This is a genomic window from Enterobacter sp. RHBSTW-00593 (genome assembly GCF_013784105.1).
GTDB classification, from domain to species: domain Bacteria; phylum Pseudomonadota; class Gammaproteobacteria; order Enterobacterales; family Enterobacteriaceae; genus Enterobacter; species Enterobacter ludwigii.
This window is the reverse complement of record NZ_CP056393.1, coordinates 1324742-1382412: the sequence shown is the minus strand read 5'-3', so window position 1 is coordinate 1382412 and position 57671 is coordinate 1324742. Positions and strand designations below refer to the sequence as shown.

Sequence of the window (57671 nt, the reverse complement as noted above, 5' to 3'; positions counted from 1 at the left end):
TGACGATAACCGTATCGCCATTGAATATCGCGCGAAAGTTGATAAGCCGTGCCCGGTCAATCTGACCAACCACGCTTATTTCAACCTGGACGGCAACCAGTGCGACGTGCGTAATCACACGCTCCAGATCCTGGCCGATGCCTATCTGCCGGTGGATGAAATGGGGATCCCGTATCAGGGACTCAAGGCCGTCAGCGGTACCAGCTTTGATTTCCGCAGCGGAAAAACCATCGCGCAGGATTTCCTGAGCGATGACGATCAGCGCAAGGTAAAAGGCTATGACCACGCGTTCCTGCTGCAGGCGAAAGGCGATGTGACTCAGCCTGCCGCACAGGTCTGGTCTGCGGATGAAAAACTGCAGATGACGGTCTACACCACGGCCCCTGCCCTGCAATTCTATTCAGGCAACTACCTTGGCGGTACCACGGCACGCGAACATGAAGAGTACAGCGACTGGCAAGGTCTGGCGCTGGAAAGCGAGTTCCTGCCGGACAGCCCGAACCATCCAGAATGGCCACAGCCGGACTGTGTGCTGCGCCCGGGTGAAGAGTACGTTAGCGTGACAGAATATCATTTCATCCCGCATTCATAATTCCCAGCCCTCCTTGCGGAGGGCTTTTTCTCTCCGTCTTGCTGAAAATAGCGCCGATCGCAGACAAAATCATAACCCTGGATTCACAAGCATCTTACACTCAGAGACTATTTTCGCTATGGTTAGGGTTAAGCGTTGCTGCTGGCACTGTCACGGCAATATAATGAGAATTGTTATCATTCAATAAAGCTTATGAGGAGTACGATATGGCTGTAACTAAGCTGGTCCTGGTGCGTCATGGCGAAAGCCAGTGGAACAACGAAAACCGCTTTACCGGTTGGTACGACGTTGATCTGTCAGAAAAAGGCGTAAGCGAAGCAAAAGCAGCAGGTAAACTGCTGAAGGCTGAAGGCTTCAGCTTTGATTTTGCTTACACCTCTGTGCTGAAACGTGCCATCCATACACTGTGGAACGTTCTGGACGAACTGGATCAGGCCTGGCTGCCGGTTGAGAAATCCTGGAAACTGAACGAGCGTCACTACGGTGCGCTGCAGGGTCTGAACAAAGCGGAAACCGCTGAAAAATACGGTGATGAGCAGGTTAAACAGTGGCGTCGCGGCTTCGCGGTAACCCCACCAGAGCTGACCAAAGATGACGAGCGCTACCCGGGCCACGACCCGCGTTACGCGAAACTGACGGATGCTGAGCTGCCAACGACCGAGAGCCTGGCGCTGACCATCGACCGCGTTGTGCCTTACTGGAACGAAACCATTCTGCCACGCCTGAAAAGCGGCGAGCGCGTGATCATCGCAGCTCACGGTAACTCCCTGCGTGCGCTGGTGAAATACCTGGACAACATGGGTGAAGACGAGATCCTCGAACTGAACATCCCAACTGGCGTTCCGCTGGTGTATGAGTTCGACGAAAACTTCAAACCAATCAAACATTACTATCTGGGCAACGCTGATGAGATCGCTGCAAAAGCCGCGGCTGTAGCGAACCAGGGTAAAGCGAAATAATTTTCGCTGGACATAAAAAAAGCGTGGAGCAATCCACGCTTTTTTATTTGGCTCCTGAAACTCAGCCGCGACGCGCTTTTACCGCATTCGCCAGCTGACGCAGAAGGGCATCCGTATCGTCCCAGCCGATGCAGGCGTCCGTGACGCTTTTACCGTAGACCAGCGGCTCGCTGCCTTCCAGATTCTGGTTACCTTCCACCAGATGGCTTTCGATCATCACGCCAATAATCGCGTTCTCACCGCCGGCAATCTGCTGACAAACATCGGCGCCGACTTCCATCTGCTTTTTAAACTGCTTGCTGGAGTTGGCATGGCTGAAGTCGATCATCACCTGTTGTGGCAGACCCGCTTTTTCCAGCCCGACCTTCACGTCTGCCACATGTTTTGCGCTGTAGTTCGGCTCTTTACCGCCACGCAGAATAATATGACAGTCACCGTTACCGCTGGTATTTACAATGGCGGAGTGACCCCATTTGGTGACGGACAGGAAGCAGTGCGGTGCCCCGGCGGCATTGATGGCGTCAATTGCCACCTTAATGGTGCCATCGGTACCGTTTTTAAAACCAACCGGACACGAGAGACCTGACGCCAGTTCGCGGTGAACCTGAGATTCTGTAGTACGCGCACCGATTGCGCCCCAGCTCATCAGATCCGCCAGATATTGCGGCGTAATCATGTCGAGGAACTCACCGGCAGCCGGCAAACCGCTGTCGTTGATCTCCAGCAGCAGTTTGCGCGCAATACGCAGACCGTCGTTGATCTGGAAACTGTTATCCATATGCGGGTCGTTAATCAGCCCTTTCCAGCCAACGGTCGTACGCGGCTTTTCGAAGTAAACACGCATGACAATTTCCAGCTCGCCTTGCAGTTCTTCGCGAAGCTGGAGCAATCTTGCTGCGTACTCTTTGGCCGCAGCAGGATCGTGAATTGAGCAAGGGCCAATCACCACCAGAAGACGATCGTCATTACCTTTCAGGATCTTATGGATCGCTTTACGAGCATGAGACACCGTGTTTGCGGCATTTTCAGTGGCGGGGAATTTCTCAAGGAGTGCTACAGGAGGTAATAACTCATTGATCTCTTTAATACGTAAATCGTCGTTCTGATAATTCATTTTCTTTCCAGCTCTGCCATATCTTTAGTAATGAAAGCAATCCTTTCAATCTAACTTGCCGACCAGAAAGTGTAAACACGGTTTTACACTTCACGCAGATAATTCCTGGAATTCACCTAAAAATCGCCACAAAATAGCGAAAAACGAGATCTAACCTAAGCTTTTTAACTGTAACAACCACTTTTGTTTGATTAAACGCGATTCCATACTGACGTAAGTCCGTATGACGGAATCTTTCGCCTCTGAAAAAGATGCACTGTTGGAAAATGTTATCCAGCGTAACGACAAGAACAGGAGCACCAAGATGAAAATGACGAAACTGGCAACCCTCTTCCTCACAGCCTCCCTTACCCTGGCAAGCGGCAGCGTCCTTGCCGCTGAGACGGGCTCAACAGATAACAACGGTGATGCAAATGCCGCGGCGGCGGCGGGTCAGGTCGCCCCTGATGCAAAACAGAATATCGCCCCGAATAATGTCGATAACAGCCAGATCAATACCGGGAACACCAATACCGGAGGCACGATGTTGCATCCGGACAGTAGCGGCTCTGGCACCATGAATCATGACACGATGAGTACCGATGAGATGCATAAGAACACTATGTGCAAAGACGGTAAGTGTCCGAATTCGAATGACAAAGTGGGCGACGATGCCAATACCAAAACGGATGGCACAACCCAATAATCCGTGACGGATGTAAACGTAAAAGGAGAGCTCTGGCTCTCCTTTCTTTTGGAGTAAGCCATTAAAAACGCTACACTAAAAACAATAACAAAAAGGAAAGCTGATATGGCGCACACGCATTCACACACCCCATCTCCTGGCGATGACAACGCTAAACGCCTTATGCTGGCCTTCGGCGTCACGGCAACGTTTATGGTTATCGAGGTCATTGGTGGCCTGGTATCCGGCTCTCTGGCGCTTCTGGCGGATGCCGGACATATGCTTACCGATGCCGCCGCCCTGCTCTTTGCCCTGTTGGCCGTGCAGTTTGCCCGTCGTCCGCCTAACGCGCGTCATACCTTTGGCTGGCTGCGACTGACCACTCTGGCGGCGTTTGTTAACGCTATTGCTCTGGTGGTTATCACCCTTCTTATCGTCTGGGAAGCCATACAGCGCTTTCGTCACCCACAGCCGGTCGCCGGAGCGACAATGATGGTTATCGCCGTAGCAGGTCTACTGGCGAATCTTCTGGCGTTCTGGATTTTGCATCGCGGCAGCGGGGAAAAGAACCTCAACGTGCGCGCTGCGGCCCTGCATGTCATGGGCGATTTACTGGGTTCCGTCGGCGCTATTGTGGCCGCGCTGGTGATCCTTTATACCGGCTGGACGCCCGTCGACCCGATTCTTTCCGTGCTGGTATCGTGTCTGGTATTGCGCAGTGCCTGGCGGCTGCTGAAGGAGAGCGTGAATGAACTGCTTGAAGGGGCGCCGGCATCCGTGGACATTGCCGAGCTTAAACGCAACCTGCGTCGTTCCGTGCCCGAGGTGCGCAATGTGCATCATGTTCACGTCTGGCTGGTGGGTGAGAAACCGGTCATGACATTGCACGTCCAGGTGATCCCTACCCATGACCATGATGGCCTGCTTGAGCGCATCCAGCACTTTCTCGAACATCACTATGAGATTGGCCACGCCACCATCCAGATGGAGTACCAGCCCTGTAACGGCCCGGACTGCCACCTGAACGAGGCGCAGTCCGGCCATTCACATCATCACCATCATTAGTTCGAAAGCGCGCGAGAGCCTCGCTCACGCGCGCTATTAATCCACATCCGGCTCCCGTTCAGGGCAATGAAGGTCAGCAGCAGATACTCCAGCGACATCGCATAGACGCCCTGACGCGCAAAAATAACCACGCTAATGACGTTAATGACGACCCAGAGCAGCCAGTTCTCAACGTATTTACGGGTCATCAGGATCATCGCAGCAATCGACAGCACCATCATGCAGGAGTCCCAGAACGGGAAAGCATCCGGCTGGAGTGATGGCATAGCGACATTCAGCCCGAGGCCAGACATGACCGACACCGCGACACGGGTCAGGAATGCAAACACCGGGTTGATATAGACGGTCATTAAACCAATGGCAACAACGCAGGCGACAAACCAGGCGATGGCTTTCGGTAAGGGCAGCCAGCGGATTTGCAGCTCCGCCTCCTGCTGGCTGTTCTGCCGCGACCACGCGTACCAACCGTAAATGTTCGCCGCAAAGAAGAACAACTGCAAAAGCAGGCTGGCGTACAGCTGGATCTGGAAGAAGATAATCGCAAAGAGCGTAACGTTAATTAACCCGAACGCGTAGTTGCTGATCTTCTCCAGGCTTGCCAGCCAGATACACAATAACCCAGCCAGCGTACCCACGGCCTCAATCCATGACAGGTCATAGCCACCTGCACCAATCGGTATATGAACCAGAATGTTCTGTGTGCTAAAAAAATCCATCTTTTCCCCAGGGCGTATTAATTAAGTACGTAGTGTAGCCGCAAAATCCAGCATGCGGTTAAGCGGAATTAACGCACCTTCACGCAGAGCAGCATCCACATGGATTTCATGCGTTGCTCCGCCTTTCTCCAGCCCCTCAGCGATAGCTTTCAGGCCGTTCATCGCCATCCACGGGCAGTGCGCGCAGCTACGACACGTCGCCCCCTCGCCCGCCGTTGGTGCTTCAAGCAGCTCTTTCTCAGGCACGGCCTGCTGCATCTTATAGAAGATACCGCGGTCGGTTGCCACGATGAGCTGCTTGTGCGGCAGCGTCCTGGCAGCATTGATAAGCTGGCTTGTGGATCCCACGGCATCGGCCATGTCGACAATGGACTGCGGTGATTCCGGGTGAACAAGGATCGCAGCGTGCGGGTAAAGCGCCTTCATGCGCGAGAGCGCCTGCGTCTTAAATTCGTCATGAACAATACAGGCACCCTGCCAGCAAAGCACGTCAGCGCCGGTCTGCTTCTGCACGTAATGACCGAGATGGCGGTCAGGCGCCCAGATGATTTTCTCGCCCAGGCTGTCCAGATGCTCAATCAGTTCAACGGCGATGCTTGACGTCACGACCCAGTCTGCCCGCGCTTTCACTGCGGCAGAGGTATTGGCATAGACCACCACAGTACGGTCCGGATGGGCATCGCAGAAGGCCGAGAACGCATCAATCGGACAGCCGAGGTCGAGTGAACACTCCGCATGTAGCGTTGGCATCAGAATGGTTTTTTCAGGGCTGAGAATCTTTGCGGTTTCCCCCATAAAGCGAACGCCTGCGACCAGTAACGTGGAAGCAGGATGTCTGGCACCAAAGCGTGCCATCTCCAGAGAGTCAGAGATGCAGCCCCCGGTCTCTTCCGCCAGTTGCTGGATTTCCGGGTCGGTGTAGTAATGTGCAACCATCACTGCATCTCGCTCTTTGAGAAGACGTTTGATCTTCTCACGGTAAAACTGCTTCTCATCCTGACTCAGCGGGACAGGCTTTGGCGGGAAGGGATAGATTGCGGCTTCTGGATCAAACATCACGCTCATTATGGCTTCTCGTTTTACTGGCTTAACATTATTGCCTTTCTTTTGCATGACATAGCAAAACGGACGGCAAATGTGTTTTGTATACTAAACAAGATAGCGAATTTGCGAGAAAAAGTCACCGGAAATAGGTGTGCGTAGCACGCAGCGGATGGCGACTTCGCCGGAGCCGACCTGCAAGGTCAAAATATGCGGAATACAGATAGCAAAAAAGCGCCTTTAGGGCGCTTTTTTACATTGGTGGGTCGTGCAGGATTCGAACCTGCGACCAATTGATTAAAAGTCAACTGCTCTACCAACTGAGCTAACGACCCCTTGCGGGATGTACTGCAACTCTATTCAGGCTGGTGGGTCGTGCAGGATTCGAACCTGCGACCAATTGATTAAAAGTCAACTGCTCTACCAACTGAGCTAACGACCCGCTTGGGTGTTGCCTGAATTTTTACTCATACCAATAACCTGGTGGGTCGTGCAGGATGACTCGGCTTCGCCTCGCCCTACGGGCCGTTGCTGTTGCAACGTTATCCTTCACGTTTAACATCTTAGTAAGACATTAAAATTGGTGGGTCGTGCAGGATTCGAACCTGCGACCAATTGATTAAAAGTCAACTGCTCTACCAACTGAGCTAACGACCCGGAGTGGTGGGTGATGACGGGCTCGAACCGCCGACCCCCTCCGTGTAAAGGAGATGCTCTACCAACTGAGCTAATCACCCACTCTGTACTACCGGAACTGCTTTAAGTGGTGGGTCGTGCAGGATTCGAACCTGCGACCAATTGATTAAAAGTCAACTGCTCTACCAACTGAGCTAACGACCCACTTTTACGCTGTTTTCACGTTGTTTGATATCCCGTGGCAACGGCGGCATATATTACTGATTTAAGAATTCAGCGCAACAAAAATTTCGATGAAGATCACTTAACTGCTTACGAATCATGCTGCACGACCAGAAATAACGCGATTTCTGGTCATGCGATAATCATCCCATCGAATTCAGACGTTTTTGCGCCTGCTTCGCACCTTCGGTGTCAGGGAATTTAGCAACCACCTGCTGATAAACCGCTTTCGCTTTCGCAGTGTCACCTTTGTCCTGCATGATGACGCCGACTTTAAACATCGCATCAGGCGCTTTTGGCGATTTCGGGTAATTTTTCACCACTGAGGCAAAATAAAACGCCGCATCGTCCTTTTTACCCTTGTTGTAATTCAGCTGACCCAGCCAATAATTTGCATTTGGCAGATAAGTGGAATCAGGGTATTTCTTCACAAAGTTCTGAAACGCAACGATAGCGTCATCCTGACGAGATTGATCCTGTACCAGGGCAATGGCCGCGTTGTAGTCCGTATTCGCGTCACCGCTCTGAACAGGCGCTCCCGTCGAGGCCGAAGCATCTGCCGCAGGAGCAGGGGTCGACGTCGCCGCACCGCTCTGATCGCCTGCTGCTGGCTGCGCAGCTGCGCCACCGCTGCTGAGGCTATCCATCTGCAGCAAGATTTGCTTCTGACGTTCCACAACCTGGTTAAGCTGATACTGGCTTTCCTGAATCTGACCACGGAGAGAGTCAATATCGTTTTGGTTGTCGGAAAGTTGTTGCTGGAGTTGGGTTAAAAGCTGACTGTGAGCGTTAGAAATACGCTCGAGTTGAGTGACCCGGTCTTCTACCGAGCCTGAGCCGACACTACTGATTGGTGCCTGAGCAAAAGCGGCCCAGGGGGCCGCTATTCCAACCAGTAACGACAGACTCAACAGATGATGTCTGAAGTTACTGCTCATGCAATTCTCTTAGTAAACCAGTACGGCACGACGGTTTTTGGAGTAAGCCGCTTCGTCGTGACCCAGTACTGCAGGTTTTTCTTTACCGTAAGAAACGATGGAGATCTGGTCAGCAGAAACGCCTTTACCCTGCAGGTACATTTTAACGGCGTTAGCACGACGTTCACCCAGGGAGATGTTGTACTCTGGAGTACCACGTTCGTCCGCGTGACCTTCTACGGTGACTTTGTAAGACGGGTTGCTACGCAGGAAGTTAGCGTGAGCATCCAGCATCGCAGCGAAGTCAGAACGGATGTCGTATTTATCCAGATCGAAGTAAACGATGTTGTTCTGCTGCAGCTGCTGCATCTGAAGACGCGCTTGCTCTTCAGAAGACATGTTGCCATTGCCATTCGCGTCCATACCGGTACCGGCACCCATCATGCCTTCGCCGCTCTGGTCATTGCTTGCATTCTTGTTAGAAGAACACGCTGCGATTGCCATTACAGGCAGAGCGATCATCAGCCCTTTCAGCACTTTGTTCAGTTGCATTTCTATGATTCCTTTAGTAATCAATTAATTATTATTTACAGATACGGCGACCAGGCAGGTGATTTTACCTGTCCATCAGTTGCCGGAATACGCGCTTTGAAACGCCCATCTGTAGAAACCAGATTCAGCACAGATCCCATCCCCTGAGAAGAGCTGTAGATTACCATAGTGCCGTTAGGTGCCAGACTTGGCGTTTCATCCAGGAACGTTGACGACAGAACTTGAACGCCACCCGCTACCAGATCTTGTTTGGCAATGTGCTGCTGCCCACCGTTGGAGCTGACCATTACCATAAATTTACCGTCGCTGCTCACATCTGCGTTTTGGTTCTGCGAACCTTCCCAGGTAATCCGCTGTGGAGCACCGCCGTTGACGTTCACTTTATAGATTTGTGGACGACCTGCCTGGTCAGACGTAAATGCCAGGTTCTGGCTGTCCGGGAACCAGGACGGTTCGGTGTTGTTGCTGCGACCATCGGTCACCTGGCGAATTTGACCAGAGCCAATGTCCATCACGTACAGGTTCAGGCTACCGGTTTTAGAGAGCGCAAACGCCAGTTTGGTACCGTCCGGAGAGAACGAAGGCGCACCGTTGTGACGAGGGAACGACGCAACCTGGCGAACAGCACCGTTAGCCAACGTCTGGATAACCAGCGCTGAACGACCGCTTTCGAAGGTAACATAAGCCAGTTTAGAACCGTCCGGAGACCAGGCTGGAGACATCAGCGGCTGAGAAGAACGTTTCACCAGGAACTGATTGTAACCATCATAGTCAGATACGCGCAGCTCATACGGGAACTGACCGCCATTGGTCTGTACCACATAAGCAATACGGGTACGGAACGCACCTTTAATGCCGGTCAGTTTTTCAAATACCGCATCGCTGGCAGCGTGTGCCGCGTAGCGCAGGTACTGTTTAGTGACCTTGTAAGAGTTCTGTGCCAGAACGGTACCCGGTGCACCGCCGGTATCAACCAGCTGCCATGCAACGTTGTAAGAGCCGTCCGGGTTAGGTGTAACCTGACCAACAACGACAGCATCAATACCGAGTGCAGACCATGCAGCAGGCTGTACTTCCTGCGCGCTGCCCGGCTGCTGAGGCAGACGAGAACGATCTAATGGGTTGAATTTACCGCTGTTACGCAGGTCAGCCGCAACGATGCCACCGGCATCTTCAGGCGCAGCGCCAGGACCGGCCCACTGGAACGGAACAACACCGATTGGGCGTGCCGAATCCACCCCCTGGGTGATCTCGATACGTACTTCTGCGTGCAGTACTGCTGCCCACAGCATTAAAAAACCAAATGCTACACGTAATGCCTGCTTCATCATATCTCCCTTATCCGGGTAACCTTACCCACGATAATTTAGCAGAATGTTAACAAACCCAAATAGACAAAACTACTAAACCCTGTGACTAACCCTGGTCTATTTTTCCCCGTTTGCACGGGGAAAATGTAACTTAAGGTTTGAAGTCCAGCGGTGCATTTTTAAAGACTTCGTAGACTGCCTGTGACGGCGGCTTAGGCATCTTAGCCTGACGCGCTGCGGCAAGTGCTGCAGTACATAAAGCGGGATCGCCACCTTCGGACTTAATATCAAGGAGCATGCCATCCGGCGCCAGTTTTATACGCAGCGTGCACGTTTTACCGGTGTAGGAAGACGCATCATAGAATCGGCTTTCGATAGCGGATTTAATCTGCGCGGCATAACCGTTGATTTCTGCACCAGAAGCACCGTTACTCTTAGTGTTACCACTACCTGTTGGTGCTGCATTGTTTCCTTTCGCACCACCGCCCGCTTTCGGCGCATTCTTACCAGAACTCAGGTCGCCCAGGAGATCGTCAACGCCAGCGGCATCCGCGGCTTTCTCAGCGGCGGCCGCTTTTTTGGCGGCGGCTTTCTCTGCAGCAGCTTTCTTATCGGCAGCGGCTTTTTCTGCTGCAGCTTTTTTGTCAGCAGCCGCTTTCTCGGCGGCGGCTTTCTTCTCTGCTGCGGCTTTTTCAGCAGCGGCCGCTTTTTCGGCTGCAGCCTTCTCAGCAGCAGCCGCTTTTTTCGCAGCATCGGCAGCAGCTTTCTTCTCTGCTTCCTGAGCGGCTTTCTTTGCGGCTTCCGCTTCAGCTTTTTTCTGAGCATCAGCAGCAGCTTTTTTTGCCGCTTCCGCTTCAGCTTTCTTCTGAGCATCGGCTGCGGCTTTCTTCGCCGCTTCGGCTTCAGCTTTCTTCTGAGCATCGGCTGCGGCTTTCTTCGCCGCTTCCGCCGCTAATTTTGCCTGGGCATCAGCTTGTGCTTTCGCGTCCGCCGCGGCTTTGGCTGCCGCCTCTTCCGCCTGCTTCTGCTGTTCCTGAGCTTTCTTCGCGGCCTCTTCAGCTTGCTTCTGCTGTTCCGCCTGCTCTTTCGCTGCTTCCTGCGCCTGCAAACGTTCTTTCTCAAGCTGCTTCAGTCGCTCCTGCTCAGCGGCCTGCTTTTCACGCAGTTCTTCCGCTTGCTGTTGCGCCTGTTTTTCACGCTGCTCTTCAGCCCGTTTTGCACTCGCCTTCTGCTGTTGCTCGCGGTTATAGTTCTGCACTACCGCACCGGGATCCACCATGACGGCGTCAATGGAAGAGCCTCCACCGCCGCCCGATGATGCATCAATGTGCTCGTCGAACGAACTCCAGATCAGCACTGCAAAAAGAATAACGTGCAGCACTGCGGAGACGATTATCGCTCGCTTAAGCTTGTCGTTCTGTTCGGTTGCCTTTGACACTATCGGTTCCCAAAAACTACGCAGATGATCAAATAGGCTGAGTCATTAAGCCAACTGACTTAACGCCCGCGCTATGTAGCAAGTTCAGCGCTTTAATAATTTCATCGTATGGTACGTCTTTCGCGCCACCGATTAAGAAGACCGTTTTCGGATTTGACTCCAGGCGTCGCTGCGCTTCAGCAATAACCTGCTCAGGTGGCAGTTGATCCATACGATCTTTTTCTACCACTACGCTGTATTGCCCTACACCGGAAACCTCAATGATGACCGGAGGATCGTCATTGGTGCTTACCGCCTGTGATTCTGTCGCATCCGGCAGATCAACCTCCACGCTCTGGGTAATGATGGGTGCTGTCGCCATGAAGATCAGCAGCAGTACCAACAGAACGTCCAGCAGTGGAACGATATTGATTTCGGACTTGAGCTCGCGACGATTTCGTCCACGCGATCTGGCCATGGTTTACCCCTTGTTACTCTCGGTACTGGTAAACGCCTGACGGTGCAGAATCGCGGTGAACTCTTCCATAAAGTTGTCGTAGTTCAGTTCCAGTTTATTCACGCGCTGGTTCAGACGGTTGTAAGCCATAACCGCCGGGATCGCCGCAAACAGACCGATAGCGGTCGCAATCAGTGCTTCTGCAATACCCGGGGCAACCATCTGCAACGTCGCCTGCTTCACCGCCCCCAGGGCGATAAAGGCGTGCATAATCCCCCAGACCGTACCAAACAGACCGATATACGGGCTGATGGAACCAACGGTTCCCAGGAAAGGAATATGCGTTTCAAGGTTTTCCAGCTCGCGATTCATGGAGATACGCATCGCACGCGAGGCACCTTCCACAACCGCTTCAGGCGCGTGGCTGTTTGCGCGATGCAAACGAGCAAACTCTTTGAATCCGCTATAGAAAATCTGTTCGGAGCCTACGAGGTTATCACGGCGTCCCTGGCTTTCCTGATACAGACGAGAAAGCTCAATACCCGACCAGAACTTATCTTCAAACGCTTCTGCTTCACGGCCAGCCGCATTGAGGATACGCGTTCTCTGGATGATGATGGCCCAGGATGCGATTGAAAAACCAATCAAAATCAACATGATAAGTTTAACCAGAAGGCTTGCCTTCAGGAACAAATCAAGGATATTCATGTCAGTCACTGCTTAAACTCCGCGACAATAGACTTAGGAAGCGCACGAGGCTTCATTATGGTTGGATCAACACAGACGATCAGGACTTCAGCTGAGTTCAGTACCGTATTTTCTGCATTGACTATCCGCTGCGTGAAAACCATTGAGGTTCCGCGCATTGATGTAATTTCAGTTTGGACTTCGAGCATATCGTCGAGTCTGGCAGGCGCAAAATACTCAAGCGTCATCTTGCGAACCACGAAGGCAACTCGCTCAGCCAACAGCTCCTGTTGACTAAAGTGATGATGGCGCAGCATCTCTGTGCGTGCCCGTTCATAAAAAGCAACGTAGCTGGCGTGGTAAACCACACCCCCGGCATCGGTATCTTCGTAATAGACACGAACCGGCCATCGAAACAGCGTTGTATTCACTTTACATCCCGGTAATGCAACAAAAGTTAGAGCTTTTAAACTTCGCTACTATACGCGCGGGAAAGATGGTTTGGAATGGGAGAAAGTAAACGGAGAGTAAATTTTTATGGGCCAGGGTAAGCCCATATCATTAACGGACATTTCTTATTCAGAAGAAGAAGAAAATCAAGCCAGCGAGAAGCACCAGATCGGCGATAAGTGGGCAGAAAATCCCCTGCCAGTGCAGCGCTTTCGGACGAAAGCCTACGCCGTGGATCACACCTGCGCACACCGCCCACATAATGAGGAAGCCGTGCCAGATCTCAAGCTCGCTGGTCTTCGCTGCAAAGCGCGAAGGGTCCCAGAAGATACAACCTGCCAGCAGTAATGCCATCACTAAAGAAAGCGCCCTTAACGGGCGCTTATCCATTACCGCGTAAAGCGTCGCGATAATGTTCATTAGTGTTTGTCTTCACCTGCTTTAGACGCTTCGACGTGCTCAAGCGCCAGGGCAGTAATGACACCAAATGCACAGGCAAGAAGCGTCCCTAAAATCCATGCGAAATACCACATATTCAGCTCCTTACTTAGTACAGAGAATGAGTGTTGCTTTCAATATCTTCTTTCGTGATACGACCGAACATTTTCCAGTAACACCAGGCGGTGTACAGCAGGATAATCGGTACGAACACGCAAGCAACATACGTCATCAGGTTAAGCGTCAGCTGGCTGGACGTTGCATCCCACATGGTCAGGCTTGCATTCATCATCGTGCTGGACGGCATGACGAATGGGAACATCGCGATACCCGCAGTCAGAATAATGCACGCCAGCGTCAGTGAGGAAAATACAAATGCCAGGGCACCTTTTTCCAGACGTGACGTCAGTATCGTCAGCAGCGGCAGCAACACACCCAGAGCCGGAATAGCCCACAGAACAGGCATATTATTGAAGTTCACCAGCCACGCGCCAGCCTGACGTGCCACTTCTTTCGTCAGCGGGTTAGACGGTGCCGTGTGGTTAATTGCAGACGTAATGACATAACCGTCGATACCGTACATCACCCATACGCCGGCCAGTGCGAAGCACACCAGAGTAATAAGCGCAGCAACCTGCGCCGTTGCACGAGAGCGAAGATGCAGTTCACCTACGGTACGCATCTGCAGATAGGTCGCACCCTGAGTAATGATCATTGCCACACTCACCACGCCTGCCAGCAGACCAAACGGATTCAGCAGCTGGAAGAAGTTACCGGTGTAGTAAAGACGCATGTATTCATCGATGTGGAACGGTACACCCTGCAGCAGGTTACCGAACGCCACGCCAATCACCAGCGGTGGAACGAAGCTACCAATGAAGATGCCCCAGTCCCACATGTTGCGCCAGCGGGTGTCTTCAATCTTGGAACGGTAGTCGAAACCAACCGGACGGAAGAATAAAGAAGCCAGCACCAGAATCATCGCCACATAGAAACCGGAGAACGCAGCCGCGTAGACCATCGGCCAGGCAGCGAACAGCGCGCCGCCTGCGGTGATCAGCCACACCTGGTTACCGTCCCAGTGCGGGGCGATGGAGTTAATCATGATTCGACGCTCGGTGTCATTACGACCGAGGAAACGGGTGAGCATCCCCACCCCCATGTCGAAACCGTCAGTGACTGCGAAACCGATCAGCAGAATACCGACCAGCAGCCACCAGATAAAACGCAATACTTCATAATCGATCATTTGATGACTCCTGTCTTAGCGTGCCGGCTGAGTAGTCGCACCGGACTGCTCGTAGTGATAGCGACCGGTTTTCAGGCTGCTTGGGCCAAGGCGCGCGAACTTGAACATCAGGAACAGTTCAGCCACCAGGAACAGGGTGTACAGACCACAAATCAGCAGCATGGAGAAGATCAGATCGCCTGCAGTCAGAGAGGAGTTCGCTACCGCCGTTGGCAGCACCTCACCGATCGCCCATGGCTGACGGCCATATTCCGCAACAAACCAGCCGGATTCGATAGCAATCCACGGCAGTGGGATACCATACAGCGCGGTACGCAGCAGCCATTTTTTCTCACCGATGCGGTTACGAATCACGGACCAGAAGGACGCCGCAATGATCAGCAGCATGATGATGCCGCAGCCCACCATAATACGGAATGCGAAGTACAGTGGCGCCACGCGTGGAATGGAGTCTTTGGTCGCCATCTGGATCTGCGCTTCCGTCGCGTCGGAGACGTTCGGGGTATAGCGTTTCAGCAGCAGACCGTAACCCAGATCTTTCTTCACATCGTTGAACTGGTCACGCACGGCCTGGTCGGTAGAACCCGCACGCAGCTGCTCCAGCAGCGCGTAGGCTTTCATACCGTTACGGATACGGCCTTCATGCTGCACCATCAACTCTTTCAGACCCGTCACCTGCTTGTCGACGGAGCGGGTAGCAATGATGCCGAGCGCGTAAGGAATTTGAATGGCGAAGCGGTTTTCCTGTGCATCCTGGTCGGGAACACCGAACAGAGTAAAGGCAGCAGGCGCGGGTTGGGTTTCCCATTCGGCTTCGATAGCGGCCAGCTTGGTTTTCTGCACGTCACCCATTTCGTAACCGGATTCATCACCCAGCACGATAACAGAAAGGATTGCAGCCATACCGAAGCTTGCAGCGATAGCAAAGGAGCGCTTAGCAAACGCGAAGTCACGACCACGCAGCATGTAGTAAGAGCTGATGCCCAGTACAAACATCGCGCCGCACACATAGCCAGACGCCACGGTGTGAACGAATTTAACCTGTGCGACCGGGTTCAGCACCAGCTCGGCAAAGCTGACCATCTCCATACGCATGGTTTCGAAGTTGAAATCAGACGCGATAGGGTTCTGCATCCAGCCGTTCGCGACCAGGATCCACAGTGCGGACAGGTTCGAACCGAGTGCCACCAGCCAGGTCACCGCCATATGCTGGACTTTGCCCAGACGGTCCCAACCGAAGAAGAACAGACCTACAAAGGTGGATTCGAGGAAGAAGGCCATCAGACCTTCAATGGCCAGCGGCGCACCGAAGATATCCCCAACGTAGTGAGAATAGTAAGACCAGTTAGTCCCGAACTGGAACTCCATGGTCAAACCGGTAGCCACGCCCAGTGCAAAGTTGATACCAAACAACTTGCCCCAGAACTTGGTCATATCTTTATAAATCTGTTTGCCGGAGAGGACGTAGACCGTTTCCATGATGGCCAGCAGGAACGCCATACCGAGCGTTAGTGGCACAAACAGGAAGTGGTACATCGCGGTCAAGGCAAACTGTAAGCGCGACAGTTCGACTATATCTAACATCATGACTCCTTGCTCATCGCATGAAGACTCCGAGAGTGAACCCCGTTAGAAAAGGATTCACACACATGCCCCAATACAAATTATTCGCATCCATGTCGTCGCGCTTAGCCTGAGAAAGGATAAAAGCAATGACGATAGGTTACAAATACGTTAATAAAAAACTCAAATTGATCCCGCAAATATAATACGCTGCAAAACCCTTACAATAAACAGGTTTTTATTGAATCACATTTACGTTTTTCGACGGCGATCAATTTATAGCAAAATTACCACTTTTCAGCCATTTTGATCGGGGACAATTTACCGCCTTTCGACACCTTTTTCCAAGGATTAAACTTTGATTTAAATCAAAAAGCACCGTTTCTGTTAACCATGTTTAAATGTAGTGTGAATGGTAAAAACCTTGTTAATGCTATGTGTACGACGAGATATTTGGAGTTATCAAAAGCAAGAAAGAATATAAACAGACGTGATTTATTTTAACGCTGAAGAACAACGCATCTTTACATTCGCGTTAACGTATAAAGGTAGTCGTCAGCGCGTTTTTTTTCCATTGTGCGACGACAGCCGCAGATAATTACATTTATTTTACCTGCGACACGCTTAAAATTAACACCTCAATGTGACTATTCAATAAAAAAGGCTGCCCTGCGCGCAGCCTTTTGTTCACTTCAGACGCTACCTTTCCGTTTTCAGGCTAAAAGTCCGCGATTGCCCAGGCCTGAACAGGCCCGTAATGCCCTTTTCTTCTCCCCTGCCTGCCAGTACCTGTTCATTTAAATCCGTCTCGCAACAGCCTTTAAGCGCCTGATTCCACGATAAAGAGGCATCACAGGACACAGATTCCGACGGATTGAACAGACGAAGGATAAGCGCGTCCCGATCCTCCGCCTTTTTTATCGCGCTCATAACACAGCCTGTCGGCGAAAGGGTCAGCAGGCTGTATCTGTCCGGCGTGCTGAACGGCGCACGGTTAAGCTTCATGGCATCCCAGGGGATTTTGTTATAACACTGGACGGGGGTAAGCCACGCTTTTGCCTGCTGAGCAACGCCGGCGTTCTCGGGAGAGCCGCTAAAACTCAGAAGGCTAAAACGGCAATCGAGCCGACCCCGAAGCTGCGAGTCCGGAACGGCCATTTTTATGCCGGACGGCCGGCCCGGGCGTAACAGCAAATCTTCCTTTCCGAGCACGCCCACACCGCGTAGAAGGGTCAGAGCAAACGCTTTTTCCGCCTCCCCCACCACTTCAAATTCGCGTAACCCTTCTGTGAACAGGGCGAGCCCGTTTCGTTCCTGCTGCAGCACGGCGTAGTTAAGTAAATTCCAGACGGGAACCGGTGCTTCTTTCCAGCCCTCTTCTTGCCAGTTAGCCATCGCGTCATCGCGAACCGGGCGCGTTATAGAGCCAAACTGCGTATCTGACAGTACCTGCTCCGTCATAAACGGCGTCGGGATAAGTACGCGGACCCGGTGATCGTCAGCCTGATTATCCAGACGCGCCACAACATCTACACGCCTGCTGTTATGGCTGAGAGTAACCTCAAATTCCACCGCAAGAGCGCCATTGCGCAGGCGGGCTGACCGCTCGGCCAGGTTTGCCGGAACGGCGATGCGATGCTGGATCACCGCCCTGCTCTGCCAGGCTTCCTGTGTCACCTCAACATGATGCTGCCCGTGCGCTGAAGTGAGCCGCCACTCTTCCCGAGAAGGCGAGTAGTCGTACTCATCGCCATCATCCGACCCCTCTTCAATTTCCAGTACGCGGTCATAAATAAGTCCGGATTCTTTATCATGCAGGCGCAGCGTGCCATCGTCATTTATATCAATTTGCCAGAAGGCGTTTTCCAGCAGAGCATCCGTTTTTGCCCTCGTGGGCAGCCTCTTTTCAGGAGCCTGGGGCTCGATGTAAAGCGTGCGGTATCCCATCGCGGGCAGGATCTGACAGATTTGGATATCAAACTCCATAAACGGATCGTAATTACCATAGTGCACGATTTGCCGGTCAATCAGCCCCGGGTCTATTTCCCGGGCGCGGCGAATAAAACAGGGGATCTCATTGCCTTTATCATCCCGCAACCGGAACTGGCTCGCGCGCAGACGAAGGGTGGTGTTAATCACCTCTTCACGGGGCCAGGGCATCAGATTGAACATCACCAGCTTGTCGGCCTCGCTTTGCGGCATATTGTCGACAATCTTGCGCATCGAGAAACGCGTGAGGTTATCGGCCATATCTTCAGCGAGCGCAAACCGGGCCATAATCTCACGATGCACTTTATCGCTGCAGCAGCAGCCAATACTGTCGTGAGCATGATTCTTGAGGATCTCTTTCCACATTTTCTCCAGCAAACCGTGGTGATACTCGAAGCCCAGCATCCAGGCGAGCGCCGCCAGCGGTTCGAGGATATTCACGATTTTGTTTTCAATGCGGGCGTGGGCAATTTTGATGTCCATCCGTGTGGAGCCGATTGTCCGGTGTACACGCATGTATTTGCCGTCGATAAACTCCCCTTTCAGCGTCGCCAGTTCGTCACGGTGCGCTTCAGTATGTTCAAAGACCTCCTCGAACCGGCTCATCACAAATTTCCGCTGCGGGTACATCTTTCGAAGGGTATCCATCACCGCGAAAATGTTCTGCTGGAGGGGCATCTGGTCGTGACCGTTAGGCAGCAGAATCTCTTTCGTCACGGAAGCGTTCTCCAGCAATGTAAGCCAGGTATCGAGCCGTTTACGCAGCCCCGCTTCATCCTCCGGTAAGTACTTACCAATCGCGTAGCCCAGCGGTAGTACCTGCGCCGTAACTTCGCTGCCGTCTGCGCTCTGCCATAAAAATTCTGTTTTATCGGTGCCGTGACGCTCAGAACATCCGCGCCAGAACAGCGTGCGGGTGATACCAAAGCCGTTATAGATATGCGGAAGTTGCCCGGACATGCCAAACGAATCCGGCAGATACCCTATTTTCATCGGCTCACCGAATTCCATGCAGTCGCGCATCCCGTACATCAGATTGCGAACGATCGATTCGCCACTGACAATCGTGGTGTCGGTCTGGGTATACCACGGCCCGATAATCAGCTTTCCGCGCTCAACCAGCGCTTTTACCCGGGGCCGGTTGTCCGGTACGACGGCGAAGTAATCCTCCAGTACCGCGGTCTGTCCATCAAGAACGTAGTATTTATACTCTTCGTCCTGCTCCAGACGGGTCAGGATCTCCTCCATGTTATTGACCAAAAGGATCCGCGACGCTTCGGTGGTGAAATACCACTCACGGTCCCAGTGCATATGTGGCGTGATATGAACGCGAGATACAGCTTTCATCTTCGTTTCCTGTAAATGAATTTATGGCGTGACGTCTTCCGTCAGGTATTTGCCTTTTTTTACGCCCTGACGTCGCCAGAACAGTAAGATGAGCGTAGAGAGCATCGTTCCCCCCAGCGCAGCGCCAAACCAGCCTGCCGCCGCGATCGCGCCACCCATCCCCGCGTCATGCAGTAAAAAGAGAGAGAAGATGCCCGCCCCCGGCGTAGACAACCCGATGCCCATTGCACCGATAATCGCCCCTGTTGCCATCGAGCCAACAACAAACGAGCCAATCACCCGCAGCGGATCTTCAATGGCCATCGGAATTGCCCCTTCGGTGATGCCCGCAAGGCCCAGCAGCCACGTCGACTTGCCGGTTTCGATTTCAAACGGTTTAAAGAGATGCGGTGCCAGCATGGTTGAAGCCGTGACGGTAAAAGCCGAGACCATTTTGACGGAAGCAAAAATGGCATACGGCCCGTAAACGCCGTTGGCCATCGCCCCCAGACAGAACGCATAGGCCGCTTTGTTGACCGGTCCCCCTAAATCGAACGAGCACATAAAACCGAGCAGAGTGCCCAGTAGCAGCGCATTGGCACCGGAGAGCCCGTTAAGCCATGCCGTGAGGGAGGTGTTGATCCACGCGACCGGCTCGCCGATCACGAACAGCATCAGGCTGCCCGCGCCCAGCACGCCAATCACCGGGTAGAGGTAATAGGTTAAAAAGCCGTTATAATGCTGACTCAGACGGATATGGTTTTTCACCCAGCGCATCAGATAGCCGGCAATCAGGCCACCTGCAATCGCCCCTAAAAAACCTGAACCGATCATATTGGCGGCAAGACCGGCCGCAAAACCCGGCGCCAGAGCAGGTTTATCTGCCAGCGAGTAGGCGGTATACGCGGCCAGTACCGGCACCATTAACGTGCCTAACATCCCCCCGCCGAGTTTGCGATACATCCACAGCCATGAGTTCTCTTGCTCAAACAGATGCTGTAATCCCAACATCTGTGCCAGCAATACCGCAACGGCCAGCACCGTGCCTCCCGCCACAATCAGCGGCACGGCAAAGGAAATACCGCTGAGCAGGGCCTGCTTAAGCTCCGTTTTAAGGCTCTTGCTCACATCATTGCCGGTGTGCACCTGGCGATCCGTTCCCGCGGGGGGTAAGGCCAACGCACGCTTAATAAGCGCTTCGGCATGGCGAAGCGGTTCCGCGACCGGCACGGACAGCGTCGGGATGCCCTGAAAACGCTCGCTCTCTTTGAGAGCCACTTCTGCGGCAATGATACAAGCCTGCGCAGTGCGTAACTGCTGCGCGGTCAACCGCCCTTCGATACCGTTCGCCCCCTGCTTTTCCACCACCACGTTTACGCCAAGCTTACGCCCCGCTTTTTCCAGATACTCAGCTGCCATATAGGTATGCGCAATGCCGGCGGGGCATGCAGTTACACAAACGATGGTTGGCGCATCCACGAACGCGACAACGTCATCTTCCTGTGGCACATCGTCCAGCGCGGCGAGTAGCGCTGCTGCCGTGGTAGCCGCCATGACGCGCGCCCGAAGAGTTTCATCCGCCAGACGAGAAGTAAGTTCCGTCAGCACCTGGATATGGGTTGAGCCAGCTTCAGCCGGCGGAATGGCAAGCAGGAAAATCAGCTCGACATTTTCCGGGCCATCCACGCCTTCCCAGCTCAGCGGTTCACACAGGGTGGCTACGGCAAAAGCCGCCTCTTTCACCACCGCTGATTTACCATGCGGGACTGCCAGCCCTTCGCCGAGCGCGGTAGGGCCTAGCGATTCCCGATGAAAGACTTCGGTTAAAAACGCATTGCCGTCGGTAATTTTGCCGAGCGTCACCAGCCGCATCGTGAGCTGGCGTATTGCTTCATCACGACTGGTGTACTGCGCCTGCACGCAGACAGCGTCGGGATGGGTCAGGGTCGTCAGGTTCATCAGGATCCTCACACTCAAGGGTAATTGTTCAGGATCGATTGTGACAGACGAACTGATACCTTTATGTGATCATTTTCACTAACACCGATAATTTGTATTTAACTTGTATTATTTACAAATTCTGTACTGGAGGCATAATTCCGTGAAAAGGTATTAGAAGGCAGACGACATGGGCAATAAACCGATGTACCGGCAGATAGCGGATGCGCTTCGCGAGAAAATTACCGCCAGTGAGTTAAAACCCGGTGATGCGTTACCGACGGAATCCAGCCTGCAGGAGACATTTAGCGTCAGTCGCGTCACGGTGAGGCAGGCACTGAAGCTCCTCACTGAAGAGCAGATTATCGAGAGCATTCAGGGCAGCGGCTCCTATGTGAGAGAGGAGCGCGTCAATTACGACATTTATCAGCTTACCGGCTTTTATGAAAAACTGGCGGACCGAAACGTCGATACCCACAGCGATGTAAAAACATTCGAAGTGATCAAAGCGGATGTGAAACTGGCTGAGACGCTTAACATTCGCCCGGATGACAAAGTGTGGCATGTCAAACGGGTGCGCTTTATTAAGCAAAAACCGGTGAATCTGGAAGAGACGTGGATGCCGCTGGCGATGTTCGCCGACCTCACCTGGGAGGTGATGGAAAATTCCAAATATCACTACATCGAACAGATCAAGAAGATGGTTATCGATCGCAGTGAACAGGAACTGGTTCCGATCATGCCCTCACAGGAGGCGATCGACGCGCTGGCGCTGGATCCGGCAAAACCGATACTGGAAAAGGTGTCACGCGGCTTTCTGAAGGATGGGCGGGTGTTTGAATACAGCCGTAACGTGTTTAACAGCGACGATTACAAATTCACGCTGGTCGCGAAACGCAGGCATTAAAAAAGGCCGCTTTACAGCGGCCAACCATGTCGAAACGGACACTTATTACTTCAACGCTCCCTTTTACAGGGAGCAGAGAGGATTTACTTAATGATGGATTTCAGTGCTTCGCCGATATCCGCCAGGCTGCGAACGGTTTTCACGCCTGCGGCTTCCAGCGCGGCGAATTTCTCATCAGCCGTACCTTTACCGCCTGCGATAATCGCGCCTGCGTGACCCATACGCTTACCTTTCGGCGCTGTCACACCTGCGATATAACCGACAACCGGCTTGGTCACATGTTCTTTGATATACGCAGCCGCTTCTTCTTCTGCGCTACCGCCGATTTCACCGATCATCACGATCGCTTCGGTCTGCGGATCTTCCTGGAACATTTTCAGGATATCAATGAAGTTAGAACCTGGGATGGGGTCACCACCGATGCCCACACAGGTGGACTGGCCGAAACCGTAGTCGGTAGTCTGCTTAACCGCTTCATAGGTCAGCGTACCGGAACGGGAGACGATACCCACTTTACCCGGTTTGTGAATGTGACCCGGCATGATGCCGATTTTGCATTCGCCTGGGGTGATAACGCCCGGGCAGTTCGGGCCGATCATGCGCACGCCAGCTTCATCCAGCTTCACTTTCACGGTCAGCATATCCAGCGTCGGGATACCTTCGGTGATGGTGATGATGAGCTTGATGCCCGCGTCAATCGCTTCCAGAATCGAGTCTTTGCAGAACGGAGCCGGAACGTAAATAACGGTCGCGGTCGCGCCCGTCGCTTCAACTGCTTCGCGCACGGTGTTGAATACCGGCAGGCCCAGGTGCGTGGTGCCGCCTTTACCTGGCGTTACGCCACCAACCATCTGCGTGCCGTAGGCAATCGCCTGTTCGGAGTGGAAAGTCCCCTGGCTACCGGTGAAGCCCTGGCAGATAACCTTGGTATCTTTATTAATTAAAACTGACATTATTTCCCCTCCACTGCGGCAACAACCTGCTGAGCTGCATCCGTCAGACTTTTCGCTGCAATAATATTCAGGCCGCTGTCAGCCAGTTTTTTCGCGCCGAGTTCAGCGTTGTTACCTTCCAGACGCACCACAACCGGGACGTTAACACCCACTTCTTCTACCGCACCGATGATACCGTCTGCAATCAGGTCGCAACGCACGATACCGCCGAAGATGTTAACCAGCACGGCTTTGACGTTGTCGTCAGAGAGGATGATTTTGAACGCTTCGGTTACACGCTCTTTGGTTGCGCCACCGCCCACGTCGAGGAAGTTTGCAGGCTCACCGCCGTGCAGCTTAACGATGTCCATGGTGCCCATCGCCAGGCCTGCGCCGTTAACCATGCAGCCGATGTTGCCATCCAGCGCCACGTAGTTCAGTTCCCACTGTGCAGCCTGCGCTTCACGCGGGTCTTCCTGAGACTGGTCGCGCATTTCACGCAGATCCGGCTGGCGGAACAGTGCGTTGCCGTCAGCGCCCAGTTTGCCGTCGAGGCAGATCAGGTCGCCCTGAGTGGTGATGACCAGCGGGTTGATCTCGATCAGCGCCAGGTCGCGCTCCAGGAAGATGGTGGCCAGACCCATGAAGATCTTGGTGAACTGCTGAACCAGCTTGCCTTCCAGACCCAGTTTGAACGCCAGCTCACGGCCCTGGTAAGGCATTGGGCCTGCCAGCGGATCGATCGCCACTTTGTGGATGAGGTGTGGCGTCTCTTCTGCCACTTTCTCGATTTCCACGCCGCCTTCGGTAGACGCCATGAACACCACACGACGGGAGCTACGGTCAACAACCGCGCCCAGGTACAGTTCTTTCGCGATGTCAGTTGCAGCTTCAACCAGGATCTGGTTGACAGGCTGACCGTTCGCATCTGTCTGGTACGTTACCAGACGCTTGCCGAGCCAATGTTCAGCAAACGCACGAATCTCTTCTTTACTCTTAACAACCTTCACACCGCCCGCTTTACCACGGCCACCAGCGTGAACCTGACACTTAACTACCCAAGGGCCGGAACCGATTTTAGATGCGGCTTCTTCTGCTTCACGCGGGGTAGTACAGGCATAACCCACCGGAGCCGGTAAGCCATACCGGGCAAACAGCTGTTTGGCCTGATATTCATGTAAGTTCATGTGTTCTATCCATCCTTCAGGTAATCGTTAGGTAGTGCTTTTGTAGGCCCGGCAGACAACGCGCCGCCGGGCAAGACTGCTAAAACTAGACGTCCAGCAGCAGACGCGTTGGATCTTCCAGCAGCTCTTTAATGGCAACCAGGAAGCCCACGGACTCGCGGCCGTCGATCAGACGGTGATCGTAAGAGAGTGCCAGATACATCATTGGCAGGATCTCCACTTTGCCGTCTACCGCCATTGGACGATCTTTAATGGCATGCATACCCAGGATCGCGCTCTGCGGCGGGTTGATGATCGGGGTAGACATCAGTGAACCGAAAACGCCGCCGTTGGTAATGGTGAAGTTACCGCCGGTCAGATCGTCTACGGTCAGCTTGCCGTCGCGACCTTTTACAGCCAGCTCTTTAATCTTTTTCTCGATGTCAGCCATACCCAGAGTATCGACATCACGCAGAACCGGGGTAACCAGACCACGTGGCGTAGAGACTGCCATGCTGACGTCGAAGTAGTTGTGATAAACCACGTCATCGCCATCGATAGAGGCGTTAACTTCCGGGTAGCGTTTCAGCGCTTCAACAACCGCTTTCACGTAGAAGGACATAAAGCCCAGACGGATACCGTGACGTTTTTCAAACGCGTCACCGTACTGCTTACGCAGGTCCATGATTGGCTTCATATTCACTTCGTTGAAGGTGGTCAGCATCGCGGTGGAGTTTTTCGCTTCCAGCAGACGCTCAGCCACACGCTTACGCAGGCGAGTCATCGGCACGCGTTTTTCGCTACGGGCACCCAGCGCAGGCTGTGCTGCCGGCGCCGCTGCCGCTGCTGGCGCTTTAGCTTCTGCCTGAGCAGGGGCTTTCGCCAGGTGCTTCTCGATATCTTCACGGGTCAGACGACCACCGACACCGGTGCCTTTAATGGCAGCCGCATCCAGGTTGTGCTCGGCCAGCAGGCGACGGATCGCCGGGCTGAGCGCGTCGTTAGTTTGCTCTTCCAGAGAGGCCTGCTGACGCTGGGCTGGGGTAGACGCTTTTTCGTCAGACTTCGCGCTGGACTCTTTGCCCGCGCTGTTGCCTTCACGCAGGCGACCCAGGATCTGACGGGAGGTTACGGTTGTCCCTTCGTCTTCCAGGACTGCATCCAGAATGCCATCCGCTGAAGCCGGTACTTCCAGTACCACTTTGTCAGTTTCGATTTCTACCAGCACTTCATCGCGCTTAACGCTATCGCCCGGTTTTTTGTGCCAGGTGGCGACGGTCGCATCTGCTACGGACTCAGGCAGGTCGGGAACAAGAATATCTACGCTACTCATTATGTATCCTTTAATTAATCGACGTTCAGCGCGTCATTGACCAGATCTTGTTGCTGCTTCTGGTGAACGGACATATACCCTACCGCCGGAGAGGCGGAGGCCGGGCGACCTGCATAACGCAGGGCAGACCCAAATGGAATGACTTCACGGAAATGATGCTGACTGCAGTACCAGGCGCCCTGGTTGAGCGGCTCTTCCTGGCACCAGACAAAATCATGCACGTGAGCATACGGTTTCAACGCTTCCTGCACCGCCTGGTGCGGGAATGGATAAAGCTGTTCGATACGCACGATGGCGACATCTTTCTGGTCGTTCTTACGGCGCTGTTCCAGCAGGTCGTAATAAACCTTACCAGAACACATCACAACACGCTTAACGGCCTGCGGATCCAGTTCGTCAACCTCACCGATGGCAGGCAGGAAGGTGCCGTTCGCCAGTTCGTCCAGGCTGGACACCGCCAGCGGGTGGCGCAGCAGGGATTTTGGCGACATGACCACCAGCGGACGGCGCATACCGCGCAGCGCCTGACGACGCAGCATGTGGTAGACCTGAGCCGGAGTGGACGGCACGCAGACCTGCATGTTCTGCTCAGCGCAGAGCTGCAGATAACGTTCCAGACGGGCGGAGGAGTGCTCCGGACCCTGACCTTCGTAACCGTGTGGCAGCAGCATCACCAGGCCACACATACGGCCCCATTTCTGCTCGCCGGACGAGATGAACTGGTCGATAACGACCTGGGCACCGTTGGCGAAGTCACCGAACTGCGCTTCCCAGATAGTCAGGGTGCGCGGTTCCGCAGTGGCGTAGCCGTATTCGAATGCCAGTACCGCTTCTTCAGACAGGACGGAGTCCCATACCTTGAACTGACCCTGACCGTTATGGACATGCTGCAGCGGAGTATAGGTTGAACCGTTAGTCTGGTTGTGAACAACCGCGTGACGGTGGAAGAAGGTGCCACGGCCCGCATCTTCACCGGACAGACGAACAGGAATGCCTTCATCAACCAGCGTTGCGTAAGCCAGTGTTTCCGCCCCGCCCCAGTCGAACAGCTTCTCGCCCGCCGCCATTGATTGACGGTCAGCATAAATTTTCGCTACGCGAGACTGCATCTCGATAGCGTCTGGTACGGTGCTGATGCGTTTAGCCAGCTCCTGCAGGCGCTTCATCTCTACCTTGTTCGGGTAGCTCTCATCCCACTCGTGGTTGAGGTACGGCGACCAGGTAAAGGAGTGCATGTTCATCGGGCGCAGCTCTTTCACTACGCATTCACCCGCATCCAGCGCGTCACGGTAGAGGTTGACCATTTCGGTCGCATCTTCCAGCGTCGTCACGTTGTCGCCTTCCAGCTTGTCAGCATAGATTTTGCGTGGCGTCGGGTGTTTTTTGATTTTCTGATACATCAGCGGCTGCGTTGCACTTGGCTCGTCAGCTTCGTTGTGGCCATGACGGCGGTAGCAGAACAGGTCGATGAACACATCGCGTTTGAAGGTGTTACGGTAGTCCAGCGCCAGACGGGTAACGAACGCCACGGCTTCCGGGTCATCCGCGTTAACGTGGAAGATCGGTGCCTGAACCATCTTACCGATGTCGGTGCAGTACGGGGTAGAACGCGCATCCAGTGGGTTAGAAGTCGTGAAGCCCACCTGGTTGTTGATAACAATGCGAACGGTACCGCCCACTTCGTAACCACGCGCCTTGGACATGTTCAGCGTTTCCTGAACCACGCCCTGCCCTGTGACCGCCGCGTCACCGTGAATGGTGATTGGCAGGACTTTGTTGCTGCTCGGCTCGTCCAGACGATCCAGACGCGCGCGTACAGAACCGATAACCACCGGGCTCACAATTTCCAGGTGTGACGGGTTAAACGCCAGCGCCAGGTGAACCAGACCGCCTTCGGTTTCGATATCAGACGAGAAGCCCATGTGGTACTTCACGTCACCGGTGCCGAGGTGTTCTTTATGTTTGCCCGCGAATTCGTCGAACAGGTCCTGCGGTTTTTTACCCAGCACGTTGACCAGTACGTTCAGACGACCGCGGTGCGCCATACCCAGCACCACTTCACGGGTACCGCTTTTGCCTGCGTGACGAATCAGCTCTTTCAGCATAGGTACCAGCGCGTCGCCGCCTTCCAGCGAGAAGCGTTTCGCACCCGGGAATTTCGCGCCCAGATAGCGCTCAAGGCCTTCTGCTGCGGTCAGTTCGCTGAGGAAGCGTTTTTTCTCTTCAGCAGAGAAATTCGCGTGGCCCGCCACAGATTCGATGCGCTGCTGGATCCAGCGTTTCTCTTCTGTAGAGGTGATATGCATATATTCCGCGCCGATGGAGCCGCAGTAGGTTTGCTTGAGCGCGTCAATCAGCTCGCCCAACTTCATCGTGTCTTTGCCGATGGCAAAGGAACCTACGTTAAAGCTTTCCTGGAAATCGGCCTCGGTCAGATCGTGATACGCCGGATCGAGATCCGCCACACGATCTTGTTTCCACAGTCCCAGCGGATCGAGATTCGCATGCTGGTGACCACGGAAGCGATAAGCGTTGATAAGCTGCAGGACTTTAACCTGCTTCGCATTGGTGTCAGGGTCGGAAATCGCAGAAGAGTAACGTGAGGCATCCTTCGCCAGACGACGGAAATAATCACGTGTTTTGGAATGGAATTGATCCGGTTTGACTCCAGTGCCAGGTAACTGCTGGAACATGGAACGCCAGTTTGCGTCCACTGAGTCAGGATCGGTTAAGAAGTCTTCATAGAGCTGTTCTATCCAGCTCTGGTTTGAACCAGAGAGGTAAGAAGAGTCCAGCCAGGCTTTCATTGCGCCGTTCTGCATCGTGATCCCTTAAGCATTTTTATGCTTACTTTCGCCGTAGAAACTACCACGTACAACACGTACGTGCCGGGGTTCACCTGCGAGCTCTTATGTTGTCTTGGGCTCGCGAAGGAACCTTTAAAAACTGTCTGCACCTCGGGGCAGTTTTTAGAGGTTTCCTACATTTTATCCCCTCTCCTGTCAGGAGAGGGTCAGGGTGAGGGGAACAACGCTCCCCTCCTGTTACTTATGCACTGCGCTGCAGCAGCATCGACTTAATATGGCCGATGGCGCGCGTCGGGTTCAGCCCCTTAGGACATACACTGACGCAGTTCATGATGCTATGGCAGCGGAATACGCTGAAAGCATCACTCAGTCCTTCCAGACGACTGTCGGTTTCGGTGTCGCGGCTATCGATCAGGAAGCGATAGGCAGCCAGCAGACCGGCCGGGCCGATAAACTTGTCCGGGTTCCACCAGAACGACGGGCAAGAGGTCGAGCAACATGCACAGAGAATACACTCGTACAAACCGTCGAGTTTTTCACGCTGCTCAGGAGACTGTAAGTGCTCACGAGCCGGTGGATTTTGCCCATTATTCAATAAGTAAGGCTTAATCTTCTCATATTGTGCATAGAATTGCCCCATGTCTACCACCAAATCACGAACGACTGGCAGACCTGGCAAAGGACGGATAACAATTTTCTGGCCCGCGCGCTGCAACGCTGAAATTGGCGTGATGCAGGCCAGACCATTTTTACCGTTCATGTTCACACCGTCAGAGCCACAAACGCCTTCACGGCATGAGCGACGGAACGACAGTGTCGGATCCTTTTCTTTCAGCTGGATTAAGGCATCCAGCAGCATCATGTCACGGCCTTCTTCCGCTTCCAGGGTGTAATCCTGCATACGCGGAGCATCATCTACATCCGGGTTATAACGATAAACTGAGAATTCGAGTTTCATTATCCTGTCTCCGCATTAGTAAGTACGAATCTTCGGCGGGAACGCCGGACGCAGTTTCGGTTCCATATTGACGCTACGACGCGTCATGGATTCCGACTCTGGCAGATACAGGGAATGGCACAGCCAGTTTTCATCGTCACGATCCGGGAAGTCGAAGCGGCTATGCGCGCCACGGCTCTCGGTACGGAAGTTTGCCGACATCGCGGTAGCGAACGCCGTTTCCATCAGGTTATCCAGCTCCAGACACTCAACGCGCTGGGTATTGAATTCGCTGGACGTGTCGTCCAGACGGGCATTTTTCAGACGCTCGCGGATCGCTTTCAGCTGCTCAAGACCTTTGGCCATCGCATCCCCTTCACGGAATACCGAGAAGTTGTGCTGCATACATTCCTGCAGCGCTTTGCGGATTTCCACCGGATCTTCACCATTACGGTTGCCGTTCCAGCGGTTCAGACGCTCAAGCGACGCATCAATTTCATCGTCGGTGGCATCACGCAGCGCACCCTGCTCGGCAATAGACTCTTGCAGATGCAGACCTACCGCACGACCAAATACCACCAGGTCAAGCAGGGAGTTCCCGCCCAGACGGTTTGCACCGTGTACGGATACGCAGGCAATTTCACCGACGGCAAACAGGCCCGGGATAACAACGTCTTCACCCTGCTCGTTCACGGTCAGCGCCTGGCCGGTCACTTTGGTCGGAATACCGCCCATCATGTAGTGACAGGTTGGGATTACCGGGATAGGCTCTTTCACTGGATCGACGTGCGCGAAGGTACGAGACAGCTCCAGAATGCCTGGCAGACGTGATTCCAGAACCTCTTTACCCAGATGGTCGAGTTTCAGCTTCGCATGTGGACCCCATGGGCCGTCACAGCCGCGGCCTTCACGGATTTCGATCATGATGGAACGCGCCACCACGTCACGACCCGCCAGGTCTTTCGCATTCGGGGCATAACGCTCCATGAAGCGCTCGCCGTGTTTGTTCAGCAGGTAACCCCCTTCACCACGGCAGCCTTCTGTTACCAGCACGCCGGCACCGGCGATGCCGGTTGGGTGGAACTGCCACATTTCCATATCCTGCACCGGTACGCCGGCGCGGATAGCCATACCTACGCCGTCACCGGTGTTGATGTGGGCGTTGGTGGTAGATTGATAAATACGGCCTGCACCGCCGGTCGCCAGCACGGTAGCACGCGCTTTGAAGTAGACCACTTCACCGGTTTCAATACACAGCGCAGTACAACCCACAACAGCGCCATCGGCGTTTTTCACCAGATCCAGCGCGTACCACTCGGAGAAAATAGTCGTGTGGTTTTTCAGGTTCTGTTGATACAGCGTGTGCAGCAGTGCGTGACCGGTACGGTCAGCCGCAGCTGCGGTACGTGCCGCCTGCTCGCCGCCGAAGTTTTTCGACTGGCCGCCAAACGGACGCTGATAAATGGTGCCATTTTCCAGACGGGAGAACGGCAGACCCATGTGGTCCAGCTCCAGAATCGCTTCCGGGCCAGTCTTACACATATATTCGATAGCATCCTGGTCGCCGATGTAGTCGGAACCTTTGACCGTGTCATACATGTGCCATTCCCAGTTATCTTCATGGGAATTGCCCAGCGCAACGGTAATACCGCCCTGCGCGGAGACAGTGTGGGAACGGGTCGGGAAGACTTTAGAGAGCAGCGCACAGGTCTGGCCGCTCTGGGAAATTTGCAGTGCTGCACGCATACCTGCGCCACCAGCACCAATCACAACAGCATCAAATTCTCTGACTGGCAGTTTCATTACACACCCCACACCACAACGAATCCATAAATAACGTAAACCACCAGTGCAACGACAATGACCAGCTGCAGAGGAAGGCGAATCGCCAGTGGTTTAACGTAATCGGTCAACACCTGCCACATACCAATCCAGGCATGAATAAGGATGGAGAACAGAGCCAGCAGGGTGAACACTTTGGTGAAGGCAGATCCGAAGAACCCACTCCAGATTTCCCACGTCAGCGTGCCGCTGGTCGCGAAGAAACCAATCATATAGATGATATAAAGGGTGAGAACGATGGCGGTAGCACGGACCAGAATGAAGTCATGTACGCCGTTGCGTCCTAATGCGGAGGCGTTGCTTACCATACGAGAACTCCTGCGAGAAGTGAAAGCACGACAGTCAATACAAATGAAATATTAGCGGAGCGTTTACCGGCTTCGAAAGTCTCTTCCAGGTAGCCAAAGTCCATCAGCATATGACGAATGCCCACAACAACGTGGTACGCCAGCGCAGTCAGAATGCCCCACATGATAAATTTCACGAAGAAGCTGTTCATGATGGCAGAGGCCTGGAGGAATCCTTCAGGAGAAGAGAGGCTGGTACCCAGTAACCACAGCAGAATGCCGACCGCCACAAACGTAATCACACCAGAAACGCGGTGCAGAATGGACGCTATTGCTGTTACAGGGAACCGGATCGTTTTGAGATCCAGATTGACAGGTCTTTGTTTTTTCACATTTCTTATCATGAATAACGCCCACATGCTGTTCTTATTGTTTCCTTCCTCCGGACTGCGATGCGGGTCAGACAGCGTTCCTTTTCTATAACTGCGCGTCATGCAAAACATTGCTTCCAAATGCTAAAACGACACGTTACAACGCTGGGTGGCTCGGGATTGCAGGGTGTTCCGGAGACCTGGCGGCAGTATAGGCCGTTCACAAAATCATTACAATTAACCTACATACAGTTTGTCGGGTTTTCTCTGGAACAGTGATCAGGGTCACGATAACAACATCTTTTTAATTTTTAATCATCTGATTTGACAAATGTTAAACAATATTGTTACAAACGTCATCAGAAAAGGCATATAATGCGCAAAAGTTATGAGGTCTCACTTTCACCTGACAAATAGTTATGTAACAGTGTGATGGTATTGACCGAAGTTATCAGGACAGTTATTAGTGATATACAGGTTTGAATAATTCGGACTGCGAAGACACTGATTTGCTGTTGTTTCACTGATTTTTCATGTTTTTACCTGCAAGGCGCCATAGCTCTGTACCCTGGTTTCTCCTCGTGAGCTGAGCGGTAAGCCAAATAACAAACTGGTAACGGTGAGAAATCAGCAGAATGCAAATCCGGTAATTGGCAGTCTTAAGCAATAAGGCGCTAAGGAGACCGTAAATGGCTGATACAAAGGCAACGCTCACCCTAAATGGTGACACTGCTGTTGAACTGGATGTGCTAAAAGGCACGCTCGGTCAGGATGTTATTGATATCCGTACGCTGGGTTCTAAAGGTGTATTCACCTTCGACCCTGGATTTACCTCTACCGCATCTTGCGAATCCAAAATCACCTTCATTGATGGTGACGAAGGTATCCTGCTCCATCGCGGCTTCCCCATCGATCAGTTAGCCACCGAATCCAACTATCTGGAAGTGTGCTACATCCTGCTGAACGGCGAAAAACCGACGCAGGCACAATACGATGAATTCAAAACCACCGTCACCCGTCACACCATGATTCATGAGCAGATTACCCGTCTGTTCCATGCTTTCCGTCGTGATTCTCACCCAATGGCGGTGATGTGCGGTATTACCGGTGCGCTGGCAGCGTTCTACCACGACTCGCTGGACGTGAATAATCCACGTCACCGTGATATCGCGGCGTTCCGCCTGCTGTCCAAAATGCCGACAATGGCAGCGATGTGTTACAAATACTCCATCGGCCAGCCGTTTGTTTATCCACGTAACGACCTCTCCTACGCCGGTAACTTCCTGCGCATGATGTTCTCCACGCCGTGTGAAGAGTACGAAGTGAACCCGGTACTGGAACGTGCGATGGACCGTATTCTGATCCTGCACGCCGACCACGAACAGAACGCCTCCACCTCCACCGTCCGTACCGCAGGCTCTTCAGGCGCGAACCCGTTCGCCTGTATCGCTGCGGGTATCGCCTCCCTGTGGGGACCGGCGCACGGCGGCGCGAACGAAGCGGCACTGAAGATGCTGGAAGAGATCAGCTCCGTTGAGCACATTCCTGAATTCGTGCGTCGCGCGAAAGACAAGAATGACTCCTTCCGTCTGATGGGCTTCGGTCACCGTGTGTACAAAAACTACGACCCACGCGCTACCGTTATGCGTGAAACATGCCACGAAGTGCTGAAAGAGCTGGGTACAAAAGACGACCTGCTGGAAGTGGCGATGGAGCTTGAGCACATTGCGCTGAACGACCCGTACTTCATCGAGAAGAAACTCTACCCGAACGTCGATTTCTACTCTGGCATTATTCTGAAAGCGATGGGCATTCCGTCTTCCATGTTCACCGTGATCTTCGCCATGGCACGTACCGTTGGCTGGATTGCGCACTGGAACGAAATGCACAGCGAAGGCATGAAAATCGCCCGTCCTCGTCAGCTGTATACTGGCTACGAGCAGCGTGATTTTAAGTCTGACATCAAACGCTGATGTTAACGGGGTGTGGCCTGATGTCCTCACCCCATCTCTCTCTTACTCCGAGAGAGTGAAGACATTAAAAACGGTAACCCCCTGGGTTACCGTTTTCATTTTACTTCTGGCAGTGCGGACACCAGTAAAACGGTCTCGACGACAGCGTGGTTTTCGCAATTAACCCGCCGCACCGTTCACACGCCTTCCCTTCACGATGAAACACCTTAAAGCGGAACAATGCCCCATGGTGCTTGTTGTCATCCACAACGCCACGCGTGTTGTACGACAGGCGCGGGATATCCAGCAGTGCGTGAGATAACGCCTCCAGCTGTTCATCACTGAGTTGCGATGCCTTATGCTGCGCCGCCAGGCCCACTTCCCAGAGGATTTCCACCCGCAGGTAATTTCCTAATCCAGCCAGAAACGCCTGATCGAGCAACAGTCCGGAAAACTGTCGGTTACGAAACCGAGGTGATACCAGACGGGCTTTCACCTCGCCCGGGGTCAGGCTCATATCCAGCACATCCGGCCCGACGCGCTGCAGGAACGGATGAGTGAGCAGCTGCTCTGGCGTTAACATTTCGATATCGGATGCGCTGTAGAGCAGAATCGCGTTGTCTGCCGTCTGTAGCCTGACGCGCAGCACGCGGGTAGTTTGCGGCTGCTCGTTTGCCTTCACCACGCGCCAAACGCCGTACAGCTGATTATGGCTATATAACGTCAGGTTATGGGAGAAATGCGTGAGCAGCGCTTTGCCGCGCGTTTCAATGTGCGTCACCGTCTGCCCCACCAGCTGGGCTTCAAACGGTTTCAGTTGAGGAAAAGCAAACCAGACATCCGTCAGGGGTTCGCCCTTTATCGCCGCCTCGAGGCTATCCGCAGCACGGCGGATCTCCGGGCCTTCAGGCATTTTTCTGTCCTTATCGTTATGTCATGCACTCACGAGAATACCCTGCTCCGCAAAGGCCGCCCGTAAGCGGCGTGCAAACTGCAGCGCATGCTCACCATCACCGTGTAAACACACCGTATCCGCCTGGACTCTGGCCGTTGAACCATCAATTGCCTTTACCGACCCCTCACATACCATCGCCAGCGTTTGCGCCAGCGCCTGTGATTCATCGGTAATAAGCGCACCGGGCAGTGAACGGGGAACCAGGCTGCCGTCCGGCTGGTACCCTCTGTCAGCAAAAACTTCCTGACGGGTGGTTAACCCCAGCCGCTGTCCGGCGCGAATAAGCTCGCTCCCCGCCAGCGCCACCAGGATGAGCTGCGGGTTGCAGTCCCGCACCGCGCGGGCAATGGCATCCGCGAGAGCCGGATCTTTGGCCGCCTGATTGTAGAGCATGCCGTGGGGTTTCACATGGCGCAGCACGCCCTGCTGGGAACGCACAATCGCCTCCAGCGCGCCCGTTTGATAGAGCGTCTGGGCATACACCGTCTCAGGAGGGAGATCCATTGCCGTGCGGCCAAAATTATCCCTGTCAGGAAAACTGGGATGTGCCCCTATCGCCACGCCGTGCTTAATCGCATTACGCACGCTGACCAGCATGGTTTGCGCGTCACCCGCGTGAAACCCGCAGGCAATATTGACCGAAGAGACCAGCGTCATCAGTTCAGCATCGGCACCTCCGCCCTCACCCAGATCGGCGTTTAAATCAATCTTTGCCATCGAGCCTCCATGCCAGTTGTTCCAGATAACGCTGCTGATCCTGGCGTGCCTTCAGCGCCTCCTCCAGCGAACATTGCACAAAATGAATCGGCTGTCCGAGAGGAATTTGCGCCAGATGGTAGCGATCCGCTTCAATAATGCAGGCAATACGCGGGTATCCCCCCGTGGTTTGCGCATCGTTCATCAGCACGATCGGCTGACCGTTACCCGGCACCTGAATGACGCCAGGCAATAAACCGTGTGAGAGCAATTCCCGATCTGTCGTACGGGTCAATGGCTGCCCCTGAAGGCGGTATCCCATACGGTTACTTTGCGGGCTGATCTTCCACGGCGAACGCCAGAACGTCTCCTGAGCGACTTCATCGAACTCCTGATATTCCGGCCCCGGTAAGGCACGGATCTGGTTGGTCCATAACAGCTGTTTTACCCCCTGGGCCGTCGAGAAGTGGCGCGTTGAGGGTTTAACCGCCAGACGATCGCCGTCACGCAGCAGGCGCCCTTCATGACCGCCAATGCCGGCTTTCTGATCGGTGCTGGATGAACCCAGCACTTCTGGCACATCAATCCCTCCTGCGACCGCAAGATAGCTTCGCACGCCGTGCACAGGACGTTTAAGGGTCAGACGCTGCCCGGCTTTCGCCCGCAGCCGCCAGCCTGTCCAGACCGCTTTGCCATCCAGCTCGGCATCACAGGCGGCCCCGGTTAAGGCAAACCAGGTCTCCTCGCCGAATTCAATCACACACTGGCCAAGCGTAATTTCGAGTGCTGCCGTGCTGCCAGGGTTGCCCACCAGCACGTTAGCAATCTCCAGCGCAGGCCTGTCCAGCGCACCACAGTAGCTCACGCCCGACTGGCGCATGCCAAAGCGGCCGGCATCCTGCACGGACGTGTAAAGCCCGGCGCGAATCAGCGTTAACATACCCCCTCCTTCTGCGGGATAAAGCGCAGGGTATCGCCGGGACGAAGGAGTATGGGAACCTCCTGCCCTGGTTCAAATAACGGCCTGGACGTATGCCCGATAAGCTGCCAGCCACCCGGTGACGTCAGAGGATAAATGCCGGTCTGCTCACCACCGATAGCCACCGTGCCCGCCGGCACGCTCAGGCGGGGTTCGGCGCGACGCGGCGTATGCAACTGCGGTGAGAGCCCCCCCAGATAGGGGAAGCCCGGCTGAAAACCCAAGAACCAGACCACGTAATCAACGCAGGCGTGCAATTCAACCACCTGCTTTTCCGTTAATCCGCAGTGTTCCGCCACCACGCCAAGATCGGGTCCATGCTCGCCGCCATACACCACCGGGATCTCAATTGTCCGGGAATCCGGCTCCAGCGCCTCGCTCTCTTCCCACCAGCGCTGCAAACGTTCAATAGCATCCAGCGCCAGCGTATGCGGATTACGCAGCACCACGGTGATGTTATTCATACCCGGAATCGCTTCAACCACTTCAGGCACATCGGCCAGGCGCTGCGTTAGCCGCCAGATACGCTTTTGCGTGGCAAGGGTCACTGGCGGTTCCAGCTCCAGAACCACTGCCGTTTCCCCCAGAAGATAACAACGCGCTCGCTGCACTCAGATACCTCTCATCAGGCCGGGTTAGGGATATCAATAAACGTGACATCCAGATCGGTATTTTCAGTCAGCCATTCACTGAGGGCGCGAATTCCGCCACGCTCGGTGGCATGGTGACCTGCCGCGTAAAAATGCAGACCTTGTTCACGCGCCGAATGGACGGTCTGCTCGGACACTTCTCCGGTGATGAAGGCGTCGACACCAAAGCGTGCCGCGCTATCAATAAAGCCCTGACCACCACCAGTACACCAGGCAACCCGCTTCACCGTATCCGGACCGGTGTCACCGCACCAGAGCGGACGGCGTCCCAGACGCGCTTCAATCCAGGAAGCCAGCTCCAGGCCGGGCACCGGCATGGCCAGCTCTCCCCAGGGCACCAGCGGCTCAATTTCACCCATGACGGTAATCCCCAACAGCTGCGCGAGCTGTACGTTATTGCCCAGCTCCGGGTGCGCATCCAGCGGCAGATGGTAACCGTACAGGTTGATATCATTTGCCAGCAGCGTTTTCAGGCGGTTTCGCTTCATACCGCGAATGATCGGTGCTTCGTTTTTCCAGAAATAACCGTGATGGACAATAACGGCATCCGCTTCCTGACGGACGGCTTCGTCCAGCAGCGCCTGGCTTGCCGTCACGCCAGTGATAATTTTCTGCACCGTTTCGCGTCCTTCAACCTGGAGGCCGTTCGGGCCGTAATCGCTGAAGGAGGCGCTGTTCAGTTTTTCGTTAATCAGGCTTTCCAGTTCGCTGTTTTTCATCATCACTCTCTTAAGCTTTGCGGGCGGCCTCGTACGCCGCCAGCGTGGCGACACGCGCCTGTTTATGGTCAACAATCGGACGGGGATAATCGAGCTTCACGCCCTGTTTATCCGCCCATGCCCACGGGTCGTGGATCGCTTTTGCAGGGACATTGCTCAGCGCGGGCAACCAGCGGCGGATAAACTCGCCGTCTGCATCAAATTTTTGTCCCTGCGTGGCAGGATTAAAAATACGGAAATAGGGCGCGGCGTCGGTTCCGGTGGACGCCGCCCACTGCCAGCCGCCGTTATTCGCCGCCAGATCGCCATCGATCAGCTGAGAAATAAAATACCGCTCCCCGACACGCCAGTCGATAAGCAGATCCTTCACCAGGAAGCTGGCGGTAATCATTCGCAGCCGGTTGTGCATCCATCCGGTTTCATTGAGCTGGCGCATCGCGGCATCAACAATAGGGAAACCCGTTTCGCCTTTCTGCCAGGCCTGTGAGTGGCTCTCGTTGTGTTGCCATTTTATGTTATCAGTCCAGGGTATAAACGGACGATGCTTACATAAATCAGGGTGATACGTCATCAAATGGCGATAAAATTCGCGCCAGATAAGTTCGTTAAGCCAGACGGAGCCGGGGCCCCCGTCCAGTGCCTGTGGTTGTTCCGCCAGAAGACGATGCAGGCACTGGCGCGGTGAGAGCACGCCCAGTGCCAGACAGGCCGATAAACGGCTGGTGCCCTCTGTCGCGGGAAAATCCCTGCGCGCGTCGTAATCGCCTGCCCCCGCTTTACAAAACTGGCGCAGCTTCGCAATAGCGTTTTTTTCGGTAGCCGGGAACAGAGTCTCATCAAACGCCTGTTGCGGATAGTCAAACTCCCGCTCGGGTATCTCCGTTATGGCCTCTCCCCTCACGGTGGGTGCAGCCACACATTCCGGCAGCGCCTCCTTCAGTCTTTTAATGAAGGCATTTTTAAACGGCGTAAAGACTTTATACATCTCGTGGTTGCCGGTCATGACACTGCCCGGCGGCAGCATGACGCTGTCATCAAAACCCTGACACTCTACATCCTGCAGGATTTTCTCCAGCTGACGATCCCGCTGACGTTCATTGAATTCGTACTGATAGTTGTAAAAAAGGTGGGTGACATCGTACTGCTCACAGATTGCCTTCACAGCCTGGCATTGCGCGGAGAAGTCACTGACCTCTTTATAAATGAGCGGGATCCCTTTTTCGGCAAGCGAACACTGCAAGCCATTCAGATGTGAGCTGAGGTAAGCCGCCTGGCGTGGTGCCATAGCATGCTGCTGCCACTGCCCGGGGGTGGCGATAAACACCGCCAGCACGCGGGCTTCCGGGGAGCGGCAGGCAGCCGCAAGGGCGAGATTGTCATGTACGCGCAGGTCCGCGCGAAACCAAACCAGATGGGTGGGCATAAAACTCCTGGCAATTATCCATTATGTCCGTAAGGCCATGCCACTAAAGAGAAAATGCGGCTGGCTTTTATCTACTTTGCCATGAAGTGTAGACGCGATGAAATAAAAAAGGCCGCCCGGGGCGGCCTTAACGCTACGTATCTTGCGCCATCATGGTAAAAGCAATAAACACTGTCGGTTCATCACGTCTTACCACGAGTACGCTGGTGACAATGAACGCAATGCAAAAAGAGCGTTTCATCATGCGGTCCCTGCTGCTAACCGCTCCACCGTTCACCACCGGTGATAAGTCGGTGGACACACGCTCTGACGAGAGCCCAAAAACGGCCCAACGGACCGCGGATCCTGAGGGATAAAAAAAACCGCCACATTGCTGTAGGCGGTTTTTTTATTGCTGTGTGTCGTCTTCGTATCAGTAAAAATCGCAGGTCGCTTTCTCGGCCTGATCCATCCACACCGGCTTCTCGCTGGTTTTGGCCCAGACGCGGTGCAAATAGCTATAAAAACGTGCGCGGTCTTTCCAGAAGAGCATCACCGGCAGGGCCAGCACGCCAGCCACTACGGCGAAAGTGCGACGCATGAAAACGATATGAGCCGGATACGCTTTATAAAGATCCATATTTTCTCCCCTATAGTTGGCCGGAAACATGCTCCGGAAAATTTGAAATCTGTGATCTGGCTAAAATAATACCGCTTTGTTTGTAATTTTACTACTCATCAGACCAGTTATTTTCATCCATTTAGTGAATATTTACATTTCCGCCGTAAGTAAGTTACAAAAAAGTTAACGATTTACTTACCAATAGTTAAATTGTGCCTTTTCCATTTTTATACTTTTTTTACACCCACCCTGCCGATTTTTGCGAAATCTTTGCGCCATAAATCCTACCGTTAACACAAATACAAATGTCACTCGGAGGTGGATTGTGAGTGCAGGTCTGATTACCGGCATCGTGCTGGTGTTCCTGTTATTGGGTTATCTGGTATACGCCCTGATTAATGCGGAGGCCTTCTGATGGCTGCTCAGGCGTTTTTACTTATAGCCAGCTTTTTACTGGTCTTATTGGTGCTTGCCAGACCGCTGGGAACGGGGCTCGCGCGGCTGATCAACAACGTGTCCTTACCGGGTACGGGAAGTATCGAAAAAGGGATCTGGCGCGTACTGGGAATACGCGATCAGGAGATGAACTGGCGTCAGTATCTGGTCGCTATTCTGCTGCTGAATATTGTTGGGCTGGTCGCGCTCTTTGTTATGCTGATGTTGCAGGGTAGCCTGCCGCTGAACCCGCAACAGTTACCGGGCCTGTCCTGGCATCTTGCGCTGAATACGGCTGTCAGCTTTGTCACCAATACCAACTGGCAATCCTACGCCGGCGAAACCACGCTGAGCTACTTCAGCCAGATGGTGGGATTAACCGTACAAAATTTCCTCTCAGCAGCCAGCGGTATCGCGGTTGTCTTCGCGCTGACGCGTGCGTTTGCACGTCAGAATATGGGTACGCTGGGCAATGCCTGGGTTGATCTCACACGCATTTCTCTGTGGGTCTTACTTCCGATTGCTCTGCTCATCGCGCTGTTCTTTATTCAGCAAGGTACGCTGCAAAACCTGCTGCCTTACGCCCCTTATACCTCGCTTGAAGGGGCAAAACAGCTTCTGCCGATGGGGCCTGTGGCCTCACAGGAAGCCATTAAGATGCTCGGTACGAATGGTGGCGGTTTCTTCAATGCCAACTCATCGCATCCGTTTGAAAACCCAACGGCACTGACCAACGCTGTGCAAATGCTGGCGATCTTCCTGATCCCCGCAGCGCTGTGCTTTGCTTTTGGCGATGTAGTGAACGATCGTCGTCAGGGTCGCACCCTGCTCTGGACCATGTCGCTAATCTTTGTCGTCTGTGTTGCGCTGGTGATGTGGGCCGAATGGCAAGGTAACCCGCATTTCCTGACGCTGGGCGCTGACGGCACCATGAATATGGAAGGGAAAGAGAGCCGCTTTGGCATTCTCGCCAGCAGCCTTTATGCCGTGGTCACGACGGCGGCATCCTGCGGGGCGGTCAATGCTATGCACGACTCCTTCACGGCACTGGGCGGCATGATCCCGATGTGGCTGATGCAGATCGGTGAAGTGGTATTCGGCGGCGTAGGCTCGGGTCTTTACGGCATGCTGCTGTTTGTTCTGCTGGCGGTGTTCATTGCGGGTCTGATGATTGGTCGCACCCCGGAATATCTGGGCAAAAAAATCGATGTCCGTGAGATGAAGTTAACCGCGCTGGCGATTCTGGTCACCCCCGCCCTCGTGCTGGCTGGTACCGCACTGGCACTGATGACGGAGGCCGGACGCAGCGGCATCTTCAACCCTGGCATCCACGGCTTTAGCGAAGTGCTTTATGCCGTCTCTTCTGCTTCTAACAATAACGGTAGTGCCTTCGCAGGCTTAAGCGCTAACTCACCGTTCTGGAACTGTCTGCTGGCGTTCTGCATGTTCGTGGGTCGTTTCGGGGTCATTGTGCCGGTGCTGGCGATTGCCGGGTCGCTGGTGAGCAAAAAAATTCAACCGACCACCAGCGGGACGTTGCCGACCCACGGCGCGCTGTTTATCGGACTGCTGACCGGTACCGTGCTGCTGGTCGGCGCCCTGACCTTTATCCCCGCCCTCGCGTTAGGCCCGGTCGCGGAATACCTCTCTTTACGCTGATTTTGCGGAGAATTTGTCATGAGTCGTAAACAAATGGCCCTGTTCGAACCGTCGTTAGTTCGACAGGCCCTCATGGATGCGGTGAAAAAGTTGAGCCCGCGCGTGCAGTGGCACAACCCGGTGATGTTTATCGTCTGGATAGGGAGTTTACTCACCACCGCGCTGGCGATTGCCATGGGAACGGGTCATCTGCAGGGGAATGCGATGTTCACCGGCGCTATCAGCCTGTGGCTGTGGTTCACCGTACTGTTTGCCAACTTTGCGGAAGCGCTGGCGGAAGGCCGCAGCAAAGCGCAGGCCAATAGCCTCAAAGGGGTGAAAAAGACCGCTTTTGCGCGCAAATTACGCGAACCGAAATACGGTGCCCAGATGGACCATGTCCCGGCAGATGAACTACGTAAAGGTGACGTGGTGCTGGTCGAAGCCGGGGACATTATCCCCTGCGACGGTGAAGTCATCGAAGGCGGCGCGTCGGTAGATGAAAGTGCCATCACCGGGGAATCCGCTCCCGTCATACGTGAATCCGGGGGTGATTTCGCCTCCGTGACGGGCGGGACACGCATTCTCTCCGACTGGCTGGTGATCCAGTGTAGCGTCAACCCGGGTGAAACCTTCCTTGACCGTATGATTGCCATGGTGGAAGGCGCGCAGCGTCGTAAAACACCAAACGAAATTGCCCTGACCATCCTGCTGGTGGCGCTGACGATTGTCTTTTTGCTGGCAACCGCCACGTTGTGGCCATTCTCCGCTTACGGCGGTACCGCGGTCACCACCACCGTTCTGGTGGCGCTGCTGGTCTGCCTGATCCCGACTACCATCGGGGGGCTGCTGTCGGCCATCGGTGTGGCCGGTATGAGCCGTATGCTGGGCGCGAACGTCATCGCGACCAGCGGACGTGCGGTCGAGGCCGCAGGGGATGTGGACGTTCTGCTGCTGGATAAAACCGGGACAATTACCCTCGGTAACCGCCAGGCGTCAGAGTTCTTACCTGCCCCCGGCGTGGATGAAAAAACGCTGGCGGATGCGGCGCAACTCTCTTCGCTCGCCGATGAAACGCCGGAAGGCCGCAGTATCGTGATCCTCGCCAAGCAGCGCTTTAACCTGCGCCAGCGCGACGTTCAGAGTCTCCATGCGACTTTCGTTCCCTTCACGGCACAAACCCGAATGAGCGGCATCAACATTCAGGACCGCATGATCCGTAAAGGCTCCGTCGACGCAATTCGTCGCCACATTGAAGCCAACAATGGTCATTTCCCACCAGAAGTGGACAACCTGGTCGAGAGCGTGGCACGTCAGGGCGCGACGCCGCTGGTGGTGGCTGAAGGGGCACATGTGCTGGGGGTGATTTCGCTGAAGGATATCGTAAAAGGCGGGATCAAAGAGCGCTTTGCCCAGCTGCGGAAAATGGGGATCAAAACGGTGATGATCACCGGGGACAACCGTCTGACCGCCGCCGCGATTGCTGCCGAAGCAGGCGTGGATGATTTTCTCTCGGAGGCAACGCCTGAAGCCAAGCTGGCGTTAATTCGTCAGTATCAGGCGGAAGGCCGCCTGGTGGCGATGACGGGTGATGGCACCAACGATGCCCCAGCCCTTGCGCAGGCCGACGTGGCGGTGGCCATGAACTCCGGTACCCAGGCGGCGAAAGAGGCGGGCAACATGGTCGACCTCGACTCGAACCCGACCAAGCTGATTGAAGTTGTGCACATCGGTAAGCAGATGCTGATGACGCGCGGTTCACTGACAACGTTCAGTATCGCCAACGACGTCGCAAAATACTTTGCCATCATTCCCGCGGCGTTTGCGGCCACCTATCCGCAGCTTAATGCGCTGAACGTGATGCATCTGCACTCGCCAGCATCAGCCATTCTCAGTGCGGTTATTTTTAACGCCCTGATTATTGTCTTCCTGATCCCGCTGGCGCTCAAAGGGGTGAGCTATAAACCGCTGACCGCGGCCGCCATGCTGCGCCGCAACCTGTGGATTTACGGGCTGGGTGGGCTGATTGTCCCCTTCATCGGTATCAAGGTTATCGACCTGTTGTTGACGCTGTTTGGGCTGGTTTAAAAGGTGAATCAAATGACGATGTTACGTCCCGCTATACTTCTGTTTATTCTGTTGTCGCTTATTACCGGCGGGCTTTACCCGCTGGTGACCACCGCGCTGGGCCAGTGGTGGTTTAAGGATCAGGCCAACGGCTCGCTGATCGTGCAAAACGGTGAAAACCGCGGTTCGCGTCTGATTGGACAGAATTTTACCGACGCCCGTTACTTCCAGGGACGCCCTTCCGCCACTGCCGAAAGCCCGTATAATCCGATGGCATCCGGTGGCAGTAACCTGGCCGGCAGCAACCCGGAGATGGATAAAGCCATTGCCGAACGTGTAGCCGCCCTGCGCGCCGCAAATCCACAGGCCAGCCGGGAGGTGCCTGTGGAGCTGGTGACGGCCTCTGCAAGCGGGCTGGACTACAGCCTGACGCCGAAGGCGGTGGCATGGCAGATCCCCCGCGTCGCGGCGGCCCGTCAGCTGACGGTGGAACAGGTGAGCAAGCTGGTCGCAGAGCATACGCAAAAACCGCTGGTCAGCTTCATCGGCATGCCCGTGGTGAATATTGTTGAGCTGAATCTGGCGCTGGACGCGCTAAGGAAAAACTAAATGACCGACGAGCCCATGCGCCCGGATCCGGACAGGCTGCTCGAACAGACGGCTGAAGCCCATCGCGGCAAACTGAAAATCTTCTTCGGCGCCTGTGCTGGCGTCGGGAAAACCTTCGCCATGCTGACAGAAGCCCAGCGGCTTCGGGCGCAGGGGCTCGATATTCTTATCGGCGTGGTGGAAACCCACGGCCGGAAAGAGACGGCAGCACTGTTGAAGGGGCTGGCGACACAGCCGCCTCGCCGTATCAGCCATCGTGGGCGTCTGGTCACGGAGTTCGATCTCGACGCCGCCCTCGCCCGCAGGCCCGCGCTTATCCTGATGGACGAACTGGCACACAGTAATGCTTCAGGCTCGCGCCACCCCAAACGCTGGCAGGACGTTGAAGAGCTGCTTGAAGCAGGCATTGATGTTTTCACCACGGTAAATGTTCAGCATCTCGAAAGCCTGAACGACGTGGTCAGCGGCGTGACCGGGATTCAGGTTCGCGAAACCGTACCCGATCCCTTTTTCGACTCTGCGGACGAAGTGGTGCTGGTCGATCTGCCTCCAGACGATCTGCGCCAGCGACTGCATGAAGGAAAAGTCTATATTGCAGGTCAGGCCGAACGCGCCATCGAACATTTCTTTCGCAAAGGCAACCTGATAGCCCTGCGCGAGCTGGCCCTGCGTCGCACGGCGGATCGCGTGGACGATCAGATGCGCGCCTGGCGTGACCTGCAAGGGCAGGAGCGCGTCTGGCATACGCGGGATGCCATTCTGCTGTGTGTGGGTCACGGCAGCGGCAATGAAAAGCTCGTCCGCACCGCAGCGCGCCTGGCGGCCAAGTTTGGCAGCGTCTGGCATGCGGTCTATGTCGAGACGCCGCAGCTTCACGCGCTGCCTGAAAACCAGCGCCGCGCGATCTTAAGTTCGCTGCGTCTGGCACAGGAGCTGGGCGCAGAAACCGCCACCCTCTCCGATCCCCAGGAAGATAAAGCCATTCTGCGCTACGCGCGTGAGCACAACCTCGGGAAAATTGTCATTGGCCGTCGTCAGCATCGTCGCTGGTTTAGCCGCGAATCCTTTGCTGACAAACTGGCCCGGCGTGCTCCCGACCTCGATCTGGTGATTGTCGCACTGGATGACAAACCCACCCCTTTACCCAACCGCGCACCGGACAGCCGCACTTTTAATGATAAATGGCGAATTCAGATCCGCGGCTGTCTTGTCGCCGTCGTGCTCTGCGCGCTGATCACCGTGATTGCCAGCCACTGGCTGATTGCCTTCGATGCGGCCAATCTGGTGATGATCTACCTGCTCGGCGTGGTCGTGGTGGCGCTCTTTTACGGGCGCTGGCCCTCAGTACTGGCGACGTTCATCAACGTCATCAGCTTCGATCTGTTCTTTATCGCGCCCCGCGGAACGCTCGCCGTTTCGGATGTGCAGTACATTCTCACCTTTGCCGTGATGCTCACCGTTGGGCTGGTGATCGGTAATCTGACGGCGGGCGTACGCTATCAGGCCCGTATCGCCCGCTACCGCGAACAGCGCACACGGCATCTCTATGAGATGTCTAAATCGCTGGCGGTTGGCCGTACACCGCTGGATATTGTGCAGACCAGCGAGCAGTTTATCCGCTCGACCTTTCACGCCAGCAACCTGATTTTACTCCCGGACGAACACGGAAAACTGCGCCCGCTGACCTCGGCCTCAGGCATGACGCCCTGGGATGAAGCCATTGCGCGCTGGAGCTTTGATAAAGGACTTCCTGCGGGTGCAGGGACGGACACCCTGCCCGGCGTACCGTATCAAATTCTGCCGCTGCGCAGCGCCGATAAAAATCAGGGGCTGGTGATCGTTGAACCGTCGAATCTGCGCCAGTTGATGATCCCCGAACAGCAGCGATTGCTGGAGACATTTACCCTGCTGGTGGCAAGCGCGCTGGAACGGCTGGCGCTTACCGCCAGCGAAGAACAGGCCCGTCTGGCAAGCGAGCGCGAGAGCATTCGTAACTCATTGCTGGCCGCCCTCTCCCACGACCTTCGCACCCCACTCACCGTGCTGTTTGGCCAGTCAGAAATTTTGACGCTGGATTTGGCAGCGGAAGGCTCGAAACATGCGTTGCAGGCCAGCGAGATCCGCCAGCATGTGCTGAACACCACACGCCTGGTAAATAATCTGCTTGATATGGCGCGTATTCAGTCGGGCGGATTTAACCTCAAAAAAGAGTGGCTCACGCTCGAAGAGGTGGTGGGTAGCGCCCTGAAAATGCTGGAGCCAGGCCTCGGTGGACGCCATATTGCGCTGAACATGCCCGAACCGCTAACGTTAATTCACGTTGATGGCCCGCTGTTTGAACGCGTGCTGATCAATCTGCTGGAAAATGCCGGCAAATACGCAGGAGCAAACGCCCGGATTGGGGTGGATGCCACGGTGGAAGATCACACGCTACGGCTTGACGTCTGGGATACCGGGCCGGGTATCCCTGCCGGACAGGAGTTCGCTATTTTCGAGAAATTTGCCCGCGGTAATAAAGAGTCGGCCATTCCCGGCGTGGGTCTGGGTCTGGCGATTTGCCAGGCGATTATTGACGTTCATGGCGGTACCATTTCGGCGGAGAATCGCCCGGAAGGCGGCGCACGTTTTTGTGTTAAACTTCCTCTGGAAGCCCCGCCAGAACTTAATGAATTACCAGAGGATTTGTGATCAACGTTCTGATTGTTGAAGATGAGATCGCCATTAGCCGGTTTCTGCGTGCTGCGCTGGAAGGCGATGGCCTGCGCGTTCATGACGCCGGCACGCTCCAGCGGGGTTTGATTGAAGCGGCCACGCGCAAACCTGATCTGGTGATCCTCGATCTCGGCCTGCCGGATGGCGACGGCATCGATTTTATTCGTGAGGTTCGACAGTGGAGTCAGATGCCCATTCTGGTGCTGTCAGCCCGTACCGAAGAGTCGGATAAAATCGCGGCGCTGGATGCCGGAGCGGATGACTATCTGATTAAGCCTTTTGGTATTGGCGAACTGCAGGCTCGCCTTCGTGTCGCGCTGCGTCGTCACAGCGCCACCACCCCTGCCGACCCAACATACACGTTTGGTGATATTCGGGTTGATCTGGCAGCACGGCGCATCGCTCGCGGTGAAGAGGAAATCCATCTCACCCCCATCGAGTTTCGGCTACTCGCCGTTTTGCTCAATAATCACGGTAAGGTACTCACCCAGCGCCAGCTGTTGAGTCAGGTGTGGGGGCCAAACGCCGTGGAACATAGTCACTATTTACGCATATATATGGGACACCTTCGACAAAAACTGGAAGTTGACCCCGCGCGTCCTCGTCATTTATTAACTGAAACCGGTATCGGTTATCGGTTCATGCTTTGAATAACTATTCAGTTTATTTTTAAATAAACGCCTACCCTCCCATAAAATACGCGCAAAAATAATCTCCGGGTTATTTTTTGGTGTATTTATGTCCATTCAGCACATTCATAACACAATCCGTTAACGCAACATCAACATATCAGCATTTTGATCTGCGATATTCATCAAAAGCGAATATTTATTTCTGATTTGATCGGTTAACGGTGATCTGTTTCACAGTTAATCGCTTTTTCCAGGATAAAATGTCCATGCTTTCAATTACTGAAAGGAAATGAAACATGGAAAACAATAATCGTTTAATGCCCCATATAAGGCGGACAACTCATATCATGATGTTTGCCCACCGAAACTGTTTTGACTTTCATATCTTTAATGCCCGGTAGTCCTTCGACTTCTGGCGCACCCGCTTACAGGTTATCCTGAAACACCCTATTTTACAGGCCTTTGCCTGTGAACCCGTGCGCTCATTCATCTTAATTCAGGCTCATCCGCGACCGGGCGGACTGAATTCTATTCAGCAAAAAACGCATTACTGATTTTTTAATCAGCGGCCTCCTTTTGCTGTTTTCCGGCATATTATCGATTTCTTTTCTGCAAGAAATCGAGGGACTGTTATTACCTAAAATAAAGAGAGAAAGATGAAAAGTTTAAAAATTGCAGCCAGCCGCGCCTGCCCTGATTGCTTTACCACTCACCGTGAACTGGTGGATATCAACGCCACGGATTATATTGATGTTGCCGCCATTGTTCTGGCCGTCAGCGATATTTTCACTGGTCGTATAGAAGAAATAGAAGCAACCGGATTTGGCATTCCTGTTTTTGTCGCGACGCATAAAGAAGAAATTATCCCGGCAGAGTATTTATCGCGGATCCACGGCGTATTCGAAGCATCAGACACCAGCAACGACTTCCACGGACGCCAACTGGAAGCAGCCGCGCAGAAGTATGAAACCCAACTGCGTCCGCCGTTTTTCCGGGCTCTGGTCGACTATGTCAAACAGGGTAACAGCGCCTTCGACTGTCCGGGTCACCAGGGCGGGCAATTCTTCCGCCGTCACCCTGCCGGCAATCAGTTTGTCGATTTCTTTGGCGAAACCCTTTTCCGCTCAGACCTGTGCAACGCCGACGTGGCGATGGGCGATCTGCTGATCCACGAAGGGGCACCCTGCATTGCGCAGCAGCATGCGGCGAAAGTCTTTAATGCCGATAAAACCTACTTCGTGCTGAACGGAACCTCATCGTCCAACAAAGTGGTGCTCAACGCCCTTCTCACTCCGGGCGACCTGGTCCTGTTCGATCGCAACAACCATAAATCCAACCACCACGGAGCACTTCTTCAGGCGGGCGCAACGCCGGTCTATCTGGAAACCGCACGTAACCCGTACGGCTTTATTGGCGGCATCGACGCCCACTGCTTCGAGGAGAATTATCTGCGTGAGCTGGTGTCCGAAGTGGCGCCGGGCCGTGCCCGCGACGCGCGTCCGTTCCGCCTGGCGGTGATCCAGCTGGGTACCTACGATGGCACCATCTATAACGCTCGCCAGGTCGTGGATAACATTGGCCATCTGTGCGACTACATCCTGTTTGACTCTGCCTGGGTGGGTTACGAGCAGTTTATACCGATGATGGCCGATTGCTCTCCGCTGCTGCTGGAGCTGAATGAAAACGATCCAGGGATCCTGGTCACCCAGTCAGTCCATAAACAGCAGGCCGGTTTCTCACAGACCTCGCAAATCCACAAGAAGGACAGCCACATCAAAGGCCAGCAGCGCTATGTTCCGCATAAGCGGCTGAATAATGCCTTCATGATGCACGCGTCCACCAGCCCGTTCTATCCGCTGTTTGCTGCACTGGATATCAACGCCCGCATGCATGAGGGACAGAGCGGCCGCAACATGTGGATGGACTGCGTGGTGACCGGTATCGAAGCCCGTAAGCTGATCCTGCAGAACTGCCAGTATCTTCGCCCATTCGTGCCGGAACTGGTTGATGGCCGTCCGTGGGAAAGCTGGGACACCGCTGAGATTGCCACGGACCTGCGCTTCTTCCACTTCGTGCCCGGTGAACACTGGCACGCCTTCGAAGGCTATGCCGAACATCAGTATTTTATCGACCCGTGCAAACTGCTGCTGACCACGCCGGGTATTAACGCCAGGACCGGTGAGTACGAGGATTTCGGCGTCCCCGCCACTATTCTCGCCAACTTCCTGCGTGAAAACGGCATCGTGCCGGAAAAATGCGATCTCAACTCCATCCTGTTCCTGCTCACGCCTGCCGAGGATATGGGCAAACTGCAGCAACTGGTCGCGCAACTGGTACGCTTCGAAAAACTGCTCGAGACGGATGCCCCTCTCAAAGAGGTACTGCCTTCTGTCTGTAAACAGTATCCGGAGCGCTATGCAGATTACACCCTGCGCCAGATTTGCCAGGAAATGCATGAGCTGTACGCCCGCCACAACGTGAAGCAGCTGCAAAAAGAGATGTTCCGCAAGTCTCACTTCCCGCGCGTCATGATGAACCCGCAAGAGGCGAACTATGCCTACCTGCGGGGTGAGGTCGAGCTGGTCTCGCTGCGCGATGCGGAAGGTCGCATTGCCGCCGAAGGTGCCCTTCCTTATCCACCAGGGGTGTTGTGCGTTGTGCCGGGTGAAGTCTGGGGCGGTTCCGTGCTGCGCTACTTTGCTGCGCTGGAAGAGGGTATCAACCTTTTACCGGGCTTCGCGCCGGAACTGCAGGGCGTTTACGTTGAGGAGTGTGACTGTCGTAAGCAGGTTCGTTGTAACGTCATCAAACACGCTGCCGCTCAGCCATCGCTGCTGAAAGGAGAAAAATTATGAGCAAGTCCAATAAAATGGGCGTGGTACAGCTGACCATTCTCACCATGGTAAACATGATGGGGTCCGGGATCATCATGTTGCCCACCAAGCTTGCGGAAGTAGGAACCATTTCGATTATCTCCTGGATGGTGACCGCCGTGGGGTCAATGGCACTGGCCTGGGCATTCGCCAAGTGCGGTATGTTCAGCCGCAAGCCCGGCGGGATGGGCGGCTACGCCGAATATGCCTTTGGCAAATCCGGGAACTTCATGGCCAACTACACCTATGGCGTCTCTTTGCTGATCGCTAACGTGGCGATTGCCATTTCCGCCGTGGGTTACGGTACTGAGCTATTCGGTGTGGCGCTGACCCCGGTGCAAATCGGGCTGGCGACCATCGGCGTGCTGTGGATCTGCACCGTGGCTAACTTTGGCGGCGCGCGCATTACCGGACAGATCAGCAGTATTACCGTCTGGGGGGTCATTATCCCGGTGGTTGGGCTGTGCATCATCGGCTGGTTCTGGTTTAGCCCCACGCTGTACGTCAACTCCTGGAACCCACACCATGTTCCGTTCTTCACCGCAGTGGGCTCTTCCATCGCCATGACGCTGTGGGCCTTCCTGGGGCTGGAATCTGCGTGTGCTAACGCCGAAGTGGTGGAAAACCCGGAGAAGAACGTACCGATTGCCGTGCTTGGCGGTACGCTGGGCGCTGCGGCCATTTACATTGTCTCAACCAACGTGATTGCAGGGATTGTACCGAACATGGATCTTGCCAGTTCCACGGCACCGTTCGGTCTGGCCTTTGCGCAGATGTTTACGCCGGGTGTCGGGAAAGTGATCATGGGGCTGATGGTGATGTCCTGCTGCGGCTCGCTTCTCGGCTGGCAGTTCACCATCGCTCAGGTCTTTAAATCATCCGCTGACGAAGGGTATTTCCCGAAAATCTTCTCCCGGGTCAGCAAAGCAGAGGCACCGGTTCAGGGCATGCTGGCGATTGTTATCTTCCAGAGTGGGTTATCTTTGATGACCATCAGCCCGTCGCTGAACAGCCAGTTCAACGTGCTGGTCAACCTGGCGGTAGTGACCAATATCATTCCGTATATTCTGTCGATGGCGGCGCTGGTCATCATTCAGAAGGTGGCGAAGGTGGACGCAGGCAAAGCGAGGGTGGCGAATATTGTGGCGCTGATTGGGGCAATTTACAGCTTCTATGCGCTCTACTCTTCCGGCCAGGAAGCCATGCTGTATGGTGCGATGGTGACCTTTATGGGCTGGACGCTGTACGGTCTGGTATCACCACGGTTTGAATTGAAAAATAAACACAGTTAATGCAAAAGCAAAACGGCAACCCCAGGGTTGCCGTTTTGACTGCATCGTGAGGGCATCAGCCCACCGCGATTTACGCGTTTTTCAGCACTTCGCTGACAATCTCTACCGCTTCTTTCTCAATCAGCTTACGATGTTCGTCACCGAGGAAGCTCTCACAATAGATTTTGTACGCATCTTCCGTACCGGATGGACGCGCGGCAAACCAGCCGTTTTCGGTCATCACTTTCAGACCACCGATAGAGGCACCGTTACCCGGGGCCGCCGTCAGACGGGCCGTGATAGGATCACCGGCCAGCGTGCTGGCACTAACCATCTCCGGAGAGAGTTTAGACAGCGCTGCTTTCTGCGCGGAGGTCGCGCCAGCCTGAATACGGTTATAGCTTGGCGCGCCAAAGCGTGCCGCCAGCTCGTTATAGTGTTCCTGCGGATTTTTACCGGTGACAGCCGTGATTTCCGCTGCCAGCAGGCACATGATAATCCCGTCTTTATCGGTAGACCATGGCGTGCCGTCAAAACGCAGGAAGGATGCGCCCGCGCTCTCTTCACCGCCAAAACCGAAGCTGCCGTCGTGCAAACCGTCAACAAACCATTTGAAGCCTACCGGTACTTCCACCAGCTTACGGCCCAGCGCCTCAACCACGCGGTCAATCATCGCCGAGGAGACCAGCGTTTTACCTACAGCCACCTCTTTGCCCCACTGTGGACGATGCTGGAACAGGTAGTTGATGGCAACCGCAAGATAATGGTTCGGGTTCATCAGCCCTGCCGGGGTGACAATACCGTGGCGGTCATAATCCGGGTCGTTGGCAAACGCCAGGTCGAATTTATCACGCAGCGCCAGCAGGCCCGCCATCGCGCACTCGGAAGAGCAGTCCATACGGATTGCGCCGTCTTTATCCAGGTGCATAAAGCGGAAGGTCTGATCAACATGATCGTTAACGATGGTCAGGTTCAGCTTGTAATGCTCTGCGATGCGTTTCCAGTATTCGATACCGGAGCCGCCGAGAGGGTCAACGCCCAGCTTCAGACCGGCTTTCTGGATGGCCGCCATATCGACGATATCCGCCAGACCTTCCACAAATGGCTGCACCAGATCCTGCTCTTTCACATGGCCGGACGCCATGGCTGCATCCAGAGAGAGGCGTTTCACCCCATTCAGGCCATCCGCCAGCAGTGCATTGGCACGATCTTCAACCACTTTCGTGACGTTCGTGTCTGCCGGTCCACCGTTAGGCGGGTTGTATTTGATCCCACCGTCTTCCGGCGGGTTGTGTGATGGGGTGATCACAATCCCGTCAGCCAGCGCGCCGCCTTTTTTGTTGTGGACAAGGATCGCGTTAGAGACCGCAGGGGTCGGCGTGAAGCCGTTATTTTCCTGAACAATGACGTCAACGCCATTCGCCGTCAGCACTTCCAGCACGGAAATGAACGCCGGTTCAGACAGAGCATGGGTATCTTTTCCCACATAGCACGGACCGGTAACGCCGTTTTTAGCGCGCTCTTCCGCGATGGCCTGAGCAATAGCCAGAATGTGCGGTTCGTTAAAGCTATGGCGCGCCGCGCTACCGCGGTGGCCAGATGTACCAAACTTCACTGCGTGTTCTGCGTTGCCCACGACCGGTTTCAGCACGTAATACTGCGCGGTCAGCTGAGCGACGTTAATCAAATCGCTTTGTTGTGCAGGTTGGCCTGCACGGCTGTGATTTGCCATTACCGGGTCCTTCTGATGCAAGGGTTAAATTGTACCGCAAACCTTTTCAATCAATTCCGCCGGGAACTGCATGGACTGCATGATGTGTTCAACCATGCTGCACTTGCGGCCCGTATTGGTATTGGTGATGACCCAGTACGGCGTGCCTGGGACATGTTTAGGTTTGGTTTGGTTGCCATTTTGCAGCAGCGTTTGCTCGTCGCCCGCGAAATAGACGCGGGTACGACCGTGCAGCGACTCGGTCGCTTCAGCAAACGCTTTGTTATCCAGTGAATAGAGTGTAGACAGCACCAGCATGAAGCGGTTAACCGCTTTTTTCTGCTCGGCGTACTCATCAGAGAGCAGCAACTCGCGCATCGCACGTACTTTGTCTTTCACTTGCGCGACGGCAGGTTTTGCTTGTGCAACAACGTTTTGTTGAGACACGACATCTTTAGTGACTGGGGTAGCAGGCTGTGAGGCGGCGGAAATTTTAAGCATGCGCCGTAAAATGTCGGACGCACTCTCCCCGATATGCCGCGTCTGGCTGGCAATATACTGATAGAGTTCGTCATCAACTTCGATTGTTTTCATCTTAATCCAGTGCGATATCTTATCTGAATACAAGTCGTTGGGATTATAAAGTTAAATTCCAACAGCGGATAGCGTCAAACCAGGTTGGCGGCAAAAGTCAGATTAAACTGGAACCTTGCAGCCGGGCGGCAGAATGGTCAACATGATACCCTAACCTGACATACGTAAAAAAAGAACTTTGCCATGAAATTGAATACCCGAGCGCAAACTGCACAATCGCCGAACAATAATTCTCCCATCGTACTGGTTCACGGGCTTTTTGGCAGCCTGGATAACCTGGGGGTGCTGGCGCGCGATCTGGTTACCGATCACGATATTTTGCAGGTCGATATGCGAAATCACGGTCTTTCCGGGCGTTCAGAGGAGATGACCTACGCGGCAATGGCCCAGGATCTGCTCGATACGCTTGATGCCAACCATCTTCAGAAGGTGACGCTCATCGGGCATTCTATGGGTGGCAAGGCGGTAATGGCCCTGACGGCGCTGGCACCGGACAGAATCAACGGTCTGGTCGTGATCGACGTTGCCCCGGTGGATTACGACGTGCGCCGTCATGACGACATTTTTGCTGCCGTCAATGCGGTGACAGAGGCTGGGGTTTCAACCCGCCAACAGGCCACAGCCGTCATGCGCGAACATCTTAATGAAGAAGGCGTTATTCAGTTTCTGCTGAAGTCGTTTGTCGACGGCCAGTGGCGTTTCAACGTGCCGGTACTCTGGGCGCAGTACAACAACATCGTCGGCTGGGATACGGTGCCCGCCTGGCAACACCCTACCCTCTTTATTCGCGGCGGTAACTCCCCTTATGTCACCGACGCCTACCGCGACACCTTGCTGGCGCAATTCCCGCAGGCCCGCGCCCATGTCATCGCCGGTGCCGGACACTGGGTTCACGCGGAAAAACCTGACGCCGTGTTACGCGCCATCCGCCGCTATCTCTCTGATACTGCGAATTGATTAAAAAGAGAGCGACTGGAAGGTTGCGGGCTTCCAGTCGTTGGCGTGCCGTTTTTGGTGATGTATGATGGCGCGCTCATCGCCCGGGCAATAGCAGGGCGGCTTGTTTCCCCCGAAGTCTCAGAATCATGGCCAAAGAACAAACGGACCGTACGACACTAGATCTGTTCGCGAATGAGCGTCGACCGGGACGACCGAAAACGAATCCGCTTTCGCGCGATGAACAGCTGCGTATTAATAAACGCAACCAGCTTAAACGCGATAAAAATCGTGGGCTTAAGCGTGTCGAACTGAAGCTCAATGCCGACGCCGTCGATGCGCTTAACGAACTGGCTGAAGCGCGTAATATCAGCCGTAGCGAGCTCATTGAAGAGATGTTGATCGCCCAGCTTGAGACGTTGCGCCGCCAGGCATAAGTCTGAAAATCCCCTTTCTTACCCTTTTCATGTAGCACAGAGTGCAGTCCTGCGCGATAGCTGTTTCCGCGGGGTTGCCAGTTCTGCTATTATTGCCCTTATCCGTGGACAAATTGCGCCACCATACCATTAAGTTTCAAGAGGTTATTTTACTCATGGCAATCATCGGCATTTTCTTCGGCAGTGATACCGGCAATACCGAAAATATCGCAAAAAACATTCAAAAACAGCTCGGTAAAGACGTTGCCGATGTGCATGACATCGCCAAGAGCAGCAAAGAAGATCTCGAAGGCTATGACATCCTGTTGCTGGGTATCCCAACCTGGTACTACGGTGAAGCCCAGTGTGACTGGGATGATTTCTTCCCGACGCTGGAAGAAGTGGACTTCAACGGCAAGCTGGTCGCCCTGTTTGGCTGCGGCGATCAGGAAGACTACGCTGAGTACTTCTGTGACGCACTGGGCACTATCCGCGATATCATTGAACCGAATGGTGCAGTTATCGTAGGCCACTGGCCGACTGCCGGTTACCACTTCGAAGCGTCTAAAGGCCTGGCCGATGACGACCACTTCGTGGGTCTGGCGATCGACGAAGACCGTCAGCCAGAACTGACCGCAGAACGCGTTGAGAAGTGGGTGAAGCAGATCCGCGAAGAACTGCACCTGGACGATATTCTTAACGCCTGATTGTTAGTGTGGCGCAACCCCGGTTGCGCCCAGGAACCAGGTCAAACGATTAAATTAATCGCTACAATCTTTTAACTTTTTCGCCCAGACCTGTACAATGTCTCCCAGGTAAAATGGGGTGCCATTGAGTAAGTTTGTCGGTGATACCACGTTTTTATAAGCATACTTTGCCTGAGACTTGCAGTTTTCATTTAGCCATGGCAGTTCTATAATGAGACGCATTATTCCAGGTGCATTTTCTGTCACTTCCTCCAGAAGTGAATCGTTTAGCAACAGGACAGATTCCGCATGACTGACAACAATACCGCATTAAAGAAGGCTGGCCTGAAAGTTACGCTTCCTCGGTTAAAAATCCTTGAAGTGCTTCAGGGTCCAGACAATCACCATGTCAGTGCGGAAGACCTTTACAAGCGTCTTATCGACATGGGTGAAGAGATTGGGCTGGCAACCGTCTATCGCGTGCTGAACCAGTTTGATGACGCGGGCATTGTTACCCGTCATAATTTCGAAGGCGGTAAATCTGTATTCGAACTGACCCAGCAGCAGCACCACGATCACCTGATCTGCCTGGATTGTGGCAAGGTCATTGAATTTAGCGATGATTCCATCGAAGCACGTCAGCGTGAAATCGCTGCTCGTCATGGTATCCGCCTGACCAACCATAGCCTGTATCTGTATGGTCACTGTGCTGAAGGTGATTGCCGCGAAGACGATCACGCACACGACGCCAAATAAGTCGAACTTTCATACTCTGAGCCAGCCGCAAGGTTGGCTTTTTTTTGCCTGTCATCCGGCAAAAAAAAGCCCGGTAAGCACAGCGCCACCGGGCCTTAACACGCTTACTTAATTTCCGTTGTTACTGCGTATTTCCTTCCAGATCTGGTCGCAACGCTTCGCCACTTCCTGATCGTTACCGGTTTTACGCGCCTGAATACAGGCCTGATAGTCCATCACGCGAACATTTTCCTGCGTTGCAAACTGCTCATGCGCCTTCTCTTTCTTCAGCACATTCAGTACGCTCTGGCAGGCTTCAATTTTCTCCGGTGAGCCTTCAGCGGTGTTAATGCAGGCGCTGTAAGCCTCCTTCAGGCGAGAATCTTCTTTCGTCGCCGGGTCCTGGGCGCAAGCCACCAGCCCCGAGGCCAGCAACGCGACGATTACCATTTTTTTCATCATGTGCAGTCTCCATTCCGGCGGGACGGAACCCGCCG

53 protein-coding genes and 5 tRNA genes (1 of these 58 cut by a window edge) are annotated in these 57671 nt (G+C 54.3%); 19 read left to right on the top strand and 39 right to left on the bottom strand.

From position 1 onward, the window contains the following. On the top strand, positions 1–592 hold the 3' portion of the coding sequence (galM, locus tag HV242_RS06510; RefSeq protein ID WP_032677707.1) for a galactose-1-epimerase. The gene continues 452 nt to the left of window position 1, outside the view; 592 of the gene's 1044 nt are visible here — the last part of the coding sequence; the start codon falls outside the window, past its left edge; the stop codon is at positions 590–592. A 206-nt stretch (positions 593–798) separates the two neighbouring features. Next, positions 799–1551 (top strand): 2,3-diphosphoglycerate-dependent phosphoglycerate mutase, encoded by a 753-nt coding sequence (gene gpmA / locus HV242_RS06505; protein WP_020884954.1) that lies wholly within the window; start codon positions 799–801, stop codon positions 1549–1551. Between the two features lie 61 nt (positions 1552–1612). Here gpmA and aroG read toward each other — a convergent pair whose 3' ends face one another. Further along, complete coding sequence (gene aroG, locus HV242_RS06500) at positions 1613–2665, bottom strand: 3-deoxy-7-phosphoheptulonate synthase AroG (protein ID WP_014169194.1); 1053 nt, start codon at positions 2663–2665, stop codon at positions 1613–1615. Positions 2666–2969: 304 nt separating this feature from the next. Here aroG and HV242_RS06495 point away from each other — a divergent pair, with 304 nt between their 5' ends. Together HV242_RS06495 and zitB are read left to right on the top strand one after the other, a co-directional pair. Continuing rightward, complete coding sequence (locus HV242_RS06495; protein WP_025204646.1) at positions 2970–3350, top strand: YbgS-like family protein; 381 nt, start codon at positions 2970–2972, stop codon at positions 3348–3350. 105 nt (positions 3351–3455) lie between these two features. After that, positions 3456–4394 carry a CDF family zinc transporter ZitB gene (zitB, locus tag HV242_RS06490; RefSeq protein ID WP_020884956.1) on the top strand — a complete coding sequence of 313 codons (939 nt, stop codon included), beginning with the start codon at positions 3456–3458 and terminating at the stop codon, positions 4392–4394. Here zitB and pnuC read toward each other — a convergent pair. The 20 genes from pnuC to mngA all read right to left on the bottom strand — a co-directional run bounded on the left by pnuC (position 4391) and on the right by mngA (position 21323). Further along, complete coding sequence (gene pnuC / locus HV242_RS06485) at positions 4391–5110, bottom strand: nicotinamide riboside transporter PnuC (protein ID WP_044858118.1); 720 nt, start codon at positions 5108–5110, stop codon at positions 4391–4393. The two genes, zitB and pnuC, sit on opposite strands and share 4 nt — an antisense overlap. Positions 5111–5131: 21 nt before the next feature. Further along, the gene (gene nadA, locus HV242_RS06480) at positions 5132–6175 is read right to left on the bottom strand and encodes a quinolinate synthase NadA (RefSeq protein ID WP_050737376.1); all 1044 of its coding nucleotides are present in this window, start codon (positions 6173–6175) and stop codon (positions 5132–5134) included. A 235-nt stretch (positions 6176–6410) separates the two neighbouring features. Continuing rightward, positions 6411–6486: transfer RNA gene (locus HV242_RS06475), tRNA-Lys, on the bottom strand. Positions 6487–6517: 31 nt separating this feature from the next. Next, positions 6518–6593 (bottom strand) — tRNA-Lys (locus HV242_RS06470). 139 nt (positions 6594–6732) lie between these two features. After that, positions 6733–6808, bottom strand: a tRNA-Lys gene (locus tag HV242_RS06465). A 4-nt stretch (positions 6809–6812) separates the two neighbouring features. Next, a tRNA-Val gene (locus tag HV242_RS06460) sits at positions 6813–6888 on the bottom strand. 27 nt (positions 6889–6915) lie between these two features. Next, positions 6916–6991, bottom strand: a tRNA-Lys gene (locus HV242_RS06455). 161 nt (positions 6992–7152) lie between these two features. Then, on the bottom strand, positions 7153–7947 hold the full coding sequence (gene cpoB / locus HV242_RS06450) for a cell division protein CpoB (protein ID WP_063858353.1): 795 nt from the start codon (positions 7945–7947) through the stop codon (positions 7153–7155). Between the two features lie 9 nt (positions 7948–7956). Further along, positions 7957–8478, bottom strand: coding sequence for a peptidoglycan-associated lipoprotein Pal (gene pal, locus HV242_RS06445; protein WP_003858578.1), 522 nt, complete (start codon positions 8476–8478; stop codon positions 7957–7959). Between the two features lie 35 nt (positions 8479–8513). Beyond that, entirely contained in the window at positions 8514–9806 is a 1293-nt protein-coding gene (tolB, locus tag HV242_RS06440) for a Tol-Pal system beta propeller repeat protein TolB (RefSeq protein ID WP_025204648.1), read from the bottom strand. A 133-nt stretch (positions 9807–9939) separates the two neighbouring features. Further along, complete coding sequence (tolA, locus tag HV242_RS06435; RefSeq protein ID WP_025204649.1) at positions 9940–11226, bottom strand: cell envelope integrity protein TolA; 1287 nt, start codon at positions 11224–11226, stop codon at positions 9940–9942. 28 nt (positions 11227–11254) lie between these two features. Then, the gene (tolR, locus tag HV242_RS06430) at positions 11255–11683 is read right to left on the bottom strand and encodes a colicin uptake protein TolR (protein WP_014169185.1); all 429 of its coding nucleotides are present in this window, start codon (positions 11681–11683) and stop codon (positions 11255–11257) included. A gap of 3 nt (positions 11684–11686) precedes the next feature. Beyond that, positions 11687–12379, bottom strand: a complete 693-nt coding sequence (gene tolQ / locus HV242_RS06425) for a Tol-Pal system protein TolQ (protein ID WP_014169184.1) — start codon at positions 12377–12379, stop codon at positions 11687–11689. After that, positions 12376–12780 carry a tol-pal system-associated acyl-CoA thioesterase gene (ybgC, locus tag HV242_RS06420; RefSeq protein WP_014169183.1) on the bottom strand — a complete coding sequence of 135 codons (405 nt, stop codon included), beginning with the start codon at positions 12778–12780 and terminating at the stop codon, positions 12376–12378. Before ybgC ends, tolQ begins: the two co-directional genes overlap by 4 nt. Before the next feature lie 148 nt (positions 12781–12928). Further along, positions 12929–13219, bottom strand: coding sequence for a cyd operon protein YbgE (gene ybgE / locus HV242_RS06415; protein ID WP_020884961.1), 291 nt, complete (start codon positions 13217–13219; stop codon positions 12929–12931). Then, positions 13219–13332, bottom strand: a complete 114-nt coding sequence (cydX, locus tag HV242_RS06410; RefSeq protein ID WP_014169181.1) for a cytochrome bd-I oxidase subunit CydX — start codon at positions 13330–13332, stop codon at positions 13219–13221. Before cydX ends, ybgE begins: the two co-directional genes overlap by 1 nt. 14 nt (positions 13333–13346) lie before the next feature. Further along, positions 13347–14486 carry a cytochrome d ubiquinol oxidase subunit II gene (cydB, locus tag HV242_RS06405; protein ID WP_014169180.1) on the bottom strand — a complete coding sequence of 380 codons (1140 nt, stop codon included), beginning with the start codon at positions 14484–14486 and terminating at the stop codon, positions 13347–13349. A 15-nt stretch (positions 14487–14501) separates the two neighbouring features. Continuing rightward, entirely contained in the window at positions 14502–16070 is a 1569-nt protein-coding gene (gene cydA, locus HV242_RS06400) for a cytochrome ubiquinol oxidase subunit I (protein WP_020884962.1), read from the bottom strand. 678 nt (positions 16071–16748) lie between these two features. Next, the gene (gene mngB, locus HV242_RS06395; RefSeq protein ID WP_050737377.1) at positions 16749–19385 is read right to left on the bottom strand and encodes a mannosylglycerate hydrolase; all 2637 of its coding nucleotides are present in this window, start codon (positions 19383–19385) and stop codon (positions 16749–16751) included. A 21-nt stretch (positions 19386–19406) separates the two neighbouring features. After that, on the bottom strand, positions 19407–21323 hold the full coding sequence (gene mngA, locus HV242_RS06390; RefSeq protein WP_050737378.1) for a PTS 2-O-a-mannosyl-D-glycerate transporter subunit IIABC: 1917 nt from the start codon (positions 21321–21323) through the stop codon (positions 19407–19409). Between the two features lie 169 nt (positions 21324–21492). Here mngA and HV242_RS06385 point away from each other — a divergent pair, with 169 nt between their 5' ends. Beyond that, positions 21493–22209, top strand: a complete 717-nt coding sequence (locus HV242_RS06385; RefSeq protein ID WP_050737379.1) for a GntR family transcriptional regulator — start codon at positions 21493–21495, stop codon at positions 22207–22209. A gap of 83 nt (positions 22210–22292) precedes the next feature. Here HV242_RS06385 and sucD read toward each other — a convergent pair whose 3' ends face one another. The 8 genes from sucD to sdhC all read right to left on the bottom strand — a co-directional run bounded on the left by sucD (position 22293) and on the right by sdhC (position 31932). Continuing rightward, a complete protein-coding gene (sucD, locus tag HV242_RS06380; RefSeq protein ID WP_014169173.1) occupies positions 22293–23162 on the bottom strand; it encodes a succinate--CoA ligase subunit alpha in 870 nt (289 codons plus the stop codon). Beyond that, the gene (sucC, locus tag HV242_RS06375) at positions 23162–24328 is read right to left on the bottom strand and encodes an ADP-forming succinate--CoA ligase subunit beta (RefSeq protein ID WP_006809579.1); all 1167 of its coding nucleotides are present in this window, start codon (positions 24326–24328) and stop codon (positions 23162–23164) included. Before sucC ends, sucD begins: the two co-directional genes overlap by 1 nt. 85 nt (positions 24329–24413) lie before the next feature. Beyond that, positions 24414–25640: a 2-oxoglutarate dehydrogenase complex dihydrolipoyllysine-residue succinyltransferase gene (gene odhB / locus HV242_RS06370; RefSeq protein ID WP_025204653.1), complete on the bottom strand. Its 1227-nt coding sequence runs from the start codon at positions 25638–25640 to the stop codon at positions 24414–24416. Between the two features lie 14 nt (positions 25641–25654). Next, entirely contained in the window at positions 25655–28462 is a 2808-nt protein-coding gene (sucA, locus tag HV242_RS06365) for a 2-oxoglutarate dehydrogenase E1 component (protein ID WP_014169171.1), read from the bottom strand. Positions 28463–28688: 226 nt separating this feature from the next. Further along, positions 28689–29405: a succinate dehydrogenase iron-sulfur subunit SdhB gene (gene sdhB / locus HV242_RS06360; protein ID WP_014169170.1), complete on the bottom strand. Its 717-nt coding sequence runs from the start codon at positions 29403–29405 to the stop codon at positions 28689–28691. A 15-nt stretch (positions 29406–29420) separates the two neighbouring features. Further along, positions 29421–31187: a succinate dehydrogenase flavoprotein subunit gene (gene sdhA / locus HV242_RS06355; protein WP_014883036.1), complete on the bottom strand. Its 1767-nt coding sequence runs from the start codon at positions 31185–31187 to the stop codon at positions 29421–29423. Next, positions 31187–31534, bottom strand: a complete 348-nt coding sequence (gene sdhD, locus HV242_RS06350; RefSeq protein ID WP_010428702.1) for a succinate dehydrogenase membrane anchor subunit — start codon at positions 31532–31534, stop codon at positions 31187–31189. The genes sdhA and sdhD overlap by 1 nt, the downstream gene beginning before the upstream one ends. Next, positions 31528–31932 (bottom strand): succinate dehydrogenase cytochrome b556 subunit, encoded by a 405-nt coding sequence (sdhC, locus tag HV242_RS06345; protein WP_025204654.1) that lies wholly within the window; start codon positions 31930–31932, stop codon positions 31528–31530. The genes sdhD and sdhC overlap by 7 nt, the downstream gene beginning before the upstream one ends. A gap of 641 nt (positions 31933–32573) precedes the next feature. Between sdhC and HV242_RS06340 the strand changes: the two genes are divergently transcribed. Beyond that, positions 32574–33857: a citrate synthase gene (locus HV242_RS06340; protein WP_014169167.1), complete on the top strand. Its 1284-nt coding sequence runs from the start codon at positions 32574–32576 to the stop codon at positions 33855–33857. 100 nt (positions 33858–33957) lie between these two features. On the opposite strand, the gene nei is transcribed toward HV242_RS06340, so the two are convergent. From nei to HV242_RS06305, 7 genes are all read right to left on the bottom strand, one after another. Continuing rightward, positions 33958–34749, bottom strand: coding sequence for an endonuclease VIII (gene nei, locus HV242_RS06335; RefSeq protein ID WP_050737380.1), 792 nt, complete (start codon positions 34747–34749; stop codon positions 33958–33960). Between the two features lie 21 nt (positions 34750–34770). Continuing rightward, positions 34771–35508 (bottom strand): 5-oxoprolinase subunit PxpA, encoded by a 738-nt coding sequence (gene pxpA / locus HV242_RS06330; protein WP_032677696.1) that lies wholly within the window; start codon positions 35506–35508, stop codon positions 34771–34773. Next, positions 35495–36427: a 5-oxoprolinase subunit PxpC gene (gene pxpC / locus HV242_RS06325; protein ID WP_032677695.1), complete on the bottom strand. Its 933-nt coding sequence runs from the start codon at positions 36425–36427 to the stop codon at positions 35495–35497. Before pxpC ends, pxpA begins: the two co-directional genes overlap by 14 nt. Then, on the bottom strand, positions 36421–37077 hold the full coding sequence (gene pxpB, locus HV242_RS06320) for a 5-oxoprolinase subunit PxpB (protein WP_014169163.1): 657 nt from the start codon (positions 37075–37077) through the stop codon (positions 36421–36423). Before pxpB ends, pxpC begins: the two co-directional genes overlap by 7 nt. A gap of 14 nt (positions 37078–37091) precedes the next feature. Then, on the bottom strand, positions 37092–37835 hold the full coding sequence (locus tag HV242_RS06315) for a type 2 GTP cyclohydrolase I (protein ID WP_020884971.1): 744 nt from the start codon (positions 37833–37835) through the stop codon (positions 37092–37094). Between the two features lie 10 nt (positions 37836–37845). Continuing rightward, positions 37846–39258, bottom strand: a complete 1413-nt coding sequence (phrB, locus tag HV242_RS06310; RefSeq protein WP_050737381.1) for a deoxyribodipyrimidine photo-lyase — start codon at positions 39256–39258, stop codon at positions 37846–37848. A gap of 412 nt (positions 39259–39670) precedes the next feature. Next, a complete protein-coding gene (locus tag HV242_RS06305; protein ID WP_014883027.1) occupies positions 39671–39877 on the bottom strand; it encodes a YbfA family protein in 207 nt (68 codons plus the stop codon). A 307-nt stretch (positions 39878–40184) separates the two neighbouring features. On the opposite strand from HV242_RS06305, the gene kdpF reads away from it, so the two are divergent. The 9 genes from kdpF to potE all read left to right on the top strand — a co-directional run bounded on the left by kdpF (position 40185) and on the right by potE (position 52117). After that, entirely contained in the window at positions 40185–40274 is a 90-nt protein-coding gene (kdpF, locus tag HV242_RS06300) for a K(+)-transporting ATPase subunit F (RefSeq protein WP_015386886.1), read from the top strand. Further along, complete coding sequence (kdpA, locus tag HV242_RS06295; protein ID WP_050737382.1) at positions 40274–41953, top strand: potassium-transporting ATPase subunit KdpA; 1680 nt, start codon at positions 40274–40276, stop codon at positions 41951–41953. The genes kdpF and kdpA overlap by 1 nt, the downstream gene beginning before the upstream one ends. 18 nt (positions 41954–41971) lie before the next feature. Further along, positions 41972–44020, top strand: a complete 2049-nt coding sequence (kdpB, locus tag HV242_RS06290) for a potassium-transporting ATPase subunit KdpB (RefSeq protein WP_014169157.1) — start codon at positions 41972–41974, stop codon at positions 44018–44020. A 12-nt stretch (positions 44021–44032) separates the two neighbouring features. Next, complete coding sequence (gene kdpC / locus HV242_RS06285; RefSeq protein ID WP_050737383.1) at positions 44033–44608, top strand: potassium-transporting ATPase subunit KdpC; 576 nt, start codon at positions 44033–44035, stop codon at positions 44606–44608. Continuing rightward, positions 44609–47296 (top strand): two-component system sensor histidine kinase KdpD, encoded by a 2688-nt coding sequence (kdpD, locus tag HV242_RS06280; RefSeq protein ID WP_014169155.1) that lies wholly within the window; start codon positions 44609–44611, stop codon positions 47294–47296. Then, positions 47293–47970, top strand: a complete 678-nt coding sequence (kdpE, locus tag HV242_RS06275) for a two-component system response regulator KdpE (RefSeq protein ID WP_025204661.1) — start codon at positions 47293–47295, stop codon at positions 47968–47970. Before kdpD ends, kdpE begins: the two co-directional genes overlap by 4 nt. A 278-nt stretch (positions 47971–48248) precedes the next feature. Continuing rightward, positions 48249–48353, top strand: coding sequence for a leader peptide SpeFL (gene speFL, locus HV242_RS06270; protein ID WP_106503839.1), 105 nt, complete (start codon positions 48249–48251; stop codon positions 48351–48353). A 255-nt stretch (positions 48354–48608) separates the two neighbouring features. Next, positions 48609–50807, top strand: a complete 2199-nt coding sequence (gene speF / locus HV242_RS06265) for an ornithine decarboxylase SpeF (RefSeq protein WP_050737384.1) — start codon at positions 48609–48611, stop codon at positions 50805–50807. Then, the gene (potE, locus tag HV242_RS06260; RefSeq protein WP_014169152.1) at positions 50804–52117 is read left to right on the top strand and encodes a putrescine-ornithine antiporter; all 1314 of its coding nucleotides are present in this window, start codon (positions 50804–50806) and stop codon (positions 52115–52117) included. The genes speF and potE overlap by 4 nt, the downstream gene beginning before the upstream one ends. A 70-nt stretch (positions 52118–52187) precedes the next feature. Here the strand turns inward: potE and pgm are convergent, their stop codons facing one another. Further along, on the bottom strand, positions 52188–53828 hold the full coding sequence (gene pgm / locus HV242_RS06255) for a phosphoglucomutase (alpha-D-glucose-1,6-bisphosphate-dependent) (RefSeq protein WP_041162495.1): 1641 nt from the start codon (positions 53826–53828) through the stop codon (positions 52188–52190). Between the two features lie 24 nt (positions 53829–53852). Further along, positions 53853–54401, bottom strand: a complete 549-nt coding sequence (gene seqA, locus HV242_RS06250; protein WP_020884977.1) for a replication initiation negative regulator SeqA — start codon at positions 54399–54401, stop codon at positions 53853–53855. 183 nt (positions 54402–54584) lie between these two features. Here seqA and ybfF point away from each other — a divergent pair, with 183 nt between their 5' ends. The 4 genes from ybfF to fur all read left to right on the top strand — a co-directional run bounded on the left by ybfF (position 54585) and on the right by fur (position 57195). Beyond that, positions 54585–55358 carry an esterase gene (ybfF, locus tag HV242_RS06245; RefSeq protein ID WP_050737387.1) on the top strand — a complete coding sequence of 258 codons (774 nt, stop codon included), beginning with the start codon at positions 54585–54587 and terminating at the stop codon, positions 55356–55358. A 128-nt stretch (positions 55359–55486) separates the two neighbouring features. Next, a complete protein-coding gene (gene ybfE / locus HV242_RS06240; RefSeq protein WP_014169148.1) occupies positions 55487–55774 on the top strand; it encodes a LexA regulated protein in 288 nt (95 codons plus the stop codon). A 155-nt stretch (positions 55775–55929) separates the two neighbouring features. Then, positions 55930–56460, top strand: coding sequence for a flavodoxin FldA (fldA, locus tag HV242_RS06235; protein ID WP_008501067.1), 531 nt, complete (start codon positions 55930–55932; stop codon positions 56458–56460). Between the two features lie 288 nt (positions 56461–56748). Further along, positions 56749–57195 carry a ferric iron uptake transcriptional regulator gene (gene fur / locus HV242_RS06230; protein ID WP_014169146.1) on the top strand — a complete coding sequence of 149 codons (447 nt, stop codon included), beginning with the start codon at positions 56749–56751 and terminating at the stop codon, positions 57193–57195. Between the two features lie 108 nt (positions 57196–57303). Here the strand turns inward: fur and chiQ are convergent, their stop codons facing one another. After that, positions 57304–57633 carry a ChiQ/YbfN family lipoprotein gene (gene chiQ, locus HV242_RS06225; protein ID WP_047744241.1) on the bottom strand — a complete coding sequence of 110 codons (330 nt, stop codon included), beginning with the start codon at positions 57631–57633 and terminating at the stop codon, positions 57304–57306. Positions 57634–57671: the final 38 nt, after the last annotated feature.

Excerpts from the sequence above, each read along its gene's own strand:
- tolR (WP_014169185.1), bottom strand. The coding sequence starts at position 11,683 with ATGGCCAGATCGCGTGGACGAAATCGTCGCGAGCTCAAGTCCGAAATC.
- zitB (WP_020884956.1), top strand. The coding sequence starts at position 3,456 with ATGGCGCACACGCATTCACACACCCCATCTCCTGGCGATGACAACGCT.
- tolB (WP_025204648.1), bottom strand. The coding sequence starts at position 9,806 with ATGAAGCAGGCATTACGTGTAGCATTTGGTTTTTTAATGCTGTGGGCA.
- aroG (WP_014169194.1), bottom strand. The coding sequence starts at position 2,665 with ATGAATTATCAGAACGACGATTTACGTATTAAAGAGATCAATGAGTTA.
- chiQ (WP_047744241.1), bottom strand. The coding sequence starts at position 57,633 with ATGAAAAAAATGGTAATCGTCGCGTTGCTGGCCTCGGGGCTGGTGGCT.
- pal (WP_003858578.1), bottom strand. The coding sequence starts at position 8,478 with ATGCAACTGAACAAAGTGCTGAAAGGGCTGATGATCGCTCTGCCTGTA.
- nadA (WP_050737376.1), bottom strand. The coding sequence starts at position 6,175 with ATGAGCGTGATGTTTGATCCAGAAGCCGCAATCTATCCCTTCCCGCCA.
- HV242_RS06315 (WP_020884971.1), bottom strand. The coding sequence starts at position 37,835 with ATGAAAAACAGCGAACTGGAAAGCCTGATTAACGAAAAACTGAACAGC.
- fldA (WP_008501067.1), top strand. The coding sequence starts at position 55,930 with ATGGCAATCATCGGCATTTTCTTCGGCAGTGATACCGGCAATACCGAA.
- phrB (WP_050737381.1), bottom strand. The coding sequence starts at position 39,258 with ATGCCCACCCATCTGGTTTGGTTTCGCGCGGACCTGCGCGTACATGAC.
- kdpA (WP_050737382.1), top strand. The coding sequence starts at position 40,274 with ATGGCTGCTCAGGCGTTTTTACTTATAGCCAGCTTTTTACTGGTCTTA.
- kdpB (WP_014169157.1), top strand. The coding sequence starts at position 41,972 with ATGAGTCGTAAACAAATGGCCCTGTTCGAACCGTCGTTAGTTCGACAG.
- sdhA (WP_014883036.1), bottom strand. The coding sequence starts at position 31,187 with ATGAAACTGCCAGTCAGAGAATTTGATGCTGTTGTGATTGGTGCTGGT.
- sdhC (WP_025204654.1), bottom strand. The coding sequence starts at position 31,932 with ATGTGGGCGTTATTCATGATAAGAAATGTGAAAAAACAAAGACCTGTC.
- pnuC (WP_044858118.1), bottom strand. The coding sequence starts at position 5,110 with ATGGATTTTTTTAGCACACAGAACATTCTGGTTCATATACCGATTGGT.
- cydX (WP_014169181.1), bottom strand. The coding sequence starts at position 13,332 with ATGTGGTATTTCGCATGGATTTTAGGGACGCTTCTTGCCTGTGCATTT.
- HV242_RS06305 (WP_014883027.1), bottom strand. The coding sequence starts at position 39,877 with ATGGATCTTTATAAAGCGTATCCGGCTCATATCGTTTTCATGCGTCGC.
- nei (WP_050737380.1), bottom strand. The coding sequence starts at position 34,749 with ATGCCTGAAGGCCCGGAGATCCGCCGTGCTGCGGATAGCCTCGAGGCG.
- gpmA (WP_020884954.1), top strand. The coding sequence starts at position 799 with ATGGCTGTAACTAAGCTGGTCCTGGTGCGTCATGGCGAAAGCCAGTGG.
- cydA (WP_020884962.1), bottom strand. The coding sequence starts at position 16,070 with ATGTTAGATATAGTCGAACTGTCGCGCTTACAGTTTGCCTTGACCGCG.
- HV242_RS06385 (WP_050737379.1), top strand. The coding sequence starts at position 21,493 with ATGGGCAATAAACCGATGTACCGGCAGATAGCGGATGCGCTTCGCGAG.
- kdpD (WP_014169155.1), top strand. The coding sequence starts at position 44,609 with ATGACCGACGAGCCCATGCGCCCGGATCCGGACAGGCTGCTCGAACAG.
- fur (WP_014169146.1), top strand. The coding sequence starts at position 56,749 with ATGACTGACAACAATACCGCATTAAAGAAGGCTGGCCTGAAAGTTACG.
- mngB (WP_050737377.1), bottom strand. The coding sequence starts at position 19,385 with ATGAAAGCTGTATCTCGCGTTCATATCACGCCACATATGCACTGGGAC.
- sucC (WP_006809579.1), bottom strand. The coding sequence starts at position 24,328 with ATGAACTTACATGAATATCAGGCCAAACAGCTGTTTGCCCGGTATGGC.
- sdhB (WP_014169170.1), bottom strand. The coding sequence starts at position 29,405 with ATGAAACTCGAATTCTCAGTTTATCGTTATAACCCGGATGTAGATGAT.
- pgm (WP_041162495.1), bottom strand. The coding sequence starts at position 53,828 with ATGGCAAATCACAGCCGTGCAGGCCAACCTGCACAACAAAGCGATTTG.
- pxpA (WP_032677696.1), bottom strand. The coding sequence starts at position 35,508 with ATGGCAAAGATTGATTTAAACGCCGATCTGGGTGAGGGCGGAGGTGCC.
- cpoB (WP_063858353.1), bottom strand. The coding sequence starts at position 7,947 with ATGAGCAGTAACTTCAGACATCATCTGTTGAGTCTGTCGTTACTGGTT.
- ybfE (WP_014169148.1), top strand. The coding sequence starts at position 55,487 with ATGGCCAAAGAACAAACGGACCGTACGACACTAGATCTGTTCGCGAAT.
- mngA (WP_050737378.1), bottom strand. The coding sequence starts at position 21,323 with ATGAACCTGACGACCCTGACCCATCCCGACGCTGTCTGCGTGCAGGCG.
- speF (WP_050737384.1), top strand. The coding sequence starts at position 48,609 with ATGAAAAGTTTAAAAATTGCAGCCAGCCGCGCCTGCCCTGATTGCTTT.
- odhB (WP_025204653.1), bottom strand. The coding sequence starts at position 25,640 with ATGAGTAGCGTAGATATTCTTGTTCCCGACCTGCCTGAGTCCGTAGCA.
- HV242_RS06340 (WP_014169167.1), top strand. The coding sequence starts at position 32,574 with ATGGCTGATACAAAGGCAACGCTCACCCTAAATGGTGACACTGCTGTT.
- kdpC (WP_050737383.1), top strand. The coding sequence starts at position 44,033 with ATGACGATGTTACGTCCCGCTATACTTCTGTTTATTCTGTTGTCGCTT.
- ybfF (WP_050737387.1), top strand. The coding sequence starts at position 54,585 with ATGAAATTGAATACCCGAGCGCAAACTGCACAATCGCCGAACAATAAT.
- sdhD (WP_010428702.1), bottom strand. The coding sequence starts at position 31,534 with ATGGTAAGCAACGCCTCCGCATTAGGACGCAACGGCGTACATGACTTC.
- pxpC (WP_032677695.1), bottom strand. The coding sequence starts at position 36,427 with ATGTTAACGCTGATTCGCGCCGGGCTTTACACGTCCGTGCAGGATGCC.
- seqA (WP_020884977.1), bottom strand. The coding sequence starts at position 54,401 with ATGAAAACAATCGAAGTTGATGACGAACTCTATCAGTATATTGCCAGC.
- speFL (WP_106503839.1), top strand. The coding sequence starts at position 48,249 with ATGGAAAACAATAATCGTTTAATGCCCCATATAAGGCGGACAACTCAT.
- HV242_RS06495 (WP_025204646.1), top strand. The coding sequence starts at position 2,970 with ATGAAAATGACGAAACTGGCAACCCTCTTCCTCACAGCCTCCCTTACC.
- sucD (WP_014169173.1), bottom strand. The coding sequence starts at position 23,162 with ATGTCAGTTTTAATTAATAAAGATACCAAGGTTATCTGCCAGGGCTTC.
- cydB (WP_014169180.1), bottom strand. The coding sequence starts at position 14,486 with ATGATCGATTATGAAGTATTGCGTTTTATCTGGTGGCTGCTGGTCGGT.
- ybgE (WP_020884961.1), bottom strand. The coding sequence starts at position 13,219 with ATGAACATTATCGCGACGCTTTACGCGGTAATGGATAAGCGCCCGTTA.
- potE (WP_014169152.1), top strand. The coding sequence starts at position 50,804 with ATGAGCAAGTCCAATAAAATGGGCGTGGTACAGCTGACCATTCTCACC.
- sucA (WP_014169171.1), bottom strand. The coding sequence starts at position 28,462 with ATGCAGAACGGCGCAATGAAAGCCTGGCTGGACTCTTCTTACCTCTCT.